The 49,943-nt window shown below is 64.9% G+C and carries 42 protein-coding genes and 1 pseudogene; 19 read left to right on the forward strand and 24 right to left on the reverse strand.

Features of this window, described 5'->3' with window-relative positions; genetic code table 11:
* Positions 1 to 9: 9 nt before the first annotated feature.
* A complete protein-coding gene (locus tag NH448_RS02435; protein WP_045992613.1) occupies positions 10 to 1,206 on the reverse strand; it encodes a M20 aminoacylase family protein in 1,197 nt (398 codons plus the stop codon).
* A gap of 173 nt (positions 1,207 to 1,379) precedes the next feature.
* On the opposite strand from NH448_RS02435, the gene NH448_RS02440 reads away from it, so the two are divergent.
* Positions 1,380 to 2,270, forward strand: coding sequence for a LysR family transcriptional regulator (locus NH448_RS02440; protein ID WP_045992614.1), 891 nt, complete (start codon positions 1,380 to 1,382; stop codon positions 2,268 to 2,270).
* A 103-nt stretch (positions 2,271 to 2,373) separates the two neighbouring features.
* On the opposite strand, the gene NH448_RS02445 is transcribed toward NH448_RS02440, so the two are convergent.
* The 3 genes from NH448_RS02445 to NH448_RS02455 form a co-directional block, all read right to left on the reverse strand.
* Positions 2,374 to 3,726 (reverse strand): Na+/H+ antiporter NhaC family protein, encoded by a 1,353-nt coding sequence (locus tag NH448_RS02445; RefSeq protein WP_045992638.1) that lies wholly within the window; start codon positions 3,724 to 3,726, stop codon positions 2,374 to 2,376.
* 481 nt (positions 3,727 to 4,207) lie between these two features.
* On the reverse strand, positions 4,208 to 4,426 hold the full coding sequence (locus NH448_RS02450) for a hypothetical protein (protein ID WP_045992615.1): 219 nt from the start codon (positions 4,424 to 4,426) through the stop codon (positions 4,208 to 4,210).
* Positions 4,423 to 4,686: a hypothetical protein gene (locus NH448_RS02455; protein WP_045992616.1), complete on the reverse strand. Its 264-nt coding sequence runs from the start codon at positions 4,684 to 4,686 to the stop codon at positions 4,423 to 4,425. Before NH448_RS02455 ends, NH448_RS02450 begins: the two co-directional genes overlap by 4 nt.
* 403 nt (positions 4,687 to 5,089) lie before the next feature.
* On the opposite strand from NH448_RS02455, the gene NH448_RS02460 reads away from it, so the two are divergent.
* Positions 5,090 to 5,608 carry a fasciclin domain-containing protein gene (locus NH448_RS02460; RefSeq protein ID WP_083970387.1) on the forward strand — a complete coding sequence of 173 codons (519 nt, stop codon included), beginning with the start codon at positions 5,090 to 5,092 and terminating at the stop codon, positions 5,606 to 5,608.
* Positions 5,609 to 5,794: 186 nt separating this feature from the next.
* Here NH448_RS02460 and NH448_RS02465 read toward each other — a convergent pair whose 3' ends face one another.
* Both NH448_RS02465 and NH448_RS02470 read right to left on the reverse strand, forming a co-directional pair.
* Entirely contained in the window at positions 5,795 to 6,283 is a 489-nt protein-coding gene (locus tag NH448_RS02465; protein WP_045992618.1) for a phosphatidylglycerophosphatase A, read from the reverse strand.
* A 70-nt stretch (positions 6,284 to 6,353) separates the two neighbouring features.
* Positions 6,354 to 7,292: a transglutaminase family protein gene (locus NH448_RS02470; RefSeq protein WP_045992619.1), complete on the reverse strand. Its 939-nt coding sequence runs from the start codon at positions 7,290 to 7,292 to the stop codon at positions 6,354 to 6,356.
* A gap of 584 nt (positions 7,293 to 7,876) precedes the next feature.
* Between NH448_RS02470 and NH448_RS02475 the strand changes: the two genes are divergently transcribed.
* Together NH448_RS02475 and NH448_RS02480 are read left to right on the forward strand one after the other, a co-directional pair.
* Entirely contained in the window at positions 7,877 to 9,334 is a 1,458-nt protein-coding gene (locus NH448_RS02475) for a circularly permuted type 2 ATP-grasp protein (protein ID WP_253028376.1), read from the forward strand.
* 4 nt (positions 9,335 to 9,338) lie between these two features.
* On the forward strand, positions 9,339 to 10,325 hold the full coding sequence (locus tag NH448_RS02480; RefSeq protein ID WP_231498416.1) for an alpha-E domain-containing protein: 987 nt from the start codon (positions 9,339 to 9,341) through the stop codon (positions 10,323 to 10,325).
* A 151-nt stretch (positions 10,326 to 10,476) separates the two neighbouring features.
* Here the strand turns inward: NH448_RS02480 and NH448_RS02485 are convergent, their stop codons facing one another.
* From NH448_RS02485 to NH448_RS02495, 3 genes are read right to left on the reverse strand one after another with little or no spacing between them, the layout of a single operon-like run.
* Positions 10,477 to 11,535 (reverse strand): putative zinc-binding metallopeptidase, encoded by a 1,059-nt coding sequence (locus NH448_RS02485; protein WP_045992621.1) that lies wholly within the window; start codon positions 11,533 to 11,535, stop codon positions 10,477 to 10,479.
* Between the two features lie 51 nt (positions 11,536 to 11,586).
* The gene (locus tag NH448_RS02490) at positions 11,587 to 12,627 is read right to left on the reverse strand and encodes an alpha/beta fold hydrolase (protein ID WP_052704337.1); all 1,041 of its coding nucleotides are present in this window, start codon (positions 12,625 to 12,627) and stop codon (positions 11,587 to 11,589) included.
* Entirely contained in the window at positions 12,624 to 13,145 is a 522-nt protein-coding gene (locus NH448_RS02495; RefSeq protein WP_045992622.1) for a GNAT family N-acetyltransferase, read from the reverse strand. The genes NH448_RS02490 and NH448_RS02495 overlap by 4 nt, the downstream gene beginning before the upstream one ends.
* 245 nt (positions 13,146 to 13,390) lie before the next feature.
* Between NH448_RS02495 and NH448_RS02500 the strand changes: the two genes are divergently transcribed.
* From NH448_RS02500 to NH448_RS02520, 5 genes are all read left to right on the forward strand, one after another.
* Entirely contained in the window at positions 13,391 to 14,311 is a 921-nt protein-coding gene (locus NH448_RS02500; RefSeq protein ID WP_071211112.1) for a glycosyltransferase family 2 protein, read from the forward strand.
* Positions 14,308 to 14,640: a lipid-A-disaccharide synthase N-terminal domain-containing protein gene (locus NH448_RS02505; RefSeq protein WP_045992623.1), complete on the forward strand. Its 333-nt coding sequence runs from the start codon at positions 14,308 to 14,310 to the stop codon at positions 14,638 to 14,640. The genes NH448_RS02500 and NH448_RS02505 overlap by 4 nt, the downstream gene beginning before the upstream one ends.
* Before the next feature lie 4 nt (positions 14,641 to 14,644).
* On the forward strand, positions 14,645 to 16,444 hold the full coding sequence (locus tag NH448_RS02510; RefSeq protein ID WP_083970388.1) for a glycosyltransferase family 39 protein: 1,800 nt from the start codon (positions 14,645 to 14,647) through the stop codon (positions 16,442 to 16,444).
* 371 nt (positions 16,445 to 16,815) lie between these two features.
* Positions 16,816 to 17,817, forward strand: a complete 1,002-nt coding sequence (gene thpD / locus NH448_RS02515; protein ID WP_083970389.1) for an ectoine hydroxylase — start codon at positions 16,816 to 16,818, stop codon at positions 17,815 to 17,817.
* A gap of 148 nt (positions 17,818 to 17,965) precedes the next feature.
* Positions 17,966 to 18,643, forward strand: a complete 678-nt coding sequence (locus NH448_RS02520) for a fumarylacetoacetate hydrolase family protein (RefSeq protein ID WP_045992624.1) — start codon at positions 17,966 to 17,968, stop codon at positions 18,641 to 18,643.
* A 35-nt stretch (positions 18,644 to 18,678) separates the two neighbouring features.
* Here the strand turns inward: NH448_RS02520 and NH448_RS02525 are convergent, their stop codons facing one another.
* From NH448_RS02525 to NH448_RS02540, 4 genes are all read right to left on the reverse strand, one after another.
* Positions 18,679 to 19,785, reverse strand: coding sequence for an alcohol dehydrogenase family protein (locus NH448_RS02525; protein WP_045992625.1), 1,107 nt, complete (start codon positions 19,783 to 19,785; stop codon positions 18,679 to 18,681).
* Between the two features lie 229 nt (positions 19,786 to 20,014).
* Positions 20,015 to 21,934, reverse strand: a complete 1,920-nt coding sequence (gene speA, locus NH448_RS02530) for a biosynthetic arginine decarboxylase (RefSeq protein ID WP_045992626.1) — start codon at positions 21,932 to 21,934, stop codon at positions 20,015 to 20,017.
* A complete protein-coding gene (locus NH448_RS02535; RefSeq protein ID WP_045992627.1) occupies positions 21,931 to 22,896 on the reverse strand; it encodes a homoserine kinase in 966 nt (321 codons plus the stop codon). The genes speA and NH448_RS02535 overlap by 4 nt, the downstream gene beginning before the upstream one ends.
* A 166-nt stretch (positions 22,897 to 23,062) precedes the next feature.
* On the reverse strand, positions 23,063 to 23,332 hold the full coding sequence (locus NH448_RS02540; protein ID WP_045992628.1) for a DUF2782 domain-containing protein: 270 nt from the start codon (positions 23,330 to 23,332) through the stop codon (positions 23,063 to 23,065).
* A 297-nt stretch (positions 23,333 to 23,629) separates the two neighbouring features.
* On the opposite strand from NH448_RS02540, the gene polA reads away from it, so the two are divergent.
* A complete protein-coding gene (gene polA / locus NH448_RS02545) occupies positions 23,630 to 26,431 on the forward strand; it encodes a DNA polymerase I (RefSeq protein WP_045992629.1) in 2,802 nt (933 codons plus the stop codon).
* 38 nt (positions 26,432 to 26,469) lie between these two features.
* On the opposite strand, the gene NH448_RS02550 is transcribed toward polA, so the two are convergent.
* Positions 26,470 to 27,216, reverse strand: a complete 747-nt coding sequence (locus tag NH448_RS02550; protein ID WP_253028377.1) for an NAD(P)H-dependent oxidoreductase — start codon at positions 27,214 to 27,216, stop codon at positions 26,470 to 26,472.
* A gap of 89 nt (positions 27,217 to 27,305) precedes the next feature.
* Between NH448_RS02550 and NH448_RS02555 the strand changes: the two genes are divergently transcribed.
* Together NH448_RS02555 and NH448_RS02560 are read left to right on the forward strand one after the other, a co-directional pair.
* A complete protein-coding gene (locus tag NH448_RS02555; protein ID WP_124805001.1) occupies positions 27,306 to 28,187 on the forward strand; it encodes a LysR family transcriptional regulator in 882 nt (293 codons plus the stop codon).
* Between the two features lie 79 nt (positions 28,188 to 28,266).
* Complete coding sequence (locus NH448_RS02560) at positions 28,267 to 28,995, forward strand: haloacid dehalogenase type II (protein WP_253028378.1); 729 nt, start codon at positions 28,267 to 28,269, stop codon at positions 28,993 to 28,995.
* Between the two features lie 8 nt (positions 28,996 to 29,003).
* Here the strand turns inward: NH448_RS02560 and NH448_RS02565 are convergent, their stop codons facing one another.
* The 4 genes from NH448_RS02565 to NH448_RS02580 form a co-directional block, all read right to left on the reverse strand.
* Positions 29,004 to 30,071, reverse strand: a complete 1,068-nt coding sequence (locus NH448_RS02565; protein WP_124804999.1) for a sodium:calcium antiporter — start codon at positions 30,069 to 30,071, stop codon at positions 29,004 to 29,006.
* A gap of 73 nt (positions 30,072 to 30,144) precedes the next feature.
* Positions 30,145 to 30,858, reverse strand: a complete 714-nt coding sequence (locus NH448_RS02570) for a sulfite exporter TauE/SafE family protein (RefSeq protein ID WP_197037042.1) — start codon at positions 30,856 to 30,858, stop codon at positions 30,145 to 30,147.
* Positions 30,852 to 32,306, reverse strand: coding sequence for an amidohydrolase family protein (locus tag NH448_RS02575; protein ID WP_253028379.1), 1,455 nt, complete (start codon positions 32,304 to 32,306; stop codon positions 30,852 to 30,854). Before NH448_RS02575 ends, NH448_RS02570 begins: the two co-directional genes overlap by 7 nt.
* The gene (locus NH448_RS02580; RefSeq protein ID WP_108131132.1) at positions 32,303 to 33,670 is read right to left on the reverse strand and encodes a solute carrier family 23 protein; all 1,368 of its coding nucleotides are present in this window, start codon (positions 33,668 to 33,670) and stop codon (positions 32,303 to 32,305) included. The genes NH448_RS02575 and NH448_RS02580 overlap by 4 nt, the downstream gene beginning before the upstream one ends.
* Before the next feature lie 202 nt (positions 33,671 to 33,872).
* Here NH448_RS02580 and NH448_RS02585 point away from each other — a divergent pair, with 202 nt between their 5' ends.
* Together NH448_RS02585 and NH448_RS02590 are read left to right on the forward strand one after the other, a co-directional pair.
* The gene (locus NH448_RS02585; protein ID WP_253028383.1) at positions 33,873 to 34,781 is read left to right on the forward strand and encodes a LysR family transcriptional regulator; all 909 of its coding nucleotides are present in this window, start codon (positions 33,873 to 33,875) and stop codon (positions 34,779 to 34,781) included.
* Positions 34,782 to 35,046: 265 nt separating this feature from the next.
* A complete protein-coding gene (locus NH448_RS02590; protein WP_253028380.1) occupies positions 35,047 to 35,556 on the forward strand; it encodes a hypothetical protein in 510 nt (169 codons plus the stop codon).
* Positions 35,557 to 35,702: 146 nt separating this feature from the next.
* Here NH448_RS02590 and NH448_RS02595 read toward each other — a convergent pair whose 3' ends face one another.
* Positions 35,703 to 36,722, reverse strand: coding sequence for a Fe(3+) ABC transporter substrate-binding protein (locus tag NH448_RS02595; protein ID WP_108131134.1), 1,020 nt, complete (start codon positions 36,720 to 36,722; stop codon positions 35,703 to 35,705).
* Between the two features lie 382 nt (positions 36,723 to 37,104).
* On the opposite strand from NH448_RS02595, the gene NH448_RS02600 reads away from it, so the two are divergent.
* Positions 37,105 to 38,250, forward strand: coding sequence for an ABC transporter ATP-binding protein (locus NH448_RS02600; protein ID WP_045991380.1), 1,146 nt, complete (start codon positions 37,105 to 37,107; stop codon positions 38,248 to 38,250).
* A gap of 79 nt (positions 38,251 to 38,329) precedes the next feature.
* On the opposite strand, the gene NH448_RS02605 is transcribed toward NH448_RS02600, so the two are convergent.
* On the reverse strand, positions 38,330 to 39,985 hold the full coding sequence (locus NH448_RS02605) for an iron ABC transporter permease (RefSeq protein ID WP_253028384.1): 1,656 nt from the start codon (positions 39,983 to 39,985) through the stop codon (positions 38,330 to 38,332).
* Between the two features lie 217 nt (positions 39,986 to 40,202).
* On the opposite strand from NH448_RS02605, the gene NH448_RS02610 reads away from it, so the two are divergent.
* From NH448_RS02610 to NH448_RS02620, 3 genes are read left to right on the forward strand one after another with little or no spacing between them, the layout of a single operon-like run.
* Positions 40,203 to 40,796, forward strand: coding sequence for a TetR/AcrR family transcriptional regulator (locus NH448_RS02610; protein WP_045991382.1), 594 nt, complete (start codon positions 40,203 to 40,205; stop codon positions 40,794 to 40,796).
* Positions 40,797 to 40,812: 16 nt separating this feature from the next.
* Positions 40,813 to 41,970, forward strand: coding sequence for an efflux RND transporter periplasmic adaptor subunit (locus tag NH448_RS02615; protein ID WP_108131137.1), 1,158 nt, complete (start codon positions 40,813 to 40,815; stop codon positions 41,968 to 41,970).
* A 3-nt stretch (positions 41,971 to 41,973) separates the two neighbouring features.
* Complete coding sequence (locus NH448_RS02620; RefSeq protein ID WP_253028381.1) at positions 41,974 to 45,018, forward strand: efflux RND transporter permease subunit; 3,045 nt, start codon at positions 41,974 to 41,976, stop codon at positions 45,016 to 45,018.
* Positions 45,019 to 45,101: 83 nt separating this feature from the next.
* Here NH448_RS02620 and NH448_RS02625 read toward each other — a convergent pair whose 3' ends face one another.
* The 4 genes from NH448_RS02625 to dctP all read right to left on the reverse strand — a co-directional run bounded on the left by NH448_RS02625 (position 45,102) and on the right by dctP (position 49,288).
* Positions 45,102 to 46,061 carry an alpha/beta fold hydrolase gene (locus NH448_RS02625; protein ID WP_124804993.1) on the reverse strand — a complete coding sequence of 320 codons (960 nt, stop codon included), beginning with the start codon at positions 46,059 to 46,061 and terminating at the stop codon, positions 45,102 to 45,104.
* A gap of 196 nt (positions 46,062 to 46,257) precedes the next feature.
* The gene (locus NH448_RS02630; protein WP_045991386.1) at positions 46,258 to 47,586 is read right to left on the reverse strand and encodes a TRAP transporter large permease subunit; all 1,329 of its coding nucleotides are present in this window, start codon (positions 47,584 to 47,586) and stop codon (positions 46,258 to 46,260) included.
* The gene (locus NH448_RS02635) at positions 47,583 to 48,095 is read right to left on the reverse strand and encodes a TRAP transporter small permease subunit (protein ID WP_045991387.1); all 513 of its coding nucleotides are present in this window, start codon (positions 48,093 to 48,095) and stop codon (positions 47,583 to 47,585) included. The genes NH448_RS02630 and NH448_RS02635 overlap by 4 nt, the downstream gene beginning before the upstream one ends.
* An 86-nt stretch (positions 48,096 to 48,181) precedes the next feature.
* Positions 48,182 to 49,288, reverse strand: a complete 1,107-nt coding sequence (dctP, locus tag NH448_RS02640; protein WP_045991388.1) for a TRAP transporter substrate-binding protein DctP — start codon at positions 49,286 to 49,288, stop codon at positions 48,182 to 48,184.
* 374 nt (positions 49,289 to 49,662) lie between these two features.
* On the opposite strand from dctP, the pseudogene NH448_RS02645 reads away from it, so the two are divergent.
* A pseudogene (locus NH448_RS02645) lies at positions 49,663 to 49,943 on the forward strand (hypothetical protein); the annotation flags it as partial.

The following is a 49,943-nucleotide window of genomic DNA, read 5'->3' on the forward strand; positions in this document are numbered from 1 at the left end:
GGCATCGCCTCAGCGATGGTCGTTCAAGGCGCCAAGAGCGATGGCAACCAGCAGTCGGCTGCCCACGGGAATGATGGCGTCGTTGAAGTCGTAGCGAGCGTTATGAAGCGGCGGGGTGGTGTCCGATTCGGCGCTGCCGAGGAAGAAGTAGGCTCCCGGGCACTTTTCGAGCATAAAGGCGAAGTCTTCACCACCAAGGCTGGGATTCACGTCGCGCTCCAGTGCGGTCTCTCCCAGCAGTTCCTTCGCGGTGGCGATGACGTGGTCGGTCGCGGCCGGGTGATTGACCGTGGCCGGAAAGATGCGCTGGTGATCGACGTCTATCTCGCCGCCGTAGGTCGCCGCCACACCATCGCAGGTGCGCTGGATGGCCTCGGCGATGCGATCCTGGGTAGCGCTGTCGAGGGTTCGCACCGTGCCACTCAGTCGGACCTCGTCGGGAATGATGGCGAAGCCGTCGAGTTCACCTCCCTTGATGCCGCACAAGCTCAGTGCCGCTGGAGACAGCGGGTCGGCATCGCGCGAGACCACGCTGTGCAGGGCCTGGATCAGAGCGCCGGCCATTCTGACCGGGTCGGTAGAAAGGTGTGGGTTCACCCCGCCGTGGCCGCCCTTGCCGCGGATGCAGATATCCAGGCGATCGGTGGCGGCCATGATCGGGCCCGGGCGAATCGCCACCTGCCCCAGGGGCAGAGCCGGCCAGTTGTGCAGGCCGTAGATCGCATCCATGGGGAAGCGCTCGAACAGCCCCTCCTCGACCATCGCTCGTCCACCGCCCAGGCCTTCTTCCGCCGGTTGGAACACCAGCTGGATGGTGCCGGAAAAATCGCGGTGGCGGGCGAGGTAGCGAGCGGCGCCGATCAGCATGGTGGTGTGGCCATCGTGGCCGCAGGCATGCATGACACCAGGCACTTCGGAGACATGGCCGTGGTCGCTTGCCTCCTGAATCGGCAGCGCGTCCATGTCGGCGCGCAGGCCAATACGGCGACCGTTGTCGGGGCCAAGCCCTCTGATGGTGGCCACGACACCGGTGCCGCCCAGGCCGTGGTCGAAGGGAATGTCGAGCCGCTCCAGCTCATCGCAGACACGCGCGGAGGTGGCGTGTTCCTTGAAGCCGAGCTCCGGATGCCGATGAAAGTGCTGGCGCAGTTCGGTCAAGCTGCTGTGCTGGTCGTCGAAGAAGGTGGGGTCGATAGGCTGGGTCATGAGATTCCGGACGCTTGTTGATTGTGTCCTTCATCATGGTTGGCGGTATGTCATAGATAAAATATTATTATTTTTATATTTCCATGCTTTTATTGTATAGATTTGCCGTATGAGCCGTCGACTGGGGTGAATCCTGGCACTGGCGTGGTGGCCCCGCTAAACAAGGATCGAACATGGACTTCAAGCAGCTGCGCTACTTTCTGACGGTGGTCGAGGAGGGCGCGATTTCCAGCGCGGCAAGAAAGATCCCGTTGGCCCAGCCGGCCTTGACCCGTCAGCTCAGGCTGCTGGAGGAGTCGGTGGGAGCCACCCTGCTGGAGCGATCACGTCAGGGCGTAAGCTTGACCGCTGCGGGGGTTGCCTTTCACGGCGAAGCGCGACGACTGTTGCGAGAGTTCGAGACCGCCAAGCTCGATGCTCGTCGGATTGCCGATGGACAGCTCGGACAGCTGCGTCTGGGCGTCACCGTCATGCACCTGTGGGTGCCTCAGATCGTCAAGCTGCTCAACGGGTATCGCCAGCGTTACCCGGACGTCAGCCTCAAGGTACAGTCGCTGCTGTCCGCGCCCCAGGTGGAGGCGCTGCGCCATCATCAGCTGGACGCGGGGATGCTGTTCTTTCCCCCTGACGATGATGATCAGCTCGACAGCCACTGCCTCTATGAAGACCGTCTTGTGCTGGTAGCCAGCGAAGGATCACGCCTGGCGCAGCATCCCCCCTCTCGACTGGCGGACCTGGCCGGTGAAGACTTCATCTGGTTCGAGCGCAGCGCGACACCGGTCTATCACGACAAGCTGATCCATGCCTTTCAGCGACGTGGCTTCACCCCCCACGTGGTGCAGGAAGGCACCGACAACGCCACCATGCTGTGCCTGGTGGCGGCGGGCATGGGCTGCACGATATTGCCGGAAATGACCATGGCCGGGGCCCCGGAAGGAGTGGTCAGCTTTCCTCTGGAGGATCTGGATATAGTGCTGCCACTGATGCTGGTCTGGCGCAGGGATGCCAGCCTGCCGGCGGTCCGACGCTTGATCGAGGTGGCAGAGTCGCAATCGCTGGCCTGAACGGCCGCGCCCTGTTATCTGCGCTTGGCCTGGTGCCGTGCAAAAGGCCACCCGAGGGGTGGCCTTTGCCATTGCTGCGAGGCTTGGTGTCAGGTGCTGCGCATTACAGCACCATGGCGGCGATCCAGGCGAACACGAGCATGCCGATGTTGCAGTGCAGGAAGGTGGGGATGACGCTGTCGCGAATGTGGTCGTGCTGGCCATCGGCGTTAAGCCCGGCGGTGGCGCCCAGGGTGATGGTCGAGGCCGGGGAGCCAGCGTCGCCCAGGGCCGCCGAGGCGCCCAGCAAGGCCATCGCCGCCAGCGGGTCGAAGCCCAGGGTCAGCGCCAGTGGCAGGTAGATGGGTGCCAGGATCGGCACACTGGCGAAGGAGTCACCGAAGCCGATGGTGATGAACAGTCCCACCACCAGCATCACCGCTGCGCCCAGCGCCATGTTGCCGCCGATCAGTTCGGCCGACGCCGCCACCAGAGGCTCGATTTCGCCGGTGGCGGTCAGCACGCCGGCAAAGCCGGAGGCGACGGTGATGATGACCGCGATCTGCGCCATCATCCGCAGCCCGTCGGTGAAGACGTCATCCTGCTCCTGCCAGCGGAAGATACCGGAGACCCCCAGGATCAGAAAACCGACCATGGCTCCGAGCAACAGCGAGTCGAACTTGAGCTGAAAGACCAGGGCCACCGCCAGAGCACCCAAGGTGATGACCAGCTGCAGCGGCTTCAGGCGAGCCGGCGAGGCGGGCCTGGTGGCGACGGTGGTGGTGGTGGTGGTGGTGCTTGGTGTGACGTAGTCGCGCGGGCGGCGATAGCTGATAAAAACGGCCACCAGCAGCCCCGCGACCAGGCCCAGCACCGGTAGTGCCATGGCCTTGGGGGCCATGTCGGCGGTGGCGGTCAGCCCGTAGTCCGCGCCGACGCTGTTGACGTTGGCCAGCAGGATCTCGTTGAGAAAGATGGCACCGAAGCCGGTGGGCAGCAGCAGGTAGCTGGCGCTGATCGAGCAGGCCAGGATACAGGCCACGGCGCGGCGGTCGACTCGCAGGCGATCGAGCACCACAAGCAGCGGTGGCAGCAGGATCGGAATGAAGGCGATGTGCACCGGCACCAGATTCTGCGACATCAGTGAGGCGACGATGAACAGGCCGAACAGCGACCACTTGACGCCCTTGCGGGTACTTTGCTCGTCGCTGCCGAGGCGCGCCGAGATAGCATCGGCCAGCAGTTCGAGCAGGCCCGAGCGTGACAGCGCCACGGCGAAGGCGCCGATCATCACGTAGGTCAGGCCGACCTGGGCGCCGACCAGCAGGTTGTCATTGAAGGCGCCGATGGCGTCGTTCATCGACAGTCCGGCGTGCAGCGCGCCTAGCATGGCGGCGCTGATCAGGGCGATGGCCACGGGGATACGCAGCAGGCACAGCACGATCATGCTGAGGATCGTCAACACCGCCGCGTTGATGTGGTAGCCGACGGCCAGGGTCGAGGCGTAGATCAGGGCGCACAGAGCAATGGTCGGCAGTGCGCGGGTGCGGGCAAAACGGTTTGCCTTGGGAGAAGGGTCGGTAAGGGCGGTCTCTTGCATGGGGTCTCCGGCTCGTCATGAGCCACGTGTCCAGGGGGCGTGAGAGTGCCGGCGAGCGTGGCGTTACCGCGGAGGGCTGGTCCTCTTCTAGGGGAGGTTGAAGCCTGACGGCCGTTCGCTAGCGGGCGAATGATACCCCAAACCTGGGCCGTGGCCCGCACTGGCCCCGATAGTTGCCTCGATAGCGGTCTCGATGGTCGCCGCCATGGTGGCAAGGGGGGAAAGGAGGAAAGGAAGAAAGCAAAGAAGCGGCTGCGCTGCCTTCCATCAAAAACGCCGCCCCGAAAGGGGCGGCGTGAATCACCAGGACGCGTCGGCGAAAAGCGGGGCGCAGAAACGCTGTCTCTCAAGCCATCGCTCAGGCGGGTACCGCCTGGGCGGCGCCAGAGGAAGCCGGTACTGCAGGCATGGACGGTGGCAGGGTCGCCATCAGCGCGCGCTCCAGGTCCATGGCCTTGCACTTGTAGGCGGTGCAGTTGGCGCAGTGAACGCTGTCGCCGTCGTCTTGACCAACAGGCAGCGTGAAGCGGGAGTGGCCACAGATGGTGCAGCTCAGGTCCAGGGTGACGGTGATCATGCGACTCGCTCTCCCTTGGTGTGCTGCTGCTCGATCAAGGCATCGTGCTCACGTCGCATGGCCATCATCAGGCTGCGAGACTTGTTGAGAAAGCGCAGGCGGTCGGGCGTCTGCTGTTCTTCCCAGGCGCCCAGGGTGGCATGAAACTCACCGCACTCGGTGCAGTTCAGCTCTTCCCAGTCATTGGGCTGAGCCGTTACAGGTCCCGGTGTGCTGGCCAGGTCGTGGCCACAGCGGGTACAGGAAATCGGGTAGTACACGGGTCGCCCTCCTTGGCGCATGACGTGCCGTCGTTCGTTCCGTTGTGGAAGCGAGGCTGCGCATGGCCCTCCTGGCCGAGCCTCAACGGTACGAAAGGTTCTCATCGCCAGGCTTGATATGCAAGTATTGTATAGGTTTTCTGTCGCCGGAAGCGTATCGGCATTTCGCCGTCATTACCGTCTTTCCGAGCAGCGCCCATATCATGACGTCAAAAGATGACGCTTTGATGATCAGAGTGGCGAAAGCTGTCGTAAAACTTTTTCTTGTACATTACTTGTTCTTGATCTAGTTTTTGTACATGAATTGCGTCGTCCTGGTTGAACAGCCCCGACAGAGAGGTTCCCGGGAGGCGTGCAGTGGCGACGCGACATCTCGGAGCAATCACCGCAAGGAGGCGAGAGCATGAAAAAAGCAATGTCTGCCGCAACGTCGTTCCTGCCGAGCTGCGTGCTCGGCGTAGCGCTGCTCGCTGGCGGGGTGGCCGAAGCGGATCAGCAGCAACAGCAGGATCCCTCACGCAATCTGCTCGAAGTCGCCCAGGCCGACGGACGTTTCTCGACATTGCTTGATGCTGTCGAGAAGGCTGGCCTCGACGAGCCGCTACAGGGAGATCAAACCTATACGCTCTTTGCTCCAACGAACGAAGCCTTCGGTACCCTGCAGCCAGGACAGCTCGATGAGTGGATGAGCGACGACAAGGCCTCCCACCGACGTCTGGTCGAGGTCGTTTCCTACCACATGGTGGAAGGAGAAGTGTCACTGGAGGAGTCATACGAGGTGACCACCCTGCAGGGAACCGACATGGCCATCGACGCCCAGGAAGGCTCGGCAAGCGTAGGCAATGCCGCCGTGGTGGAGTCCGACATCAAGGCCAGCAATGGGGTGATCCACGTGGTGGACAGCGTGCTGATTCCTGAATAACCGAGGCTGAGTGAGTGACGCCAGTGCAACATCTGCTGCACTGGACGTCAGAGGCCGGGCACGAGGTCCCCCGGTCACTGTTTCGATAGATCCCTGTCCCGTTTGGCCGCCCGTCGAGGGCGGTTTTTTTGTGTCAGGGCTGTGGATATAGGAAGCGCCGCCCGGCATTGGCAGGCCGCTATTGGCTTATGAGGACTGCTCGGGGTCTCGTTGCCAGTAGCGGCGGGTCAGGCGCACCAGCAGTATCAGGGTGAGGGCGGCGTACAGAGCAGCCATCGCGTCGTCGGCGACGATGCCGAGTCCCCCGCCAATACCTTCGATCTCGCGTACCGGGGACAGCTTGGAGATATCGAACAGGCGAAACAGTAGATAGCCCAGCGGCAGGATGATGCGCCGTCGGTAGCGCGAGAAGGCCAGCACCGCGATGGGCAGGGCCACCCATTCGTCGAGCACGATCTGGGGCAGGTCGCCGCCGCCCAGCCACAGCGAAGCGAAGTGGCAGACGGGAACGGCCAGCACGAGGAGCGTCAGGGTAACGGCCAGGCGCGTGCCGAGCGGCAGCCGGAACAGCCACCAGGCGACCGGCAGTCCGATCAGGGAGCCGACCGTCCCCGGCGCCCAGGGGGAATAGCCCAGGCCGAAGCCGGTGGCAATCCAGATCAACAGGTCCTGCATGGAATCTCTCCTGGAACACGGTGGGCAGGGCAAGGCCGGGCAGAGCCTGCGCAATATAAAGGACAGCGAATCAGCCGGATATCGGCGCTGCCGGGTGATCGCCAGGGCTGGCGGAGGTCGGGCAGGTGGCCGCGACTTCCCCGGCGGGAACAACGTCCACTTCCACCTCGAGGCGCTGGCGCCCACCACCGGTCACCACGCCCTTGAGCGGCGCCACGTCCTCGTAGTCGCGGCCCCAGCCAAGCAACAGGTGTCGTTCGCCGGCGCGCACACCGTTGGTGGGGTCGAAGTCGAGCCAGCCCCAGCCGGGTATTAGCACGGAGAACCAGGCGTGGGAGGCGTCGGCGCCCATCAGTCGAGGCTGTCCTGGAGGCGGTCGAGTCTCGAGATAGCCGCTGACGTAGCGCGCGGCCAGACCCACCGAGCGCAGGGTGGCGATGGCCAGGTGAGCGAAGTCCTGACACACCCCACGGCGATGCTGGAGCACCTGGGACGGTGTCGTCTCCATGTCGCTGAACTCGCTGTCGTAGCGGAATTCCTCATGGATGCGACGGTTCAAGCGCTCCACGCAGTCCACCAGATCGCCACCAGCGGGAAAACAGTCTTCGGCCCAGGCGGCGAGCAGCGGGCGGCGCTCGATATAGGCGGAGTTTTCAAGAAACGGCTGTGCTTCGCGGAAACCTGGCTGGTGGCGGTCTGCCAACAGCTCTCGACACCGCTCCCAGCTAATGATGGCCTGCGGCGGTGTGGCGCGAGGCGAGGTCATGACCTGCGCCTCCAGCGTGACCTCGAGCTGGGTATGGGGGGTGTCGACCGCGAACAGCGCGATATGGTTGCCGAAGGCGTCCTGTCGGCTCTGGCGTAGCGACTCGCCCGGCGAGATCGACAATTGCGCCCAGGCAACCTGCTGGTAGGCCATCTCACGGGGTATCAGGCAGGCCTCGTTCTCGCTGAGTGTCACGATCTCGCTGTAGTGGTAGCGCGTGGTGTGGCGAAGTCGATAGATCATCTGCCGGATCCCGCCGTGCCACCCCTGACAAGGCTGGCCAGACGGCACCGCCTGGCGCCGCTGTCTTGAGCAGGGCAGGACAGCGGTGCGCACGAGCCAGGGAGTGCGGAACGAGAAGAGGCAGGCATGGGAAGCGAGGAGGCTCCTGGGTGTCGGCGAATGTTGCAGAAGGTGACGATATCCCCCCCGAACCGTGGCGACAAGATGTACCCGACTCCTGCCTTTCTCTCAAGCCCGAAAGGTGGGCGTCGTCAGCAGCAGGTGCCATCGACCGGCTTCTGCAAGGGCTGCCGAGGGCTACCGCCCGCGCTTGCCGGGGGGCGCCATGATTGCACCAGATCGGTGCTCGCTGCCCCTTCTTGCTGGTTCGTGGGGCACTTTCGGCAGGAGCAAGTGGTCGCTTTTTGTCCAAATTGCTCAATTGCGCCAGCCCATTCGGCGAGAAGGCTCGGCGCTGCGGCCTATTCTCGGCGGTCTGGTACAGGGCTTGCTATACAGCAAGGAGGGACCCGGTACGGTCGAAGGCGGGGGTGCCATCGTCGTGGTCGGGTCGCCGGATGCCGAAAACAATCGAGGGTGTGCCGATGAGCCATGTGGATTGGCAGCAGTACGACTGCGCAGGGTTCTATGACGAACTGGTGGCGACGCCCGGGATGCCGCGGGAGGCGGCCAAGATGCTGTGTGACGTGCTCGCGGGCTTTGCCCCTGACGAGTTGGAAGAGCGCAAGAACGCAGCAGAGATCGCCATTCGCACCATGGGGATCACCTTCACGGTGTATTCCGAGGGCAGCATGATCGACCGCGCCTGGCCTTTCGACATCGTGCCTCGCATCATCCCCGCCGACGAGTGGCGACGCACCGAGGCAGGCCTCAAGCAGCGGGTCGAGGCGCTCAACCTGTTCATCGACGACCTGTACCACGACCAGAAGGTCGTCAAGGATGGCGTGCTGCCGGCGGCGGTGCTCGAGCAATCCGTCAACTTTCGCCCCCAGTGTGTAGGGATCGATCCGCCCCACGGGGTCTGGGCGCATATCTGCGGCTCCGATCTGGTGCGTGGTGGCGACGGCACCGTCTACGTACTGGAGGACAACCTGCGGATACCGTCCGGGGTGTCCTACATGCTCGAGAATCGCAACGTGACCAAGCGCGTGCTGCCGGAGCTGTTTGCCTCGGGCAAGATTCATCCGGTGGACGACTATGTGCCCCAGCTTTACGACATGCTGGCGGGCATGTCGCCACGCCATTGGGACGATCCCCAGGTGGTGGTGCTGACCCCGGGTATCTACAACTCGGCCTACTACGAGCACGCCTACCTGGCCCAGCAAATGGGTGTGCAACTGGTCCAGGGCCCGGATCTGCTGGTCGATGACGACGACGTGGTCTACATGCGCACCGTCCAGGGGCTGACCCGTGTGGACGTGATCTACCGCCGCGTCGACGACGCCTTCCTCGACCCGGAGGCGTTTCGCAAGGACTCGGTGCTGGGCGTGCCCGGATTGATGCGGGCCTGGCGCAGCGGCAAGGTGGCGCTGGCCAACGCCCCGGGGGCCGGTGTCGCCGATGACAAGGTGGTCTACGCCTTCGTGCCGAAACTGATCAAGTACTACCTGGATCAGGAGGCACTGCTGCCCAATGTGCCGAGCTACCTGTGCATGCTCGAGGAAGACCGCCGCTATGTGCTGGAGCACCTGCATGAACTGGTGGTAAAGCCCGCCAACGAGTCCGGCGGCTACGGCATGCTGATGGGCCCCCAGGCCTCCCAGGCCGAGCGTGATGCCTTCGCCAGGCTGATCCAGGAGAACCCACGCAACTACATGGCCCAGCCCATGTTGAACCTGTCCACCACCCCCACGCTGTTCGATGGCCGGCCCGAGCCGCGCCACGTCGATTTGCGTCCCTTCATCCTGTCGGGCCAGGACGGCGCCTACGTCACCACCGGTGGCTTGACCCGTGTGGCCCTGGTCAAGGGCTCGCTGGTGGTCAACTCGTCCCAAGGGGGCGGCAGCAAGGACACCTGGATCGTCGAGATGGGGGAGGACTGAGACCATGCTGATGCTTTCCAGAGTCGCCGAAAACCTGTACTGGATGGCCCGCTACATCGAGCGTGCCGAAGATACCGCCCGGCTGATCAACGTCTCCAGTCACCTGATGCTGGACATGCCCTACCGCCAACCGCTGGGATGGGCGGCGATGGTCGATATCACCGGGGGCGCCGAGGTGTTCGAGACCCTCTACGACGAGCCCAACGATCGCAACGTGGTGCAGTTCCTGTGTGCCGACCGACGCTACTCCGGCTCGATCCTGTCCGCCCTTGCCCAGGCCCGCGAGAATCTGCGCACCACGCGGGACGTGGTACCGCGGGAGGTCTGGGAAGAAATCAACCAGCTCTACATGACCGCCAGTGCCCACGCCGATGCGGGCCTCGGCCCGGGACGCCGAGAGCGCTTTCTGAAGCTGGTGATTCGTGGCTGTCAGACGTTGATCGGGTTGATCGAGGGCACCCTCAGCTACGGTGGGTCACGGACCTTCATGATGCTCGGGCGCCAGCTCGAACGGGCCGACATGATCACCCGCATCATCGATGTGCGCTCGGCCAACCTGCTGCAGCGTGACAGCGACGAGATTCGTCCGTTCGAGCACCTGCAGTGGATGAGCGTGCTCAAGTCATTGACGGCCTACCAGATGTATCGACAGCACGTGCGCTGTCGGGTCAGGGCCACCGACGTGCTGCGTTTCCTGGTGCAGGACTCCCTGTTCCCGCGTTCGGTGTCGCGCAGTCTCAAGGACAGCATTCGCGCGCTGCGCTCGCTGCCTCGCCACGAACGCGCCCTGGCAACGGCAACGCTGGTGCTGGCCGATGTGGCCGAGGCCGACGTCCGTGCCCTGGTGCGCTCCCCCGAGGCCCTGCACGACTTTATCGACGTGCTGCAGCAGGGCTTTGCCGAGCTGCATACGGCGATCGCCCGCACCTACTTCCCGACCCTCGATGACCTGGGCGATGGCGAGCTACTGGCGGCCAGCGACCAGGCGTGAAGCCAGGCGGGCCAGGTATCCCATGGCCCGCCTGCCCTGAGCCACTGCTGAACCTAGCCAAGCCGGATCTCGCCAAGCCGGATATTGCCAAGCATTGCGGCCCCTCTGGAAAGAGGGCCGCATGGTGGTGCTAGGTGGGAAGACGGGCGGCTTACTGCTGTCGTCGCGCCGCCAGCACCATATCGTGGATATAGCAAAGCTTGCAGGCGATGGTCGGGGTGATCACCTCCGGCACCAGGTCGAGCAGCCCCATCTCGCGGTTCATCTCGTTGAAGCCGAGACTCAGGCGGCGAAAGGTGGTCAACATCGCTTCGAGGTCCTCGTCGAAGCCGGTGGGGGTGATGCCGAAGTGTCCGGCGGTATCGAGGATGGCGACCATGTCCAGGTAGAAGCCGAAGGTTTCGGCGAAGTCCTCCCAGGGGTGCATGGTGGCGTAGGCCGACACGAAGCGGCCGCGCCAGTCATTCGGTGGTCCCTGCTGATAGTGGCGATCGAGGGCTTCGCTGTAGCTGGGGTTGTTGTGGTCACCGAATACCTCGATGCAGGCTGGCTCGTCCCGGTTCTTGATCAACAACTCCCAGTAATAGTGTCCGATCTCGTGGCGGAAGTGGCCGATCAGGGTGCGGTGGGCCTCGTTGAAGTCGTTACGCAGGCGCTCGCGCTCGACGTCGTCGGCTTCCTTGACGTTGATGGTGATCAGTCCGCCGGCGTGACCGGTGAACACCGGCATGCCCTCGTCGCTGGAGTGCCAGTCGCCTTCTGCCGCCACTTCGTCGGCGAGGAAGGCGAAGGCCAGCGGCGGGTTGGCGCGGCGGCCATCTACCTCGTGGGGTAGCCCCAGCAGGTCGAGGGTGTAGAAAAGCCGGCGCTTGGCACTCTCGAGCTTGGCCCAGCGTTCACGATGGCCGGGCACCGACAGGTCTGGGATGGCCTGGTTGTGGCGACAGCAGTCACACAGCGTCATGCCACGGTTGGCCTCCTCGATGGTGATCATGCGGTTGCAGACCCCTTCCACGGAATAGTTGTGGCACTTGACCAGCAGCGTAGCGCAGGTGTCGTCGACGCAGCGGTAGCGACCATCGGGCTGGAGATCGACCGTCACCAGGGCATGGCAACCCGGGCACCAGCCAAGTTCGGAGTGGCATACCAGGCAGAGGGTATTGTCGAAGAACAGGCGGTTGTCACAGCGTTGGCAGGGGTAGTGGCGCATTCGCATGCCCTCGGGCGTGGCCAGTCAGGTGTCGTCGCCAGTATAGCCAGGCTACCGGGCGGGCGGCGGGTCGGTCTCGTCTGGAGTGTGCTGAGGCGACTCGGTGGCGTGGGCCGTGGGCGCTGGCGCCGGCGACTGCGCCAGCGCCTGGGCGAGAAATGCCCGCTGGTCGTCGGCGAAGGCCGCCCGCCAGTCACCCTCGTAGATCTCGAAGTGGCCGGTGTCGTAGGTCTTGAGTGTGGCCCGTGATCCCAGTGCTTCCGCCAGCCGGTAGCCGGGGGCGATCGGCGCGACGCTGTCACGCAGGCAAAGTTGCAGCAGCACCGGACAGTGAACCTGGCGGGCCCGGGTGACCGGACGGTAGAGCCCGAGCGCCAGCAGGGCTCGTGGCGCAATACGATTGTCGAAGTCGTCATCGACAAACGACAGGATTCCCGTCAGGGCGTCCGGGGCGGACAGCGCGGCCAGGGTCCCCGGCTCGCCGGCCAGTGGCAGGTACCGGGGCCCTCGGCCGAGGCAGCCCCTGGCAAGGTCGGCGAGTCCCACCCCGGTCATGCGCAGGAAGGTGCCAAGTCCTGCGTCCTTGAGCTTGAGCAGCGATGAGGCCCGACCGTCGAGCATCGGATTCATGGCGATGACTGCAGCGACATCGTCGCGACGAGCCGCCAGAGTGATGACATGGGCCGACGAGAATGACGTACCCCAAAGCACCAGCGGGAGGGCCGGTGCCCGGCTCCGGGCATAGTCGATGGCGGCCACGTAGTCCTGTTGCTGGCGCTTGATACCGAGCAGCTGGCGAGGCTCGCCGTCGGAGCGGCCGAAGTGACGATAGTCGAAGACCAGCACACTGTGGCCGGCGCGATGCAGGGCCTGGGCGTAGCCGGCAAGGCCGCCTGCCACCGTTCCGCCAAGACCGTGGGCCATGACCACCACCGCACCATCGTCGGCACCTTCGAACCACCAGCCGCGACAGCGAGTATCGTCGCTGTCGAAGGTTACCGCTTCGGCGCAGGACAGCTCGCTGGTGTCGGCACTGTCGAGGGGCAACGGTGTGGCGCTGTTGTCGGGGCTGGCGTCATCACTTTCGCTCATCGGCTGGCCTCCTTCAGGTCGCCATCCTGGCCGTCATCCCGGTCGTCATCGAAGACGGCCAAGGTCATGTAGACGCTGTTGGGATCCTCGACATAGCCGGCGAAGGGCGCACAGGGGGTAAAGCCGTGACGCGTGTAGAACTGGCGAGCCGGAGCGAAGCCCGGCTGTGAGCCGGTCTCCAGGCTCAGCCGGCGATAGCCACGCAGTCTGGCCGCCTCGATCACCTTGTCGAGCATCAAGGAGGCCAGACCCCGGCGAAGGTGGCTTGGTGCCGTGCGCATGGACTTGATCTCGCCGTGGTCGTGGCTGACTTCCTTCAGGGCGACGCAGCCGACCAGATCGTCATCATCCCACAGCCCCCACAGGGTCACCTCCGGCGCCTTCAGTTCATCCAGGGTCAGGGCATGGCGGCTTTCCGGCGGCGAGGTGGGCGCCAGTTTCTTCAGCCCGCGGCGGTGGGCGCGGATCATCGCCGCCATGGCGGGGGCGGCAGGGTCCTCTTGCTGGAAACGCAACATGGCTACCTCGATGCAGTGGTGCCTTCAGGGTACCTCAGGTGGCACGGTTTTCGGACATCGAGTATGCGGTGGCACGTCGTCTCGCACAGGAGATCGATGAAGGTGTCTCGCCTGGAGGCTCCTGCGACGCTGTGAGCGTGGTGACGTCTCGGTGACGTCGTGACCAAGGGCGGCATTTATGAATTAAGGGTGGCTTAAGTATCGCCGGGCAAGGTGACGGTATTCCCCAGTCCGAGGCGAATCCCATGCACGCTATAACCCTGTCGGTAGTTATCCCCGCCCATAACGAAGCCGCCAACCTGCCCACGCTGCTCGATGAAGTCGAACGGGCGCTGTCGCACCAGGCCTACGAGGTCATCGTGGTAGACGATGGCTCTGACGATGATACCTGGCCGCTGCTGGTGACGCGGGCGCACCGTCAGGACTCGCTGAGGCCACTTCGCCATTGCGATAGCGCGGGTCAGAGCACCGCCCTATGGCAGGCAGCGAGGCATGCCCGAGGCGAGTGGCTGGCGACCCTGGACGGCGATGGCCAGAATGACCCCGCCGATATTCCTGCGTTGCTGGAAGCCGCAAAGGCGGCGCGGGTGGACCTGGTGGGCGGCCATCGCGTCACGCGCCAGGACTCCGCGCTCAAGCGGCTGTCTTCTAGGGTGGCCAATGCGGTTCGAGCACGACTGCTCGGCGATGGCTCGCCGGATAGCGGCTGTGGTCTCAAGGTGATCCGCCGGCAGGCGTTTCTTTCGCTACCGTACTTCGATCATATGCATCGCTTTCTGCCCGCCCTGGTCACTGCCCAGGGCGGGCGTTGTCTGTCCCGCCCCGTCAATCACCGCCCCCGGGGGGCGGGGCGTTCCCACTATGGTCTCGGCAACCGCCTGTGGGTCGGCATCATCGATCTGGTCGGAGTGTGCTGGCTGCAACATCGCTGCCGGCTACCGGTGGACTGTCGTGGTGTCGATGATGCGCTCGACCCGCCTCGGGTCGGGACGACGCTGTGGCATGGGGAGCTGGCCTTTGCGACGGACACCACCGTCAGCAAAACTGGTCGGCAGCAGCCGATGCCTGACGGTCTCGATGTTGTCCTGCCCCGTGTCGTCTTTGGCAGTACGGCCTCAAGCAGCAGCGTTACCCTGAACCAGGCCGCCGCAGGGCCGTCGCAATGACGCTGTCCTGGTGGTTGGCGGTGGGTTTTCTCGGCCAGGCGCTGTTCTCGGCGCGCTTTGTCGTGCAGTGGATCGCCAGTGAGAGGGCGAAACGCAGCGTGGTGCCGGTGGCCTTCTGGTTTCTCAGCCTGGCCGGGGGGGTGACCCTGCTGGTCTACGCCATACATCGCCGAGACCCGGTGTTTATTCTTGGGCAGGGGGCCGGGCTCTTTATCTATCTGCGCAATGTGATGTTGCTGCGCAACAATACCATCGGCAGATCCTCGCAGCGGCCGGGCGAACCGGCGCCGTCTTCCATCGAATCGACGTCGTTGCGTGCCGGAGGATAGCGTCATGCCCCCCTTGAGAATGCCTCTTCGCCTGTCCTGGGCCGGTTGGCTGGCCTTCTGCGCCTTCGCCGTCCTGCTGCTGGCACTCGGTCTCGGCTGGCGCGATCCTTGGCCCGCCGATGAGCCCCGTTTCGCCTTGAATGCCATCGAGATGCTGGTGACCGGAGATTTCTGGATCCCCCATCGCGGCGGTGAACTCTACGCTGACAAGCCGCCGATCTTCATGTGGGCAAGCGCCCTGGGCATCTGGCTGACCGGCTCGATGCGAATCGGCTTTCTGCTGCCGTCGCTGCTGGCCGGGCTCGGCTCCCTGGCGCTGATCGTGGATCTGAGTCGGCGTTTATACGGCCCGCGCATTGGTCTGCTGGCGGGCATTGCCACCCTGGCGACCCTGCAGTTTGTGTTGCAGGCCAAGACCGCCCAGATCGACATGCTGTTGACCTTCTTTACCACCCTGGGCGCCTACGGACTGTTACGCCATGCCCTGCTGGGGCCCTCTCGCTGGTGGTGGCGGGCGGGCTTTGCGGCCATGGGGGCCGGCATCCTGACCAAGGGGGTGGGCTTTCTGCCGCTGGCGCTGCTGCCCGCCTGGTGGTGGTTGGGGCGCGGCGGTGTCAGCGGTAACAGGGGGGCTGGCCGGCTGACGTCGCTCCGCCTTCGCGACCTTCTCGAGGGACTGGGGTGCCTGCTCGCGGTGGTGCTGGCCTGGGGGTTGCCGATGATCCTGATCACCAGCCTGAGCGACGACCCAAGCCTGGTGGCCTATCGTGACAATATTCTGTTCAAGCAGACCGGTGAGCGCTACGCCGACGCCTGGGCTCACCTGCGCCCCTGGTACTACTACATCGCCCAGGTGCTGCCCTGGGCCTGGATGCCGCTGGTGCTGACCTTCCCCTGGGCCTTTCCCAACTGGTGGCGACGCATTCGCCGCGGTGATGCGCGTACGCTGCTGCCTGTAAGCGCCGTGGTGTTGATCGTGGTCTTCTTCTCGCTGTCACCGGGTAAACGCGGCGTCTATATGCTGCCGACCCTGCCGCTGATGGTGCTGGCGCTGGCGCCGCTGCTGCCGGCGCTTGCCAGGCGGATCGGCCTCAATCGCGCGGGCTTTGGAGCCGTCATCCTGCTTGGCGGGCTGCTGGGGTTGGCGGGCCTTCTAGGGCTCTGCGATGTCGCGCCGTTGGAGCGTCTGGCCCATCGCTGCGGGATCACTCCCTGGTGGGAGTGGCTGGCGCTGGGGGGCCTGGCTCTGTGCCTGGCGCTTGTGTTTAGGCCGCGCCGGGGCCTGGTCGCCGTGACCCTGTTCCTGTGGTGCCTGTGGGGGTGGTGGAGTACCCAAGGCTACGTCTGGATGGACCCGGAGCGCTCGCCTCGGGACATGATGGCCAGGGTGGCGGAGCTGGCGGGGCCGGCCGGTGAGATCGCGCTGTTGAACTTCGATGAGGAGATCCTGCTGCATGCGCGCACGCCAAGCGTTCACTTCGGCGACATGACGCCCATCGAGCAAGAGCTTCCTGCCGCCATGGCCTGGCTCGCCGAGGCGCCGTCGCGGCGCTGGATGCTGGTGGTGGACAAGGATCTGGAAGACATCGACTGCGGCGAGCTTGGCCAAGGGTTCGACCTCGGCCATCAGAATCGCCACGACTGGCTGCTGCTGCCGGGTAGCGCCTTCGCTGGCTGCCCCCAGGATCGCGGCGCTGCACCGCTCTACCTGGCACCAACATCGCTGCCAGGCTCCGGCGCCTGGCGCTACTTCACCGAGACACAGCCTGTCCCCGGCGAGGTAGCAGGAGTGACGCATCGCTGAAAGTTAGACGCAAGTTGTGCAAGGGTTGAATTCAAGAGGCGGCTTTTGTAGCTTGGGCTCGGGGAGATAGCCTTCTCCTTCAGGGCGGCGCTATACCTCAAATTCAGCCTTGAATGCAGCCTTGAATGCAGCCTTGAGTTCAGCCTTAGATGCACCTTGGGATGCAGCCTTAGATGCACCCTGTGATGTGGCCTTGAATGCTGCCCTTGATGCAGTCGGTGATATGGCCTTTGACGGTCGGTGACGCCTGTGTGGCGCAGCATTTCTGGGCCGTCGCTGGTGTACAGGTAAGTCGCTGGTGTACAGGTAAGTAGCGCCGCGGGTACGAGTTCGAATCTGAAAGCTGATCAATACCAAGGGAGGGTGATCGGATGGAAGTGCAGACATCGTCCAATCCGCAAACCAAGCATCGCAGCAACCTGGACCCACAAGACCAGCAGCGTTTCGACTGGCAACGTTTCGCCGGGCTCGACAGCGGCCAAGCTCGCGCCACCCGCTACCCGACGCGATTGCCCGAACCGATGGACAGCCTGTGGGTCGACCGCCAGGGCCCGGTGGTCAAGGGCAGCGCCGACCAGGGGCCGCTGAGCCAGCAGCAACTCGACGAGTTCGAGCAGAAGGGCTTTCTGTTTGAGCCCGGCTTCCTCGGTGGCGAAGAGCTCGCACGCCTTCGCGAAGAGCTCAAGGCATTGCTCGACAACGACGCCTATCGGGGCAAGGACTACAGCATCGTCGAGCCGAGCGGCAAGGAGATCCGCTCGCTGTTCGCCGTGCACTATCTGTCCCGGGTGTTCGCCCACCTGGCCAATGATGAACGTCTGGTCGGCCGCGCTCGCCAGATTCTCGGCGGCGAGAGCTACGTCCACCAGTCGCGCATCAACTACAAGCCAGGCTTCGAGGGCAAGGGCTTCAACTGGCACTCGGACTTCGAGACCTGGCACGCCGAGGACGGCATGCCCGACATGCACGCGGTGAGTGCCTCCATCGTGCTGACCGACAACCACGAGTTCAACGGTCCGCTGATGCTGATTCCCGGCTCCCATCGTGTGTTCGTGCCGTGCATCGGCGAGACGCCGGACAACAACCACGAGAAGTCGCTGCAGAAGCAGGAGATCGGGGTGCCGAGTCAGGAGGCCCTGCGCCAGCTGATCGATCGCAACGGTATCGAGGCGCCCAAGGGCAGCGCTGGTGGGCTGTTGCTGTTCGACTGCAACACCCTGCATGGCTCCAACGCCAACATGTCGCCGGATCCGCGCAGCAATGCCTTCTTTGTCTACAACCGCGTCGACAACCGCTGCGTCGAGCCGTTTGCGGCCAACCGCCGTCGCCCGGATTTCCTGGCCCACGAGCCTGGCAGCGATTTCAATCCCTGAAGCGACGGTCGCCACCGCTCGCGATGAGCGTGATGGCTGGGATAGACTCGAAAGGCGCGCCTTGGGCGCGCCTTTTTTGCATGCCACGCGACCCCGTTCGCTGGGCCGTGTCGTTTCCTATCCTTCTTCATGCCTTCAGGAGCCTGCCATGTCTCTCGTCCCGAGCTTTGTTGACGGTGACGCCTTCTCCCAGCCACTTGGCAAGGTGGTCTGTGTTGGACGCAACTACGCCGAGCACGCCAAGGAGCTCGACAACCCGGTACCCGACGCACCCTTGCTGTTCATCAAGCCGGCGACCAGTGTGGTGCCCTTGGAAGAGCCGATCGGCGGTCCCTTCGAGCGCTCCGACGTACACTTCGAGACCGAGCTTGCGCTGTTGATCGGCGAGACCCTGCGTGAGGCCACGCCCGAGCAGGCCGAGGCGGCAGTGGTCGGGGTCGGGCTTGCGCTGGACCTGACGTTGCGTGATGTCCAGTCGGCGCTGAAGAAGAAGGGGCATCCGTGGGAGATCGCCAAGGCCTTCGATGGCGCCTGCCCGCTGTCGCGTTTCGTGCCCATCGAGGCGCCGCTCGACTGGTCGGCCATCGAGTTCAGCCTCGACATGAACGGTGAACGTCGCCAGCACGGCGTGGCCCGAGACATGCTGTTCGCGATCCCGGCGCTGCTGTCCGAGATGAGCCAGCACTTCACCCTGGCCCCGGGTGACGTGGTGCTGACCGGCACCCCGGCCGGTGTCGGCAAGCTGGAGAAGGGCGCGAGCCTGGCTTTCGAACTGACACTGCCCAGCGGCCAGCGCCACGCCCTCGAGACCCGCGTGCTCGGTTAACGCTTGGCTAACCCGCAGTCCCGACGCCTTCGGCGTCAGTCCAGCGGCGGCGGCAGCAGCACGAAGTTGCCCACGTGCTGCTTCTCGAGAAAGGCCTGCTGGGCCTCGACGATCTGCGCAAGCGGGAAGGTCCTGGCCAGCAGGGGACGAATCTCGCCGCGCTCGATGTAGCCGATCAGGTCCGGAAAGATCGGCTCGTCCCAGGCGGTGGAGCCGATCAGGCGCACGTCCTTGAGGTACAGCTTGCGCATGTCGAGCTCCACCACCGGCCCTGCGATGGCACCGGAGGAGACGTAGCGGCCGCCGCGGTCGAGCACCTCCAGCACCCCGCCAAAGCCCTTGCCCGCAACGTTATCTACCGCGACGTCGATGCTCGACTCGCCGAGGCTTGCCAGCAGATCATCGTCGCGGTCGAGCAGGTGGTCGGCGCCAAGGGCGCGGATCGCCTCGTGCTTGGCGCTGCCCGCCACCGCCGTGACGTGGGCACCCCGGCGCTTGGCTAACTGCACCACAGCCGAGCCGACACCTCCCGAGGCACCGGTGACCAGCACCCGGTCGCCGGCGCCGACACCAGCGCGGTGCAGCATGTTCTCTGCGGTGCCGTAGGCGCAGGGGATGGTGGCGAGTTCCTCGTCGCTCCAGTTGCAGTCCACCGGGAATATCTCGCTTGCGGGCACCTTGACGAACTGGGCGAAGGCTCCGTCGAAGTCCGAGGCCATCCACACCGAGTCCCAGTGATCGAAGCCCTTGGTGCGCATGCAGGCGCGTACCAGTACCCGCTTACCCAGCAGGTCCGCCGTGGCCGAGGCGTTGGCACCTTCCTCTCCCGGCGCACCCAGGGCCACTACCTCGCCACAGCAGTCGGTGCCCTGAATCAATGGAAAGGGAGTGGCACCGTTCCAGCCGCCATCCTCGGAGTCGGCGGCGTTCTCGGCGCTGTCATCGAAGGCGTCCGCCGATGCCCGGGTGTCGCTCTTGACGCTGGCGGAGTACCAGCCGAGCCGGGTATTGATCTCGGTGTTGTTGACGCCGGCGGCGAGCACCCGCAGCAGCACCTCTCCGGGGCCCGGCGTCGGGGTCGGGACTTGTTGATAGCTGAGCTTGTCGTAGCCACCGTTGCCGGTGGTGACCACCGCCATCATGGTGGGGGGAATTCTGGGCTGTGAGTCTCGGGGCTGTGAGTCTTGGGGGTAGGGGGCCGGGGATGCGATGGCGCTGTCCTCCTGTGGTCAAGATGTGTCTTGCTTGATGCATATCTCGCCACGAGCGTGGGCCAGGCGCAAGAGCTGAAGTCCCCAATAGCAGGTGCCCGGCGATACCTGTAGGCATCGCCGGGCGAAGGCTCACACGGAGTGGGGCGTGCGGGTCGGCTCACTCCAGGTAGGTGTAGCCGTCGAGCCCTTCTGACAGATCATCGAGGAAGTGACGCTGTTCGCGTGGGTCGAGGTTGCTGCGGGTGAGCTGGACCCGGAGCCGTTCGCGCAGCACGTCGGCGTTGAAGTTGACGTAGCCGAGTACGTCGGAGACCCGGTCGCCCCACTGCAGGTTGGTCAGGCGCCAGCCACCGTCGCGATCCAGCGAGGCGTCGACAGCGTCGGTGTCGCCGAACAGGTTGTGCAGATCACCGAGGATCTCCTGGTAGGCGCCGACCATGAAGAAGCCGAGCAGGCGCTCGTCGTCTTCGCGCCACTCCGGCAGCGGCAGGGTGGTTTCGACCCCCTGGCCGTCGACGTAGCTGTCGATGCGCCCATCGCTGTCGCAGGTGATGTCCTGAATCACTCCACGGCGGCTTGGGCGACGGTCGAGCCCGGACAGCGGCAGCACCGGGAAGATCTGCTTGATGCCCCAGACGTCGGGCATCGACTGAAACAGCGAGAAGTTGACGAACAGCTTGTCGGCGAGTTTCTCGGCCAGCTCGTCGAGGATCTCGCGGTGGGCGCGATTGCGTGGGTCGAGCTGTGACCTCAGGGCGGCGCAGGCGGCGAAGTAGACGCTCTCGCCCTCGGCGCGGGCGGCCAGATCGGCGGCCCCCAGCACGAAGCGGTCGTGCAGGTCGCCCATGTCCTGGATCAGGTCGTGCCAGGCCTCCACCAGCCCACGCGGTTCCGGCTCGCGCTTGAGGAAGTCCAGGGTGCGCCACAGCGCCTCGACCTCGGGGTCGTCGCTCTTGCGTTCGGTCGGCGGCGCGGTGTCCACGCTTTCCTCGCCGATCACGTTGGTGATCAGCACCGCGTGGTGGGCGGTCAGGGCGCGGCCGGATTCACTGATCAGATGCGGCTGGGGCAGACCTTCGGCGGCACACACCTGATTGAAGGCGTAGACCACGTTACGGGCGTACTCGAGCATCGAGTAGTTGATCGAGCAGAAGTTGCGCGAGTGGGTGCCCTCGTAGTCGACCCCAAGTCCACCGCCCACGTCCACGGTGTCCACCGGCGCGCCCAGTTGGCGCAGGTACTGGTAGAAGCGCGCGCACTCGCGCAGGCCACGCTGGATATCACCGATGTTGGCAATCTGGGAGCCCAGGTGGAAGTGCACCAGCTGCAGGCTGTCGAGTCGCCCGGCTTCGGTCAGGCGCTCGACCACGGTCAGGATCTGGCCGGCGGTCAGGCCGAACTTGGACTTCTCTCCGCCGGTGTCCTGCCACTTGCCGCGGCCCACCGAGGACAGTCGGGCACGCAGGCCGATGCGCGGGGTCACCCCCAGGCGTTCGGCCTCCTCGAGGATCATCGGCAGCTCGGAGAGCTTCTCCACCACCAGATAGACCCGATGGCCGAGCTTCTCGCCCATCAGCGCCAGGCGAATGTACTCGCGATCCTTGTAGCCGTTGCACACGATCAGCGAGGGGCCATCGCCGGACAGGGCCAGCACCGCCAGCAGTTCCGGCTTGCTGCCGGCCTCCAGGCCAACCCGGTCGCGCCCGCGCTCGTTGGTGGCGAGGATCTCTTCCACCACTCGGCGCTGCTGGTTGACCTTGATCGGGTACACCGCGGTGTAGCCGCTCTCGAAGTTTTCCTCGGCCATGGCCTGGTCGAAGGCCGCGCACAGCTGCTCGACCCGGTCGTGCAGGATATCGGTGAAGCGGATCAGTACCGGCAGGCGCAGGCCGGCCTGGCGGATCTGGTCGACCAGGCCACGCAGCGACAGGCTGGGGCCGGGTTCGACCTCGCCTAGCGGGCGGACCAGTGCCTGTCCGTCCTCGTCCACGTCAAAGTAGCCGCTACCCCACTGGTCGATGTTCCAGGTGCGGCGGGCGCGTTGCACGGCGGAGTCGGCGTCGGGCTTGTGGCTCACGGGCGGGCCTCGATGTCTGGCAAGGGCAGGGCTCCATGTTCCAGGCGCGCAAGCAGGATGCGCCGGAACTGTTCGGGATCGTGGGGGGTCAGGTCGTGGGCCGGTGGGTCCACGTAGACTACCAGCAGGCGAGACAGCCAGTAGCGCAGGGCGGTCAGGCGCAGCATCAGCGGCCACAGTTCGCGCTCGGTGGCGGTCAGCGGGCGTTCGGCCAGGTAGGCCTCGAGCAGAGCGTCGTGGCGCTCGGCTACCAGGCGACCGTCGGCGTCGGTGGCCCAGTCATTGATGACGATGGCCAGGTCGAACAGCAGGTCGCCGGTGCAGCCGTTGTAGAAGTCGATGATGCCACCCAGGCGCTCGCCGTCGAACAGCGTGTTGTCGCGAAACAGGTCGCCGTGCAGGGCGCCCTGGGGCAGCGGCTCGGCGCTTTCCAGCGCGGCCTGATAGGCGTCGACCTCGTCCTGCATCAGCGCCTGGTCCTCGGGCGAGAGGTAGACCAGCACCTTGTGGTGCATGGCCGACAGCCAGTGAATATCGCGAGGATTGGGACGGTGTCCACCGAAGTGGCGGGAGACACGATGCATCTCGCCGAGCGCCTGCCCCAGCGCTCGGCACTGGGTCACGTCGGGCGCGCTGGGATGGGCGCCCGGCAGGCGCGGAAACAGCAGCGCCGGCCGACCCGCCAGCTCGTGCAGGGCGATACCGTCACGGTCGTGAATCGGCCCGGCCACCGGGATTCGGTGCTCGTCGAGGAAGTCGAGCAGCTCGACGAAGAACGGCAGCTCTTCGTGCTCTCCCTGCTCGAACAGCGTCAGCACCAGTTCGCGACGGTCGGTGGTGACAAAGAAGGTGCTGTTCTCGGTGCCCGCGGGCACGCCCTGCAGCTTCGTCAGTTCGCCGACGTCAAAACGGCTTAGAAAGCCTGCGACCTGTGCGTCGTCAAGCGGAGTGAATACGGCCATGAATCGTCTCGCCCGGGGTTGCCAAGGCGCCTATTGTAGCGACTTGGCACCGAGTTGCACGTGATCTACGGGAGTGGTCTCAGCGGGCTTTCGCGCCGCTTGCCAGACGGGCATCAACAGCTAGGGGACGCAGCGGCGGGCGCGCCGCCCAGGCAACGGCCTTGGGTCAGCGAACCCAGCCGGGGATCTCGACGTTGTCGCCGCCCTGGCGCTCGAAGTTGCCGTCGCCGTTGCGGTCGACCAGGAAGTAGGCGCTGCCATCCTTGGGCTCGACCTTGATGGCGTACAGCTTGCCGTTGACGCGGTACTCGCGCAGCGTCTGGTTGGCTTCCTGGCGGACGCTGATGTCGGGTTGCGCCTGGGCGAGCACCGGCGCGGCGGCGGCCAGCAGGGCCAGCGACAGCAGGAGGGCGCTCGCAATGCGGGTGATCGTCATGGTGGGTCTCCAGGATGGGAGAATGAGCGGTTGGCAAAGCAAAGGGAACACTGTTCGATCAGACCATGATACGTCGGCACAGGTTCCCCTCGCAAAGTAAAGGAACAAGGCCGATGCCCCAGGTCGACGCCTGATGGCCGGCACAGGGGGCGGGCGTGGGGCGGGCCAGGGGCTGACGCAGGGACAGGGCGATGGCCGTGACCGCGTCGAGGGTCGCAAAAGCGTCCGGCAAAAGACGAAAGGGATGCGTATCATGGGTGGCATCGTAGTCATTTATCCTTACAGGGACGCCGATCCATGGCCTCAAGCCCCATCGTTCTCGTCGACGGTTCCTCCTATCTGTACCGTGCCTTCCACGCTCTGCCGCCGCTGACCACCTCCGAGGGTCAGCCCACCGGCGCCATCAAGGGCGTGATCAACATGCTCAAGCGGCTGATCAAGGACTACCCGGACAGTCCCATGGCGGTGATCTTCGACGCCCCGGGCAAGACCTTCCGCGACGAGCTCTACGACCAGTACAAGGCCCAGCGGCCACCGATGCCCGACGACCTGCGCGCCCAGGTGAAGCCACTGCACGAGTGCGTGCGTGCGCTCGGCCTGCCACTGTTGTGCATCGAGGGGGTCGAGGCCGACGACGTCATCGGCACCCTGGCGAAGATGGCCACCGACGCCGGTCGCGACGCGGTGATTTCCACCGGTGACAAGGACATGGCCCAGCTGGTCAATGGCCATATCACCCTGGTCAACACCATGAAGGGCGAGACCCTCGACGTGGACGGGGTCAACGACAAGTTCGGCCTGCCGCCGGAGCTGATCATCGACTACCTGGCGCTGATGGGTGACAAGGTCGACAACATCCCCGGAGTCCCCGGAGTGGGCGAGAAGACCGCCATCGGCCTGCTGCAGGGCATGGAAGGCGGGCTCGACGTCATCTACGGCGATCTCGACAAGGTCAAGACGCTGTCGTTTCGTGGCGCCAAGACGCTGCCGAAGAAGCTCGAGGAGCACCGCGACAAGGCCTACCTGTCCTACGAACTGGCGACCATCAAGACCGACTGCGAGCTGGAGCTCGGCCTCGATGATCTGGCCATCGCCGCGCCGGATCGCGAGGCGCTGAAGACGCTGTATCAACGCCTGGAGTTCAAGAACTGGCTGTCGGAGCTGCTGGCCGGCCAGGACGAAGGCGTCGATGACGTCGCCGGTGGTTCCGCCACCCCCGAGGGGGACAACGGAGGCGAAGGCGATAACAAGAACAAGGCCCAGGCGACGCCCTCCAGCGAGCGTCAGGATACGGTGATCCTCGAACAGGCCGAGCTGGACGCCTGGCTTGAGCGACTGGCCGCTGCCGAGGCTTTCTGCTTCGATCTGGAAACTACCAGCCTCAACTACATGGAGGCCGACATCGTCGGTGTCGGCCTGTGCCTGACGCCCGGTGAGGCGGCCTACATTCCGCTGGGCCACGACTATCTCGACGCCCCGGCCCAGCTCGATCGCAAGGCGGTGCTCGAGGCGCTGGCGCCGGTGCTGGCCGACGAGGCGATCGCCAAGATCGGCCAGAATCTCAAGTACGATATCTCGGTGCTGGCGCGCTACGACATCCCGGTCAAGGGGCCTCTGGTAGACACCATGCTCGAGTCCTATGTGCTCGACTCCACCGCCACCCGCCACGACATGGACTCGCTGGCGCTCAAGTACCTGGGCGAGGGCACCGTCAAGTTCGAGGATATCGCCGGCAAGGGCGCCAAGCAGCTGACCTTCAACCAGATCGCCCTGGAACAGGCGGCGCCCTACGCCTGCGAGGACGTCGACATCACCCTGCGGCTGCACCAGACGCTGCGCCCGCGAGTGGACGACACCGGCCGTCTGGCCGAGGTCCTCGACGAGCTCGAACGCCCGCTGGTGCGCGTGCTGTCGCGCATGGAGCGTAACGGTGTGGCGCTGGACGCGGAGCTTCTGCATACCCAGAGCCGGGAGCTGGGCGAGCGTATTCGCGAGCTCGAGGCCCGCGCCTATGAGCTTGCCGGGCGCGAATTCAACCTGGGCTCGCCCAAGCAGCTTGGCCAGATCCTGTTCGAGGAGCAGGGCATCCCGGTGATCAAGAAGACCCCCAAGGGCGCGCCCTCCACCGCCGAGGCGGTGCTCGAGGAGCTGGCGCTGGACTACCCGCTGCCCAAGGTGATCATCGAGCATCGCGGCCTGTCCAAGCTGCGCTCGACCTACACCGACAAGCTGCCGAAGCTGGTCAACAAGGCCACCGGCCGGGTCCACACCAGCTACCACCAGGCGGTGACCGCCACCGGGCGGCTGTCGTCTTCCGACCCCAACCTGCAGAATATTCCGATTCGTACCGACGAGGGACGGCGCATCCGCCAGGCCTTCGTGGCACGCCCGGGCTATCGCATCGTGGCGGCGGACTACTCCCAGATCGAGCTGCGCATCATGGCCCACCTGTCCGGCGACAAGGGCCTGTTGTCAGCCTTCGCCGAGGACAAGGACATCCACGCCGCCACCGCCGCCGAGGTGTTCGGGGTGGCCCTGGACAAGGTCAACGGCGAGCAGCGGCGCAGCGCCAAGGCGATCAACTTCGGCCTGATCTACGGCATGAGCGCCTGGGGCCTGGGCCGCCAGCTGCATATCGAGCAGAGCCAGGCCAAGACCTATATCGACCGCTACTTCGATCGTTATCCCGGAGTCGCCCGCTATATGGAGCGCATCCGCGCCCAGGCCGCCGAAGACGGCTACGTCGAGACCGTGTTCGGACGCCGGCTCTACCTGCCGGAGATCCACTCCCAGAACCGTGCCCGGCGCCAGGGCGCCGAGCGTACCGCCATCAACGCACCGATGCAGGGCACCGCGGCGGACATCATCAAGCGCGCGATGATCGATATGGACGCCTGGCTCGCAGACCAGGCCGGCAGCGACGGCTTCGACGCCTGGATGGTGATGCAGGTCCATGACGAACTGGTATTCGAGGTCAGAGAGGACCAGGCCGAGACCTTCATGGAAGAGGTCAAGACGCGCATGCAGAACGCCGCCAGCCTCGACGTGCCGCTGATCGTCGAGGCCGAGTGCGGTGACAACTGGGACGAAGCGCACTAAGGCGTTGCCGCGGATGCTGGAGTGCCGAGTCGGAGCTTCTATCGCCATCGCAGAGGATGACGCAGCCCCAGCCGACCTTGCTCGTCCCAGTCATCCCACCCTGAGAAGGGGATCGTCGACTCCCCTTCCAGGCCCTTGAGCCTGGCCCGCCAGTCGGCCTTGGTGCTTTCGAGGTGCCGGCAGAATGCGGTCTCCTCCTGATAGGCGAGGCCGCCGCCCTGGATGCCGAAGGCGAGCTGTGGTGGCAGCACTTCGAGGCCCAGGTAATACAGGGAACAGTGGAAGGGGTACATCAGCCGAACAATGTCTCCCGCTCTGCCGGCGGGCTCGAAGGCTTCCGCCGGCGATCCTGTCGTCACCGCGCAGATAGCGCGTTTGCCCTTGAGTCGCCCGTGATCATAGCGGCGACTTCCAGAGTACATCCCTCCGTACACCATCACGCGATCGAACCAGCCCTTGAGCATGGCCGGTGGTCCATGCCACCACAGTGGAAACTGAAAAATCACCAGCTCTGCCTGTTCCAGCCGTTGGATTTCTCTTGCGACATCCTCGGGAAGCTGTCCTTCTTCGAAGGCATGGCGTTGTTCCGTCAGTGCACTAAACACCTGCGAATCCTGGCGATTGCGATAGTGGCGAGGGTGTTCAATGGCATCGAAGCCTTCAGCGTACAGGTCGCTGATGACCACCTTATGGCCCTGGGAGGTCAGAGTGTCGGCGGTGATGGCGGTCAAGGCGCCGTTCAAGGAGTGGGGTTCAGGGTGACAGTGAACGATCAGGACATTCATGGTCGACTCCGTTGCGGTGGGTGTGGTTCAGGCTATGCCTTACACTTGTGCAACGAAATTCCCTATTCTTGTCAGTAGGCTTTGCAAAAATGAACAGTTGGGACGACTTGAGGACGGTGCTCGAGATTTCGCGCTCGGGCTCTCTCTCAGGGGCGGCACGCCAGCTTGGCGTCAGCCACGCCACCGTGTTTCGGCGCCTGCGAAACATCGAGCGGCGCCTTGGCGTGCTGTTGTTCGAGCGCTCACCCGGCGGTTACCAGCCCACCTTGGCGGGGGAAGAGATGGCGCAGGCGGCAGCGCGCGTGCACCAGGAGGTAGAAGGGGTGACGCGCCGCATCCAGGGGAGGGATCAACGGCTGGAGGGCGTCATTCGCGTCACCCTGACAGACTCCTTGCTGCAGGGGCTGCTGATGCCGGTATTCGAGGCGTTCCAGCAATGCCATCCCGCCATCGTGCTTGATGTCTCGGTCTCCAATGCCCTCTATGATCTGGCTGCTCGCGACGCCGAGGTGGCGATTCGGCCCTCCAACCAGCCACCCGAGACGTTGGTCGGTCGGCGAGTCGGTTCGATCCGCCAGGCGATCTACGTGGCTCGCGATGGCGACATCTCCGAGCCGGGCGATATTACCGCCTGGATTGATCAGGGACAGCGCCCCGACGATGCGGCGCTGGCGGCTTGGATGGAAGACAAGGTCGAGCAAGCGATGGTCCGCTTCCGTTGCGATAGCCTGCTGGGGCGGCAGCAGGCCGCCAGGCGTGGCTTGGGGGCGGTGGTGCTTCCTCGTTATCTGGGCGATGCTGATGTCGGCTTGAAACAGGTGGGAGATGAGTTGGAGGCGTTGGCGGTCGACCTGTGGCTGTTGGCCCACCAGGACATGCGTCAGGTCGTGCGTATACGCCTGTTTATCGACTTTCTTGCCGAGTCGCTCAGGGCGAGGTTGGCGCCCGGGGCGGCAGACCCAAAGCGCTAGGCCAAGCCTTGGTACCCGACGTAGGGTACCGCTACGACTTCGGATAAGACCCACCGGCCGCGAAACAAGGAGAGCGACGATGACGACAACACCTGTACGCCCGCAGATACTCGCCTTCGATATCTTCGGCACCGTGGTCGACTGGCACGGGAGCATCGCCCGGGAGGTCGAGGCGCTGGGTTTGCTCACGTCGCCAGGCGCAGCGGCATCGATGACGCCCGCGGACTTCGCCAGAGCCTGGCGCGCGGGCTATCGGCCGGCCATGGACAGGGTGATGTCCGGCGAGCTTGGCTGGACGCGTATCGACGACTTGCATCGGATGATTCTCGATGAGCTGCTCGATCGCCACCGGCTGGCACTGGACGAGGCGGGCAGGGCCCATCTCAACCGCGCCTGGCATCGTCTGGCGCCCTGGCCCGACAGCGTCGAGGGGCTGTCACGGCTCAAGCGCGGCTATACCCTGTGCACCCTGTCCAATGGCAACCTGGGGCTGCTCGCCAATATGGCCAAGCACGCCGGCCTGCCCTGGGACCTGATCCTGTCCGCCGAGGTCTTTCGCGCCTACAAGCCCCATCCCGACACCTACCTGGGAGTGGCCGAGGTCTTCGAGGTGGCCCCCGAGGAGGTGATGCTGGTGGCCGCCCACCAGGACGACCTCGACGCCGCCCGCCGCTGCGGCCTCAAGACCGCCTACATCGAGCGTCCCCATGAGTTCGGCGAAGACGCACCCAAGGCGGTGGATGGCTCACCCGACAACGATATTCATGCGAGTTCGTTGATTGACCTGGCGGATCGTCTGGGCGCCTAGTGTCATCGCTATCCAGTCGTGGCGTGGGCGCTGACAGCGCCCGATGGCGGCAGGTGCGGCACCAGGTCGATGGTGCCGAAGGACTCGAGCGAGACCCACACCACGAAGGCCGCGTAGACCACCAGCAGACAGATCGACTCGCGCCGCGACAGGATCATGTGGGTGCGCATCATCAGAAACAGCAGCACCGTGGCGAAGGTCAGCGCGGCCATCATCGGCGCCGCCAGCGAGAAGTCGATCACCGCGGTACCGGCGATCAGCACGCCTGCCGGGATGCACACCAGCAGGTCGAAGGTGTTGCTGCCGAGCACATTGGCGATGCTGGTGACGCCGCGTCCCTGGCGTGCGGCGCGGATGGAGACGAAGGCATCGGGAATCGAGGTGCCGGCCGCGACCACGGTGATGCCCCACAGGAAACTCGGGGTGCCGAAGATCTCGCCGAAGTTGATCGCCGCGCGCACCAGCCCCTCGACGCCGACCACGATGACCACCAGCGACAGCGCCAGTCGTCCCCACTCTCGTCCCGGGCGGATGTCGCTGACGTCCTCGTCGGATTCATGATCCAGAGTGTCCTGGTACTGCACAAATAGGTAGAGCCCGTACAGGGCTACCGGCATCAAGGCCAGCCAGCGGGTCATCTCGCCCTGGATGCTGCCGCCCTGGGGCGAGGTCTCCACCGGGTGGTAGATGGCGGCGAAGGCGAAGGTCAGGGTCAGCACCGCCACCGCGATCATGTAGAACTGGGCTTCCTTGTAGACCAGGTCGCGATTGGCCTGAAGCGGTGACTTCGAGGCCAGCCCGCTGAGCCCGGGAATCACCAGAATATTGAACAGCGCCGAGCCGACGATGGCCGCCACACCGAGCTCGAACTCGCCGTGGACCAGGGTCGAGATGACGGTGGTGGACAGCTCCGGGAAGCTCGAGCCCACCGCCACCACGATGGCGCCCTGAACGATTTCCGGCAGCCGGTAGTAGGCCGACAGGCGCTGGCTCGAGCGTTCGAGCAGACCGCTGCCCTTCCAGATGATGGCGGTGGCGATGATGGCGACCAGCGTCCAGAGCAAGATGGCGGACATTCCCTATCCTTGAGCGAGAAGTGGCCCTGTCAGCTTAGCCTTCCTGATCGCTCGCGCAAAAGACAGACGCTGGCTATCGCGGCACCATCAGGAACAGCCCGGAGAGTAGCGCAAACAACAGGACCCCCTGACGCAGGCGTTTCGCATCCAGACGCTGGTGCATGATTCGGCTCAAGACGGTACCGATCAGCAGGGGGGGAAGAAGAGCGAGCGCCCACCACAGCTGTGTCTGTTGCACGGCACCTGCCATGGCGAGAATCAACAGTGACAGCACTTCGCCGACCACGAAGCAGCAGGCAATGGTGGAACGCAGCTCGGGACCCGGTCGATGCTGGTAGAGCAGGGCCAGGGGAGGGCCACCGACCCCGGTGGCGGTTTCGGTGACACCGGTGATGGCACCCACCGTGAGGCAGGCGCCGGTGCCCGGTCGAAACACCGGAGCAAAGAGGGCGACCAGCACCGCGAGCACGGTGGACGCTCCGATCAACTGGTTGAGCCCCTGAGTGCTCAGCACCATCAACACGGCGAGCCCGGCCAGGGTGCCTGGCAATCGTCCAGCGCTGATCCAGGCGCTGCCGCGCCAATCGATGGCCTCGCGCTCGCGCAGCGCCACCAGCAGATTCAGCGGAAGCATCAGGACCAGCAGTGCCACCGGCAGCAGAGTCGGTGCCAGAATTCCCAGCACCGGGGCCACAATCAGCGCGAAACCGATACCGATGGCTCCCTGGACGAAGGACGCCAGCAGGGTGGCCACGGCGGCGATCGCATAGGTAGTGGTCGTCAGCATCGGGGCTCCCCATTGCCTCGCTGCCTTGAGGGCGTCGCTTCACCAGCTTTTCCATGGCGCTCGCGATGCACCTCGGAGGTCGGATGGACCCGCTGGATCGGTGCCTTGTTGATGGCGGCGGGAGCCACCTCGCGGACTTCAGCAAGCAGTGCCCGTGCGTCCCAGTCCACTGGCCAGCCTTGCCAGAGTCTCAGTTGGCCAGCGGTGAACACGGCTTCGATCTGATCCCGATTGCCGTAGCGCACAAGTTCCCAGGGCCGGTCCCAGGAAGGCGTCATCTCAGGCACCTCGAGATCCACCAGCAGGAAGTCGGCGGCTTTATCCACAGTGATGTCGCCGGTGATGCTGCCAAGCCCGCAGCACTCGGCGCTGCCCAGGGTAGCGTGTTCCAGCCAGCGCCAGCCACCGCCGCAGGAGCTGTCGCCGGTAGCCAGACCGAAGGCCATTCGCTGGCTGGTCTCGGCTGCATCCATCAGGCGAAAGCCGTCACTGCGGGTCCCGTCTGTACCGAGCCCGAAACGGATGCCAAGCGCCGCCATCTGCAGGGCGGGCGCCACCGCGTTGCCTTTCCAGCTGCTGGCGACCGGATTGAAGGCCACCGCGGTATCGGTATCTCGCAGCAGATTGAGTTCGTCTGGCGTGACCAGGGTGGCGTGGGCGATCAGGGTCTGTGGGCCGAGTGCGCCCACCGCATGCAGATGCTCCAGCGGCCGCTGTGAGCGCGTTACCAGAGAACGTTCGACCGCCTGGAGGTGCTCGTTGACGTGGCTCTGGAAGATCGCTTCCTTGTCGCGGCATAGCGTGGCGACGTCATTGAGCATATCGTCGCTGGCCGCTTCGGGAATGGAAATTGCCAGGGATGGATGGATCAACGCGTGGTCGCGGTAGTCCGCCAGGTGGGCCACGGCACGGTCGAGGATGGCGTTGCGTTGCTGGGGCGAACCGCTACCGCCCCGATCATTGCAGATCATGCCGAGCACGCAGCGAAGCCCGCTCTCTTCGGCCGCCTTGGCGAGTGCGCCGATTTCCCCCGCACTGCGGGTGCCCGCGTCCACCGCAGTCGTAAAGCCTCCGCGCAAGGCCTCGAGTGCCGCCAGTTTGGACGACAAGTGAAGCAGTCGCTCGTCCAGGCTGGACTCCAGCGGCACCCAGATGCGTCGAAAGATTTCGGAGGGCTCCCCGAACACCAGCGACTTGCCCAGTGACTGGGTCAGGTGATGGTGGCTGTCGACGAACCCCGGCATCATCAGGTGTCCCGGCAGGTCGATCGGGGGCAACGTCGGATGACGGGCGATCAGGGCTTCCTTGGGTCCGATATCGATGAAGCGCCCGGCGCTCGTCACGACTCCCATGTCACGCTGAATGCTTCCATTCGCGAGCAGTTCGCCAGGGCACAGCAGCAGCTCGCTGGCCGAGAGTCGCTGGCGCAGTTGCTGATCGAGCGTCATGAATCTGTCTCCGGAGCTTCGGTGTGGGTGGGCTGAGTCTCTCGGGCGCTGTTGCCGCTGCCCAGGTGGTAGAAGGCCAGGTTGACGATCACCGCGGTGAGAGTGCCCATGGCCAGTCCATTACCCAGGATGATCTGCAGGTGGGTCGGGAAGGCTGAGTAGAAGCCCGGTACAACGATCGGCAGCAGACCCATGGCCAGCGCCGAGGCCAGCGTGAAGAGGTTGCCGTGCTCATTGAAGTCGACGCGGCGCAGGATATTGATGCCCATGACCCCGATAATGGCGAAGACGATGACGGCGGTGCCGGCCACCACCGGTGTCGGCAGGGTGGCGGCCAGTCGGCCCAGAGGTGCCAGCATGGCCAGCAGGATCAGCAGACAGCCGGCGGCGATGGTGACATAGCGCGAGCGCACGCCAGTGGCCCGGATGATGCCGATATTCTCGCCGCTGGTGATGATCAGCGAGGTGCCGAGGCAGCCGCCGAACAGCGAGCCCAGGGCGTCGGCGCGAATGTTCCTGGGAACCAGGGCCTTGGCATCGCCTCGCTTGCCGACGATTTCGGCGGTGGCCATGGTCTGGCCGGTGGCCTCGGTCATCGACACCACGCTGAAGATGATCAGCGGCAGCGACGCCAGCAGGTCGAACTTGGGCATGCCGAAAGGAAAGAGCTGGGGCAGGGCGATCAAGGGGCCATCGAGGATGCCCGCCACGCTGAGGTGACCGAAGGCTGCCGCGATCAGCGCACCCATGACCAGCCCGATCATCACCGAGATGCGACGCAGGGCGCCGGTAAACACTCTGGCACTCACGACGATGCAGGCGATGGTGGCCAGCGCCAGCAGAATGGTCGAAGGGGCAGCGAAGTCGGGGCTGTCAGGGCGCCCGGCGATGAGGCCACCGAAGATCTTGACCAGGTTGATGGCCACCAGCAGCAGCATGGTGCCGATCACGATGGGCGGAAAGAAGCGGAGAACTCGGGTGAAGAAGGGCAGTGCCAGAAAGTAGAACAAGGCGGTCAGAATCACCGCACCGGTGGCGGTCTGGATATCGGTGGCCTGGGCGATCGCCAGAAAAATGACGATGGGGGCACCGCCAGGTACCTGCACGAACGGGAGTCTCGCACCGAAGCCCAGTACCCCGATGGATTGCAGCAGGGTGCCGAGGCCACAGGCGAGGAAGGTGGCGCTCATCAGCGGTACCGTGACGTCAGGCCCGAAGCCCAGCGCCTGGCCGACCAGGAAGACCGCCGTGATCGGTGCGGCTGCCATCACCAATACGTGCTGCAAGCCGTAGAGGATGGCAGCCTTCAGTGGCAGCCGTTCATCCACCGGATCGACGGAATCGGTGTGAAGAGGAGAAGACATGGGTGGCCTCATTGTTGTTGTCGTTCAAGAGTGTGCGTCCAGGTGTTTGTCGAATCGCGTTTCTTCAGCAGGTTTCAGAGGAAAGCTAGCGCTGAGTCAGTGTGCGCGTCTATCATCGTTTTTCGTGAGATGTGTTGCCGAAATGGCAACGATTAGTGAGCCAGCCATGGTCTGACGAATCAGGAGACTCCGCGTGCCCTTGATGACCACCGCGCTACGCTATTTCGATGAGGTTGCCCGACAAGGGTCGATCCGCAGGGCCGCAGACCACCTCCATGTGGCGGCCTCGGCGGTCAATCGCCAGATCCTCAAGCTGGAGGACGAGCTTGGCGTACCGCTGTTTGAGCGGCTTCCCCGCGGCCTGCGCCTGTCCTCGGCGGGCGAGCTGCTGGTCTATCAGGTGCGACAGTGGCAGCGGGACGAACGTCAGCTGCTGGGGGGGCTGGACGATATCCGTGGCACCGGTACCAGTGAGGTGCGGGTCGCGTCGGTGGAGTCAGTGACCGACCGCCTGCTGCCGGTGACCATTCGGCGCTTCATGGAGCGCTATCCTCGTGTGCGTTTCGACCTGTCCACCGATCTTACCGACCCCATCATCGACGCTATCCTGTCGGGAGAGGCTGACATCGGACTTTGCATCAATCCGCCGTCCAATCCCCGCCTGCGTACCCTGCGCCGGCTCGAATTGCGTTTCGGGGCGGTCATGGCGCCGTGGCACGCTCTGGCCAGGGCGAGCGAGCTGCGCCTCAAGGATTTCGAGAACGTCCCGGTGATCTTGCCGGACCAGGCAATGTTTCGTGGCTCTACTCTGGAACGCGCGCTGTCCACTCAGGACGTGCGGCTCTCCGCCGTTGCCGCGTGTGGCCGCATCCTGAGCATGAAGTCGCTCGCCAGAGAGGGCGTGGGGGTGGCGTTTCTCAATCCGCTGGATGTGACACGTGAACTGGCCGAGGGGGAGCTTGTCTTTGTGCCTTTGCGGGATCGCGGTATCGCTGCGGCACAGTTGGAAATGTGTGTGGCCAAGGATCGTCCGCTGCCTCTGGCCATCGCCGTATTCGCCGAAATGCTGGATGAGGCGCTGAAGGAACTGGATGTCGCCACCACCGTCTAGGGCTTGTCTGAAAAGTGCCTGCGCTCGGTAATACGGCGTTAAAAATCGGATCAAAATGCTCATTTACACCCCGTAAACTGCGCTTTCTCACCGATTTTTGCCTTGTCTAACCTTCGCTCGTCGACTTTTCGGACAGCGCCTAGTCACTCGCGTCACGCGAAGTAGGTCTTCAGACTGCCGAGATGGCACTGCGGGTGCTATGGTGTCGGTCATGGATTGCTTATCTGGTCGTGGTTGCCACGGCCTCACTGCCGGAGACAAGGATATGACACGGGGAAAGATGGGATGGGCCGCTGTGGCCATGCTGACACTGGGTGGCTGTGCGTCGACCTCACAACCGCAGACGGCGGCCGAGATGTTCGACTGCGACGCCCTCAATCAGGCCGTGGCCAGTGCCGACAATGATTTCACCGACATCAAGGGACGCTTCGACGACACTCGGCTGACCCGCAGCTGGGAAACCGATGTCCAGGCCTTCCACGACTCCTGTCTGATCACCTCGGCGCAGCGCCCGGATCACTACTCCTGTTTCGGACGGATGGACAGTGACGACCCACGTGGTGCCCTGGTGGCCGGTGGTGAGGCCCTTGGCCAGTGCCTGGGCAGTGACTGGACCTCCACCCGCGAGACGTCCGATCGTCTGGTCTTCTCCAGGGCCGGCAGCGACACCACCGTGACGCTGGAAACCTTCCTCAACGACCGCGGCCGCCGTATGGGCAGCCTGGATGTGTGGCAGCACCCGGATGACCTGCGTCTGGAGTCCACCGACGGCTGACTGCCGCTGTTGGGCCCATGACGGGTCCATTGGCTGCACCAACGACAGGGCCCGTGCCGATCGGCACGGGCCCTGTCGTTGTGGCCTTGGCGTTTGTGCTGCTTGCGCAGGCCCTCGCCAGCGGCGAGGGCCTGGCGTGGACGGGCTTAACGCCAGCCGACGCGATCGAAGATCTTGACCGCTTCCGGGTTGTTCTCGCCCAGCACGCTGACGTTGACTTCGTCCTTCTTGAACTCGCCCCAGGAGCCGAGTACCTCGTCCACGGCGACGCCCTCGACCACCGGGAATTCGTGGTTGCCCACGGCGAACAGTTCCTGAGCTTCGTCGGAGGCCAGGAACTCGAGGAAGGCGACGGCGTTGTCGTGGTTAGGTGCACCCTTGACCAGGCCGGCACCACCGACGTTGACGTGGGCACCACGGTCATCCTGGTTGGGGAACAGGATCTGCACGCTTTCGGCGGCCTCGCGCTCGTCGGCGTCGTCGGAGGTCAGCAGACGCACGTAGTAGTAGTGGTTGGCCACCGCCACGTCGCACTCGCCGCTGGCTACGCCCTTGATCTGGTCGCGGTCGCCACCCTCGGGGTCGCGAGCCATGTTGTCGACCACGCCCTGGGCCCACTCTTCGGCACCTTCCTCACCGTGGTGCTCGACCATCGAGGCCAGCAGTGACTGGTTGTAGATGTTGTTGGAGGAACGGATGCAGATCTTGCCCTTGAGGCTGGGGTCCGCCAGCTTCTCGTAGCTGTCGACCTGCTCGGGCTCGATGGTCTCGGGGTTGTAGAAGATCGCCCGCACGCGCTGGCTGAAGCCGAACCAGTCGCCTTCGGGGTGGCGCATGCTCTCGGGCAGGCGCTCGTTGAGCACCTCGGAGTCCACCGGCGCGAAGATGCCTTCCTCCTCGGCGCGCCACAGGCGGCCGGCGTCCACGGTCATCATGATGTCGGCGGGGCTGGCCTCGCCCTCGCGCTTGATGCGCTGGATGAGCTGGTCGGAATCGCCCTGCAGCACGTTGACCTCGATGCCGGTCTGTTCGGTGAAGGCGTCGTACATGGCCTGGTCGGAGTCGTAGTGACGTGCCGAGTACACATTGACGCTGCCGTCGGCGTAGGCGAGACCGGAAGCGCCGGCCAGGGCGATGGCGATGGCAAGACGAGAGACGTTGGACATCGGAGACCTCGAGTGGCGGATGGAATGATAATACGTGTCATTCGGTGTCCGTATTGAACGACCTCCCGGGCACGGCGTCAATCACTGTGCCTCCTTGGGCTGATGCAGGGTGCTTCTCTCGGCATAGTGGAGGGGGCACGATCGATGTACTGACGGGGGCTGCGTCGGGGGCGGATACCTCCGACCATCGGGCGCTCCAGCCTCGCGCTGCGCCCCCTGGCACCCGCTGCTTCGGGAGCCGGCAGAACTGCGAGGCTGACCTGTTGGAGCGGGAGATATCGCACAGGCAAAGGAGAAGGCGTGTCGAAAGGATTCGCGTTACCATGGCCAATCCATCGGCTTTCGCCGTCGTCCATCCGACCTTCGACACGCGATCCCCTCCATGACCTCACACCTTGCCAGCTCCGCCACCGTTTCCGAGCAGACCTTCGAGGAAGGCGTTGTCGCCGATCCTCTGCTGGCTGTGCGCAATATCCAGCATCGATACGACAGCAAGCTTGCCGTCAGCGACGCCTCCTTCGACATCGCGCCGGGCGAGGTGGTGTGCCTGCTCGGGCCGTCGGGCTGTGGCAAGACGACGCTGCTTCGCATCGTCGCCGGACTCGAGGCGTTGCAGCAGGGGGAGCTCAAGTTCGACGGCCAGACCCTGGCCGCACCGGGGCGCCCCCACGTGCCGCCGGAGAAGCGCAGCGTGGGGCTGGCCTTCCAGGAATCGGCACTGTTTCCCCACTTGAGCGTGCTCGACAACGTGACCTTCGGGCTCAAGGGGATGCCGGCGCGGGCGCGCCGTGAACGAGCCCTGGAACTGCTCGCTCAGCTGGGTATGGACGGCTACTCCGAGGCCTTCCCGCACACCCTGTCCGGTGGCCAGCAGCAGCGGGTGGCCCTGGCCAGGGCCCTGGCGCCCTCGCCGCAATTGATGCTGCTGGACGAGCCTTTCTCGAGCCTCGACGCGCGTCTCAGGGACCGTATCCGCGATGACACCCTGCACGTGCTCAAGCAGGTGGGCGCCGGCACCCTACTGGTGACCCATGACCCCGAAGAGGCGATGTTCATGGCCGATCGCATCGTGCTGATGCGCGATGGTCGGGTGGTGCAGGTAGGCACGCCGGAAGAGCTCTACTGCGCGCCGGCCGACCCCTTCGTGGTGACCTTCTTCGGGGACGTCAATCGCCTGGAAGGCGTCGCCCAGCGTGGCTATGTGCATACCGCGGTGGGACCCGTCGCCACCGACCTGCCTGACGGCGCCCGCGCCCAGGTGCTGATGCGCCCGGAGGCGCTCAGGGTGGTGGAGATCGAGAGCGACGGCCAGCACGCCCACCACAGCCACGTGCTGATGGCACGACTGCTGGGGCGTTGCAGTCTGCTGCACCTCTGCGTGCACGGTATCGATGGCCAGGAGGCCCACATGCACGCCCGGGTACCCGGGGTCTTTCTGCCGAGGGAAGGCCAGGCCGTGCAGGTCAGTCTCGACCCGGCCCAGGTATTCGTGTTCCCCGCCGAGGCGTCCGGCGCCGAAGCCGTCTAGACCCCCTGGCCCCGGCGCACCAGGGGGGGGGCACTATTCGTATCGGGTCGTATCCAGTCGTATCCAGAAGGGGCCTGCGTCAGTCGCTGGCCTGGCCCGGGCGCGAGCGGCGCATCGCCAGGCTCAGCAGCACCACCGGAATGATCCCCACGGCAACGATGGCCAGGGACGCTGTCGAGGCCTCGGCCAGGCGTTCGTCAGCGGCCAGGTTGTGGGCTCGTACCGCCAGGGTGTCGAAGTTGAACGGGCGCAGGATGATGGTGGCCGGCAGCTCCTTCATCACGTCGACGAAGACCAGGATCCCGGCGGCCAGCAGGCTGCCGCGCATGATCGGCGTATGCACCTTGCGCAGGGTGCCGGTGGCGGTCTCGCCGAGGGTGCGGGCGGCCGCGTCCATCGACGGGGTGACCTTGCCCAGGCTCGCTTCCACGGCGTTGAACGACACCGCGAGAAAACGCACCACATAGGCATAGATCAGGATAAAGGCGGTACCGCTGAGGATCAGGCCGATCACCTCCCCGGTGGCGGCCTTGTACAGCTGGTTGAGCTGGACGTCGACCCAGGCGAAGGGGATCAGGATGCCTACCGCCACCACCGACCCCGGAATCGCGTAGCCCAGCGAGGCCACCCGAGTGGCCGTGCGGGTCAGCGGGCCCTGTTCGAGTCGGGCGCCATAGCTCAGCACCACCGCCAGCCCCACCGCGATCAGGGCGGCGACGGCTGCCAGCAGCAGGCTGTTGCCGGCGTACTCGAAAAAGGCGCTGCCCAGCACGCTGTCTCCGGCCTTCAGCGCCATGTACCCCAGCAGCAGGCAGGGCAACAGGAAGCCCACCGTCACCGGCAGCGCGCAGGCCAGGGTGGCCGCCCAGGCGCGTGCACCGCTTAGACGGTACTCCGGTAGTTGCTGGTAGCGGTGAGAGGTGTGGTGGAAGCGGCGCTTGCCCCGGGACCAGCGCTCCAGCAGCACGAACAGGATCACGAAGGCCAGCAGGCACGCCGCCAACTGGGCGGCGGCGACCTGTTCGCCAAGTCCGAACCAGGTGCGATAGATGCCGGTGGTGAAGGTATCCACGCCGAAGTACTGCACCGCGCCGAACTCGTTGAGGGTTTCCATCAAGGCCAGCGACACGCCCCCCACCAGCGCCGGTCGCGCCAGCGGTACTGCCACCTGGGTAAACATTTGCCAGGGGCCGCGGCCCAGGGTGCGTCCCACGTCGAGCATGCACACCGACTGCTCGAGGAAGGCCGCCCTGGCCAGCATGTACACGTAGGGGTAGAGCACCAGGGTGATCAGGGTGGCGGCACCCGGTAACGAGCGGATGTCGGGAAACCAGTAGTCCCCGCGGGACCAGCCGAAGGCTTCGCGCAGGGCCTCCTGCACCGGCCCTGCGTACTGCAGGAAGTCGGTGTAGGCGTAGGCGATGACGTAGGTGGGTACCGCCAACGGCAGCAGCATGGCCCATTCGAACAGGCGCTTGCCGGGAAAACGGCACATCACTACCAGCCAGGCGCAGCCGGTACCGATGGCCAGGGTGCCAAGGCCGACGCTGAGTACCAGGAACAGGGTGTTGAGCAGATAACGCGTCAGCACAGTGTCGGCCAGGTGACGCCAGATATCGCTGGCGGGCACCAGAATATGGGCCAGGATCACCAGCACCGGCAGTGCCACCACCGCGGCGACAGCCAGCGTCAACCAGCCCCAGCGCGAAAGCCGCCGGGAACGAACCTTGGCCACGGAATGAGTACTGCTGGACACGGACGGACTCCTGCTGCGGGCACCGCTGACGGACGGGAGGCCAGATCATACCAGTCCGTGCCGGCGGCTGCAGTTGGCCATCAAGGGGAGGCATGGAGGCGCGCACCAAACGGAAGTGAGACCTTGGCTCGGCGGGCTTTGAAAGTGAATAACTATTCATTTATTTTAAGAGGCATCTCAAAAGAGGGTAAATGTCATGCGCCCACGCGACGACACCAAGCGGGTGGCACTGCTCGAGGCGACCCTGGTCGAGGTCACCGAGCACGGCTTCGGCGTGGCCTCGGTGGCCCGTATCGCGCGTCGCGCCAGGGTGTCGCCCGCCACCCTCTATATCCACTTTGCCGACAAGGACGCCCTGCTGGAGGCGACCTTTGTGCACGTCTGTGACCAGCTGATCGATACCGCCCTGGAGGCCTTCGATGCGGCACTTGAGCTGCGCCAGGCGCTGCGCGAGATGTGGCATGCGCTGTTTCATCTGGCCCTCGACCAGCCGCGCCTGTTTCGCTTCCACGACGCCTTCAGCCATTCGGTATGGATGAATGATCGGGTCCGCGAGCGCAACGATCTGCGCCTGGCGCCCTTGCTCGATGCCATCGCCCAGGGGCATCGGGATGGCGTGCTCAAGCCGGTTGGGCTTGCGCTGCTGGAAAGCTTCATGTTCCGCCCGATCTACCACCTGGTGCAGAGCCAGGGGAGCCACCCGTTCGAGCCCACCCACACCAATATCGACCAGGCCTTTGCGATGGCCTGGGACGCCATTGCCGTTCGCCACGACAACCCGCGTCCCTGACGCCTCAGGAGCCCCCATGACCTTCTCTACGTTTCCTCCGACGTCGCGCCTTGAGCGCCTGCTGGCCAGGTTCAGTCTGCTTGCCGTCGTGGCGCTTGTCGCCGGCTGTGAATCCGACCAGCCGCCCTTGTCCCAGCAGCAGGTACACCCGGTGAAGCTGGTGTCACTGGACGCCGGGCGCCAGGGCATGTTGATGCGTTATCCCGGCCAGGTGCAGGCCTCGGAGCGTTCGGAGCTGTCGTTCCGGGTCGGTGGGGAACTGCGCGAGCTGGCCGTGCAGCCGGGGGATGAGGTGGAAGCGGGGGACCTTATCGCCCGCCTCGATGATCGTGACGCCAAGAGCCAGCTGGCCAACGCCCGTTCGAGCTACAACCTGGCCGAGGCGACCTACGAGCGCATGCGTATCTCGCTGGAGCGTGGTGCCATCAGTCGGTCCCGCTTCGACGAGGCGCGTGCCGAGTTTCTGTCGGCCCAGGCCCAGCTCAAGCAGGCCCAGGACCAGCTCAGCTACACCGAGCTCAGCGCGCCCTTCAGCGGCGTGATTGCGTCGGTCCCGGTGGACAACTATCAGGTGGTCGGTGCCCAGCAGACCATCGCCGAGCTGCAGCAGCCGGGATCCATCGACGTGACCTTCCAACTGCCTGAGCAGCAGGTCCGCCGGATCAATGACGAGCGCGCCCAGGCGGTGCAGGACGGCGAGGATGCGGTGGTCTGGGTGACCTTCGCCGAGAACCAGCAGCAGCGCTACCCGGCCCGCTACAAGGAGCACGACAGCAGCGTCAGCCAGGGGTCGCTGAGCTATGAGGTCACCCTGACCTTGCCTGAACCCGACGACATCACGGTGCTGTCGGGCATGAGCGCCACGGTGCTGCTGGACATGAGCGCCCTGACCGGTGATAGCCAGGATCCCTGGCGGGTGCCGGTGGCGGCGGTGGCCACGCGGGAATCGCAGCCTGACCAGGCGGTGGTGTGGCGCTTCGTGCCCGACGACGAGTCCCGCGCCGATGGCCCTGGACGTGTCGAGGCGGTGCCGGTCGTGCCGGGGCGCATCACCACCCAGGGGATGCTGATCGAGGGCGAGCTCGAGGCCGGCGACCGGCTGGTCGCCGCCGGTGCCGAACGCATGCAGGAAGGACGCAGGGTACGACCCTGGATCAAGGAAGAGGGGCTCTGATCGATGGTCGACTACTTTCTGCGCCAGAAGGTCATCAGCTGGATGATCACCCTGCTGCTGGCCGTTGGCGGGGTGGTGTCTTTCTTCGGGCTCGGGCAGCTGGAGTTTCCCGAGTTCACCATCCGCAACGCCATCATTTCGACCCAGTACCCCGGCGCCACGCCAGAACAGGTAGAAGAGGAGGTCACCCTGCGCCTGGAGAAGGCGATCCAGCAGATGCCCGACCTGAAGCGGGTCAGCTCGGTCAACGCCGACGGCCTGTCGCAGATCACCGTGGAGCTCGAGAACACGGTGCGCGAGCACGAACTTGCCCAGTACTGGGACCTGCTGCGGCGCAAGATCAGCGACGTCCAGGCCGAGCTGCCCCCCGGCGCCGGGACCTCCATCGTCAACGATGACTTCGGTGACGTCTTCGGCCTGCTGTTGACCCTGACCGGCGAGGACTACAGCCAGCAGGACCTGGAAGACCACGCCGACCTGCTGCAGCGGGAGCTGCGCCTGGTCGACGGGGTCAAGAAGGTCGCCATCGCCGGCACCGTGCAGGACCAGGTGGTGGTGTCGCTGGACCGTGACCGGATGCGCGCGCTGGGGATCTCGCCACAGCAGTTGAGTGACCTGCTCAACGCCCAGAACGTGGTGGGCGACGCGGGCCATATCAAGCTCGATGGCCTGTCGCTGTCGGTGCAGCCCACCGGCGAGTTCGACAGCGTCGAGTCGCTCGAGCGGCTGGTGGTGGGCCGTCCCGGTGACGGCCTGATCCGCCTTGGCGATATCGCCGAGGTCACTCGCCAGAACACCGATACGCCCCAGTTGCTCTACCACGCAGGGGGGCAGTCCGCGCTGTCCATCGGCATCTCGTTTGGTTCCGGCGTCAACGTGGTGGAGGTCGGCGAACGGGTCGAGAAGCGGCTTTCTGAGCTCGAACAGCGCATGCCGCTGGGCATGGAACTGGCCACCGTCTACCACCAGCCCGAGGTGGTGGAGGACGCGGTCAACGGCTTTCTGATCAACCTGGCCGAGGCGGTCGGCATCGTCATACTGGTGCTGTTGCTGTTCATGGGGGTGCGTAGCGGGCTGCTGATGGGCCTGATCCTGCTGCTGACCATCCTCGGCACCTTCATCATGATGTCGATTCACGGCATCCAGCTGCAGAAGATCTCGCTGGGCGCCTTGATCATTGCCCTCGGCATGCTGGTGGACAACGCCATCGTGGTCACCGAGGGCATGATGATCGGCCTTGCCCGGGGCAAGACCAAGCGCCAGGCGGCGCTGGAGGTGGTCGGTCAGAATCGCCTGCCGCTGCTGGGTGCCACGGTCATCGCGATCACCGCCTTTGCTCCCATCGGGCTGTCGCCGGACGCTACCGGCGAGTTCGTCGGGTCACTGTTCTGGGTATTGTGCTATTCGCTGTTCCTGAGCTGGATCACCGCCCTGACCCTGACCCCCTTCTTCTTCGATCTGTTCTTCAAGGAACGCATCGAAGCGGGCGAGGAGGGGGATAGCGATCCCTATCGTGGCCTGCTGTTCCGGGTGTTTCGCCGCCTGCTGGTGGTGGGGATTCGGTTCCGCTACCTGACATTGGTGCTGGCGGTGGCGCTGCTGGCCGGTGCCTTGTCGCTGTCGGGGCAGGTCAAGAACGCCTTCTTTCCCGACGCCACCACACCGCTGTTCTTTGCCGATGTGTGGTTGCCGGAGGGCACCGACGTGCTGGAGACCGAGCGCACCATCGCGCGCCTCGAGACGCAGGTGCTGGAGATGCAGGACGTGACCCGGGTGACCAGCGTGATCGGTGGCGGCGCACAGCGCTTCACCCTGACCTATGCCCCCGAGGACCGCTATGCGAGTTTTGGTCAGCTGATCATCGAGACCGAGGACCGCGCGTCCCGGGAAGCCCGCATGAAAGAGGTGATCGAGACCCTGCGCGAGGACTTCCCCCGGGTCCAGTACAAGGTCCAGGCGTTGCAGGTCGGCCCCTCGGCCAAGGCCAGCATCGAGGCGCGCATCTACGGTGACGATCCCGAGACCCTGCACCGCCTGGGCGCCGAGGTGCGTGGCATCTTCCAGGACGAGCCGATGACCGACAGCATCCGGCTGTCCTGGAGCAATCGCGAGAGCGTCATCGTGCCCGAGTTCCTCGAGCAACAGGCACGTCGCGTCGGAGTCACCCGGGACGCCTTGCACCAGGCGCTCAGGCTCAACAATGACGGCGAGCAGGTCGGCGTCTACCGCGAAGGCAGCGAGCTGATTCCGATCGTGATGCGCTCCCGGGAGGACCAGCGCCACGACATCGACAACCTCAGCGCGGTCAACGTCTGGAGTGAAGAGCAGGGACGTTATCTCAGCGCCGGCAACGTGCTCGGCGAGCTGCACACCGAGCTGCGTGATCCGCTGATCAAGCGTCGTGACCGGCGTCGCATGCTGGCGGTGTACGCCGAGCCGATGCCGCTGTCCGGTGAGACCGCTGCCAGCGTGCTGGCGCGGCTGCGTCCCCAGGTCGAGGCCATCGAGCTGCCGCCGGGCTATGCCATCGAATGGGGCGGTGAGTACGAAACCGCCAGCGACGCCCAGAAGGCGCTGCTGTCATCGCTGCCCATGGGCCTGCTCGGCATGTTCATCATCACCGTGCTGCTGTTTGGCCGGCTGCGCCAGGCGCTGGCGATCTGGTCGATCGTGCCGCTGATGCTGATCGGTATCATCGGTGGCCTGGCGTTGCTCGGGGCGCCCTTCACCTTCATGGCGCTGCTCGGCACCTTGAGCCTGATCGGCATGGTGCTGAAGAACGCCATCGTGCTGATGGAAGAGATCAACGTGCAGCGTGGCCAGCAGGACAATGCCCACGACGCCGTGATCCAGGCCGCGGTCAGTCGTGTGCGGCCGGTGACCATGGCCGCCGTGACCACCATGCTGGGGATGCTGCCGCTGTTCACCGATGCCTTCTTCGCCTCCATGGCGGTGGTCATCGTGTTCGGTCTGGGCGTCGCCACCCTGTTGACCCTGGTGATCCTGCCGGTGGCGTATTGCACCCTGATGCGAATTCGCGCCGACTGATCCTGCCGCCGCTGTCTAGCCACCCGCACCCTGGTGCGAGTGCGCGCCGGCTGACGCTGGCGCGACATTCTCGCCGCCGCTTGCTAGCCGCCGGCTCCCTGAACGCTGGCCCCATGGGGGCCAGCCTCGTCGGCGATGGGGGACCAGGGGGCGGCTGACACGCCATCTGGCTGCGTCGACGGGGCCCGCTCCACCAGCCAGGAAGAAACCAGCGGCCACAGGGTGTCACGGTGGCGGCGGCGAAATCCTTCCAGGTGCCCCAGCACACCACTGCCCATTACCCTGGGAGACAGTTGCAGGCGCTTGATCGAAGCCCCGGTGAAGTAGCCTGCCAGCAGGTCGATGCTGTCGCTGCTGGCGTAGGGGTCGTCGTCGAGCCCCACCACCAGCAGAGGTAACGCCACGCGGGCGAATCGCACTTCGGCGTTGAGTTCCGGGTCGTCGAAGAAGTAGCGCGGCAGGCTGGTCCAGCGGCTGCACTGGCGGGCCACGCCCTCCGGCACGTCCTCGCTGATACCGAGCCGTCGGCAGGGCACATAGCCATTGAGGCGGGACAGCAAGGGAAATATCAGCTTGAGCAGCATCCAGGCGCGCAGCCGCAGCCAGGGAGATGAGATGAAGCGCAGACAGCTGGCATTGCAGGCGATCAGCACCGCGCCGCTCAAGTGTCGACTGGCGTCGCCCAGGCCGATGGCATGGCCACCGAAGCTGTGACCGATGGCAAGCAGCGGCAAGTCCGGCCAGTGCTGGCGAGCCCACTGGGTCACGCTGTCGGCGTCTAGCTCGGCCCAGTCCTGCATGCGCACCCCCAGTTTCTCGAGATGCTCCGGTCGCGACCGCCCGATGCCGCGATAGTCGTAGCTCAGCACGTGGAAGCCTTGCTCGGCCAGAAACAGTGCGAAGCCCTGATAGAGGCGTTGTGACACCGCCGAAGCGGAGTGAATGATCACCACCCCACGCAGCGGCTGTGTGGCCTCGAAGTGGCTGGCGCCGAGCGGATAGGCATCGGAGGCGGAGAGGGTGAAGCGGGTCACGTTGGCCATGATGCTGCCCTTGCACAGAGTGTCTAAGAACTCTTAATACGATGCAGGAACGGCGTCGAGGCTTTACCCAATCAGGAGCGCGAGGGGGTGAAAAGTCGAAGAATATGCCGGAAACGCACTGTCAAAATCGTCGTTCTAAACGAGTAGCCCCCGCGAAGCGGGGGCTGTGTGGTTGTGCTGGAGGTTACCCTGAGGGTCAGTAGCCCAGCAGCATCGAGGGCAGGCCTGTGACCAGGGCGGGGAAGTAGGACATCAGCACGCAGGCAATCAATATCAGCGCGCAGAACGGGATCACCGCCTTGTATAGGTCGAGGGTCTCGACCTCCGGTGGCGCCACGCCCTTCAGGTAGAACAGCGCATAGCCGAAGGGCGGGGTCAGGAAGGAGGTCTGCAATACCACCGCCACCATCACCACGAACCACAGCATGTCGACGCCCATGGTCTCGATGATCGGCAGCATGATCGGGAAGCTCAGCAGCACGATGCCGGTCCAGTCGAGGAACATGCCCAGCACGAATACCAGCAGGAACATCAGGATCAGTGCGCCGGTGGTGCCACCGGGCATCGCCAGCACCAGTTCGCTGATCACGTCCATGCCGCCGCCGATGGAGAACACCCCGGTGAAGGCGGTCGCCCCCACCAGCACGAACATCACCATGGTGGTGGTCTTGCCGGCCTCGATGAAGGTGTTGTAGCAGGTCGACAGCTTGCGATCACCGAAGATCAGGAACAGCAGGAAGGCCAGGGTCACGCCGATGGCCGAGGCCTCGGTGGCGGTGGCGATACCGGTGAACAGGGCGCCCAGCACCCCGAGGATCAGGCTCATCGGCGGCAGTACGTACTTGCACAAGCGGATCACCAGCTCCCCGGTGCTGGTCTCGGCACGCTCCTCGGCGCCTACAGGAGGGCCGAAGTCGGGCTTGATCAGGCAGATCACCAGCACGTAGAGCGCGTACATCGAGCCCAGCAGCAGACCCGGCACCAGGGCTCCGGCGAACAGCGCGCCCACCGACACCGGCGAGTAGCTGGCCATCAGGATCAGCATGATGCTTGGCGGAATCAGGATGCCGAGACAGCCGCTGGCCATGATGACGCCGGCGGACAGGCCCTTGTTGTAGCCGTACTTGAGCATCGGTGCCAGGGCGATCAGGCCCATCACCGCGATGGAGGCGCCGACGATGCCGGTGGTGGCCGCCAGCAGCACCGAGACGATGACCACGGTCAGCGCCAGGCCGCCGCGCACGCGTCCGAGCAACAGGCGCATGCTCTCGAACATCTTCTCGGTGACGCCCGAGTCGTTGAGAAAGCGCGCCATCAGAATAAACAGCGGGATCGCCACCAGGACATAATTGTCCATGGCGCGCCCATAGATGTTGTTGATGATGATGCCGAGCACCTGGGGACCGGGGCCGAACCAGGCGCCGAGTACCGCGACACCGCCCAGCACGAAGGCCAGCGGATGGCCCATGAACAGCCCCAGCATCAGGCCTGCAAACATGAAGATGGTCAGAAGTTCAGCGCTCATTTGGCTTCCTCCACGCCCTGGCCTGTCAGCTCATTGATGGCGCGAATGACGATGGCGATGGCCTGCAGAAGGATCAGCACGCTGGCGATGACCAGCACGGCCTTTACTGGGTAGACCGGGATCGAGACGATGCCGTAGGTGGACTCGGCGCGGCTCCAGGAGCGCTCGAAGAAGCGCCAGCTATAGGTGATGAACATGATGATGAAGGGGGTGAAGAACAGCAGGTAGCCGAGCAGGTCGATCAGTGCGCGACCGCGCCGGGAAAGCAGCTGCTTGACGATGTCCACCTCCACATGGGCGTGGTGGCGCAGCCCGTAGGCGGCCATCAGCATGAAATGGGTACCGAACAGCATGGTGGTGACGTCGAAGGCCCAGTCGCTGGGGCGTCCGATAAAGAAGCGCATCGCGATGTCGTAGACCACCACGAGGGTGATGATCGCGATCAGCGGAGCGATCAAACGGCCGAACCACTCGTTCAAGCAGTCGATGGCCTTGGCAATGGCGTTCATGGTGGGGTTCTCGTCGAAGTCCAACGATGACCGGCGGCCTCGCGCTGAGAGCCGCCGGCCGGTAGTGACAGAAACGTGCCTGGTTGTTATTCGAGGCAGGCTTCGATCTCGTCAAGCGACGGCAGGTTGTCGGTGACGCGGCTCATGTTGTAGGGCACCGAGACGTCACGCCACTGGGCGTAGTCCTGCATGTAGCTGATCATCGACTGGTAGACCTTGCCGAGCATCGGGTCCTCGCAGGAACCCTGCACGATCACCTGGTTGGTGACCTCCTGGATCTGGGCCAGGTCTTCCTCGGACAGCTGGTTGATGGTGGTGCCGTCCTCGAGGAACTTGGCGGTACCCTCGGTGGACTGCTTCTCGGACCAGGCCAGCGACCAGGCCATGGTGGCCTCGGAGGCGATCTTCAGCTTCTCCTGGGTCTCCTCGGACAGAGCGTCCCAGGCGTCCTTGTTGATCATCACGCCGAACACGCTGGCAGACTGGTGCCAGCCCGGCGTCATCCAGTAGTCGGCAACCTCGGAGAAGCCGGCCTTGTAGTCGACACCGGGGGTCGAGAACTCGGCGCCGTCGACCACACCACGCTCGATGGCCTGGTAGATCTCGCCGCCGGCCAGGGTGACCTGGGAACCACCAAGCTGCTCGAGCACCCGGCCCTGGTCACGCCCGGACAGACGCAGACGCTTGCCTTCGATGTCGGCGAGAGACGCGATCGGAGTGCCGCCGCGGAAGCCGGACTCGTTGTTGGTGATACCGTAGGGCAGGTAGACCAGGTTGTACTGGCCGTAGATCTCCTGGTAGAGCTCGAAGCCGCCCCACTGGGTGATCCAGTTCAGGTAGTCCATGCCGTTGAACAGGCTGGGGGTGGCTGCCAGCGGCGAGAACGCCGGGCTGCGGCCGGCCCAGTAGCCCGGCCAGTCGCCGGCGGCCTGGATGCTGCCGGTCTCGGTGGCGTCGAAGACCTCGGTGCCGGGCATCAGGGTGCCGCCGGCGTAGAACTCGATCTGGATCTCGTCCCCGGCCAGCTGGTTGACCAGCTCGGCCCAGTGCTTGTCGATCTGGATCAGGTCGAGGTTTTCCGGCCAGGTGGTGGTCATGGTCCACTTTTCCTGGGCCATGGCGCCACTCGACAGGGCGGCCAGGGCGATGCCGGCAGCCATGCTGGTCAGGGTAAACTTGGTCATTTGCTTCATGCAGGTGCTCCCCGTGGGTTGTTGTGTTCTGTGCAAAGGAGGCGATCGCTGCCTCACCGAAATTGCGTCCGGCACCCTGGGCCATTGTCTTGGGTTCGGTGCCTGGGGGTAGTGGCGTTCCAGCGTGGGGTTGGCCCACGATGGCGCCTCGGCTTCATCAAGCTAGCACGGTCTTCAAGAGATGATCGATGCGACCCATGTCGATGAAACGGCACACTTTTTTGGCGGCTGCACAGTCGATGGCGTGAGAAAAAGTTTCGACAATTCAGCAAAATGAATAAGTTAGAGCGACATCTATGCTGCGCTGCCGTAGTCGGCTCGATCGTTTAATCGGCGCAGCCTTTAGACCAAAGTTGATTTATCAGGGAGCCTTAATGTCCCACTTTTTGACCCGACAGGACCTCGCGCGGCTCGCTGCCTTTCGACAGCAGCTGCGAGGGCGGCGCTTTCGCGGCTTGCTGTGGGTGAGCGAGGCTCCTGACCGGGCGCGGGGCGTTGCACACGAGTGCCTGGCCCAAGGCGGATGGTCGGCGCCGCTGTGGGTCGGGGAAACGTCGATCGACGAGGCTGCTGACAGGGCCGGCAACGGGGCCCATGACAGGGCCGCCAACCCCCCGCCGTCGCTTGAGCGCCTTCCCGCCGCCAAGGCGCGCAC

Origin of the sequence: Halomonas sp. OfavH-34-E, assembly GCF_024124525.1 — a bacterium.
Taxonomy (GTDB): domain Bacteria; phylum Pseudomonadota; class Gammaproteobacteria; order Pseudomonadales; family Halomonadaceae; genus Halomonas; species Halomonas litopenaei.

Coding starts and splice junctions, on each gene's coding strand:
- NH448_RS02435 (WP_045992613.1), bottom strand. CDS start 1,206: ATGACCCAGCCTATCGACCCCACCTTCTTCGACGACCAGCACAGCAGC.
- NH448_RS02440 (WP_045992614.1), top strand. CDS start 1,380: ATGGACTTCAAGCAGCTGCGCTACTTTCTGACGGTGGTCGAGGAGGGC.
- NH448_RS02450 (WP_045992615.1), bottom strand. CDS start 4,426: ATGATCACCGTCACCCTGGACCTGAGCTGCACCATCTGTGGCCACTCC.
- NH448_RS02460 (WP_083970387.1), top strand. CDS start 5,090: ATGAAAAAAGCAATGTCTGCCGCAACGTCGTTCCTGCCGAGCTGCGTG.
- NH448_RS02465 (WP_045992618.1), bottom strand. CDS start 6,283: ATGCAGGACCTGTTGATCTGGATTGCCACCGGCTTCGGCCTGGGCTAT.
- NH448_RS02470 (WP_045992619.1), bottom strand. CDS start 7,292: ATGATCTATCGACTTCGCCACACCACGCGCTACCACTACAGCGAGATC.
- NH448_RS02475 (WP_253028376.1), top strand. CDS start 7,877: ATGAGCCATGTGGATTGGCAGCAGTACGACTGCGCAGGGTTCTATGAC.
- NH448_RS02480 (WP_231498416.1), top strand. CDS start 9,339: ATGCTGATGCTTTCCAGAGTCGCCGAAAACCTGTACTGGATGGCCCGC.
- NH448_RS02485 (WP_045992621.1), bottom strand. CDS start 11,535: ATGCGCCACTACCCCTGCCAACGCTGTGACAACCGCCTGTTCTTCGAC.
- NH448_RS02490 (WP_052704337.1), bottom strand. CDS start 12,627: ATGAGCGAAAGTGATGACGCCAGCCCCGACAACAGCGCCACACCGTTG.
- NH448_RS02495 (WP_045992622.1), bottom strand. CDS start 13,145: ATGTTGCGTTTCCAGCAAGAGGACCCTGCCGCCCCCGCCATGGCGGCG.
- NH448_RS02500 (WP_071211112.1), top strand. CDS start 13,391: ATGCACGCTATAACCCTGTCGGTAGTTATCCCCGCCCATAACGAAGCC.
- NH448_RS02505 (WP_045992623.1), top strand. CDS start 14,308: ATGACGCTGTCCTGGTGGTTGGCGGTGGGTTTTCTCGGCCAGGCGCTG.
- NH448_RS02510 (WP_083970388.1), top strand. CDS start 14,645: ATGCCCCCCTTGAGAATGCCTCTTCGCCTGTCCTGGGCCGGTTGGCTG.
- thpD (WP_083970389.1), top strand. CDS start 16,816: ATGGAAGTGCAGACATCGTCCAATCCGCAAACCAAGCATCGCAGCAAC.
- NH448_RS02520 (WP_045992624.1), top strand. CDS start 17,966: ATGTCTCTCGTCCCGAGCTTTGTTGACGGTGACGCCTTCTCCCAGCCA.
- NH448_RS02525 (WP_045992625.1), bottom strand. CDS start 19,785: ATGATGGCGGTGGTCACCACCGGCAACGGTGGCTACGACAAGCTCAGC.
- NH448_RS02535 (WP_045992627.1), bottom strand. CDS start 22,896: ATGGCCGTATTCACTCCGCTTGACGACGCACAGGTCGCAGGCTTTCTA.
- NH448_RS02540 (WP_045992628.1), bottom strand. CDS start 23,332: ATGACGATCACCCGCATTGCGAGCGCCCTCCTGCTGTCGCTGGCCCTG.
- polA (WP_045992629.1), top strand. CDS start 23,630: ATGGCCTCAAGCCCCATCGTTCTCGTCGACGGTTCCTCCTATCTGTAC.
- NH448_RS02550 (WP_253028377.1), bottom strand. CDS start 27,216: ATGAATGTCCTGATCGTTCACTGTCACCCTGAACCCCACTCCTTGAAC.
- NH448_RS02555 (WP_124805001.1), top strand. CDS start 27,306: ATGAACAGTTGGGACGACTTGAGGACGGTGCTCGAGATTTCGCGCTCG.
- NH448_RS02560 (WP_253028378.1), top strand. CDS start 28,267: ATGACGACAACACCTGTACGCCCGCAGATACTCGCCTTCGATATCTTC.
- NH448_RS02565 (WP_124804999.1), bottom strand. CDS start 30,071: ATGTCCGCCATCTTGCTCTGGACGCTGGTCGCCATCATCGCCACCGCC.
- NH448_RS02570 (WP_197037042.1), bottom strand. CDS start 30,858: ATGCTGACGACCACTACCTATGCGATCGCCGCCGTGGCCACCCTGCTG.
- NH448_RS02575 (WP_253028379.1), bottom strand. CDS start 32,306: ATGACGCTCGATCAGCAACTGCGCCAGCGACTCTCGGCCAGCGAGCTG.
- NH448_RS02580 (WP_108131132.1), bottom strand. CDS start 33,670: ATGTCTTCTCCTCTTCACACCGATTCCGTCGATCCGGTGGATGAACGG.
- NH448_RS02585 (WP_253028383.1), top strand. CDS start 33,873: ATGACCACCGCGCTACGCTATTTCGATGAGGTTGCCCGACAAGGGTCG.
- NH448_RS02590 (WP_253028380.1), top strand. CDS start 35,047: ATGACACGGGGAAAGATGGGATGGGCCGCTGTGGCCATGCTGACACTG.
- NH448_RS02595 (WP_108131134.1), bottom strand. CDS start 36,722: ATGTCCAACGTCTCTCGTCTTGCCATCGCCATCGCCCTGGCCGGCGCT.
- NH448_RS02600 (WP_045991380.1), top strand. CDS start 37,105: ATGACCTCACACCTTGCCAGCTCCGCCACCGTTTCCGAGCAGACCTTC.
- NH448_RS02610 (WP_045991382.1), top strand. CDS start 40,203: ATGCGCCCACGCGACGACACCAAGCGGGTGGCACTGCTCGAGGCGACC.
- NH448_RS02615 (WP_108131137.1), top strand. CDS start 40,813: ATGACCTTCTCTACGTTTCCTCCGACGTCGCGCCTTGAGCGCCTGCTG.
- NH448_RS02620 (WP_253028381.1), top strand. CDS start 41,974: ATGGTCGACTACTTTCTGCGCCAGAAGGTCATCAGCTGGATGATCACC.
- NH448_RS02625 (WP_124804993.1), bottom strand. CDS start 46,061: ATGGCCAACGTGACCCGCTTCACCCTCTCCGCCTCCGATGCCTATCCG.
- NH448_RS02630 (WP_045991386.1), bottom strand. CDS start 47,586: ATGAGCGCTGAACTTCTGACCATCTTCATGTTTGCAGGCCTGATGCTG.
- NH448_RS02635 (WP_045991387.1), bottom strand. CDS start 48,095: ATGAACGCCATTGCCAAGGCCATCGACTGCTTGAACGAGTGGTTCGGC.
- dctP (WP_045991388.1), bottom strand. CDS start 49,288: ATGAAGCAAATGACCAAGTTTACCCTGACCAGCATGGCTGCCGGCATC.